The organism is Candidatus Neomarinimicrobiota bacterium, assembly GCA_036476315.1.
Lineage (GTDB): Bacteria > Fidelibacterota > Marinisomatia > Marinisomatales > S15-B10 > JAZGBI01.
Genome location: JAZGBI010000063.1, coordinates 1 through 57,671 on the forward strand (window position 1 = coordinate 1; position 57,671 = coordinate 57,671).

The following is a 57,671-nucleotide window of genomic DNA, read 5'->3' on the forward strand; positions in this document are numbered from 1 at the left end:
GAAACGTGCCTGAAAAACCTATTAAGATTCTAATGATTGAGGATAGCACCTTCTTTTCTCAATACATAAAGAAGATGCTGGCTGAAGAAAAGAGCGATGGATTCGATGTGGAATTAAAATATACTGACCAACTATCGGTAGGACTGGAGCTTATTGAAGAGGACGAAATCGACGTCATCCTATTGGATCTCACGTTACCAGATTCTGAAGGATTGGATACGTTCACAAGAACATCTGCTCAAGCATCCGAACTACCTATTATAGTAATCTCTGGTCTCGGAGATGAAAAGCTGGCTACCGAGATAGTCCAGAAGGGCGCACAGGATTATCTGATTAAGAGTCAGGTGAACAACATTGTGCTAAAACGTTCTATTCTCTACGCAATGCAGCGCAAGCAGGCAGAAATAGAAATAAATAACTATCGCGAACATCTTGAAGAACTAATTGAAAAACGCACTCAGGAATTGCAGATATCAAAAGCAAAAATACAGAACATTTTTGATTCTGCTAGCGATGGAATATATGCTTTAGACTTGAAAGGTAATTTCACAGAAGTCAATCAAAGAATGCTTGATATGTATGGATTCGGAACGTTTAATGAGATGTTGGGAACGAACGGGTTTGATTTGATTCCTCCCAGCGAAATCGAAAAAGCAAAGTCAGTAATGGGGGAAGTTCTGGAGAAGGGAGAGATTTCCTCCCTGGAATATTTTGCTCGAAAGATCGACGGTTCTGAATTCCCCGTTTCAGTAAGTAGTAGTATTCTGAAGGATGCTTCTGGAAATGCCGTGGGAACTATTGGAATTGCTAGAGACATCACAGACCGCAAGCTGGCGGAGGAGGAATTAAAAAAACACCGCGATCATTTAGAAGAGTTGGTTGAATCCCGCACCGGCGAATTGCGGAAAACGATCAACCTGATGGCTGGACGAGAAGTTCGCATGGCAGAGTTGAAAGACACGATCAAGGCATTACGCACTCAACTACAAGAAACAGGTATGACACCGGTGGCTGATGACCCTTTGAAGGAGGAAGGGATAATGAATAAGAAATGAATGTTAAGACAGGACCCAAATAGAATGAGGACTCAAGTTCAATGCGATTAAAACCGGACATATCCGATGATCTCTTGTCAAAGTGGCAGAAAATCGTTGACTTGATGGCCACAGTGGTTAGGGTCCCTGCTGGGCTCATCATGAAGGTTCATCCCACGGAGATTGAAGTATTTGTATCAAGCGATACTGAAGGCAACCCTTACGATAAGGGAGAAATGGCTCAGTTGAATACAGGGCTGTACTGCGAGACAGTTATGGCACGACGGGCCGAACTCCTGGTTCCTGATGCGCGTGAAGATCCGGAATGGGCACATAATCCTGACATTAAGTTGGGTATGTTTTCGTATTTCGGGTTGCCTCTGGAATGGCCTGATGGGGATGTGTTTGGAACCATATGTGTTTTGGACAAGAAAAAGAATAGGTATTCCGATACATATCGGGAGCTGATTTGTCAGTTCGGCGAGGCTTTGAAGATGGATCTCAAGAATCTTGTCACCATCTTTGAACTGGAGCGAACACAGAGAGAGCTGCAGAAGATGGTCAACCTGATGGCTAACCGTGAGGTGCGCATAGCGGGATTGAAAGAGATAATTCTGCAATTACGCGCACAGCCGGAACAGACAGGTCTGACGCTAGTGACAGATGATTCATTGAAGAACATAGGTAAGAGGAAGCGCTGATGCGGGCGAAAGGAGCTTGGCGTTTGGCTACGGTGTGGGCAGTGGTTGTCGCAGTATCTCTGGTGTGGAACGTGTTTCAGGAAAAACAACAGTTCTTGGAAGCTGCCCGTATTCAAGCTTGATGTGGAGACTACCTGATTAATAATTGAGATTCACCGATGAGTTATGATGTAGAAAGGCCACTGAAATTCTCTTCCTGGGAAGTGGTGAAACGATTCCTAGTTATTTCTGTCTTCTTAATAGCACTTATTGGAATTGTGACATCGACAATCTACTACAATGATCTGGCTCGAGAGAAAAAGCTTATTGAAAACGATCAAATGCTCGAGATATACAAGTTAAGTGAAATAATTACCATCCATATGGACGCCGTTTTCTCGGACCTGTTAATTGTAGCAGAACACAATCGTTTATTGGAATTGATTGACTCCTATAGTAAGACCAGACGCGATGCTTTAGCGGAAGTTTTTCTAACATATTCTACAAAGAAACGGGTTTTTGATCAGATACGTTTATTGGATACAACAGGTAAAGAAATTGTGCGAGTCAATTTCAATAATGGCGATCCTGCCATTGTCCCCGATGAAAAACTTCAAGTAAAGAAAAAACGGTATTATTTCCAGGATATTTCCCAATTGGATCGCGGGGAAATGTACATATCTCCGTTTGATCTGAATGTTGAATACGGACAGATTGAACAACCGTTGAAACCAACGATACGTCTTGCGACCCCGATTCTTGACAGTGAAGACCGAAAATCCGGGTTTTTAGTTCTCAACTATTTGGGTTCAGACTTACTCGAACATCTAGCTTGGATAGAGTCTGATGCTCATGTTGGACAAATCATGCTTCTTAATTCTGATGGGCATTGGTTGAAAAGTCCCAATAAGGAAGATGAGTGGGGATTTATGTATGAAACTAGGACTGACCTTACTTTTGGAAAAGCATTTCCCGATGCATGGCAACAGGTGAATAGCGAATCCTCAGGTCAATTAATTACAGAAGAGGGACTTTTCACTTTCAATACCATATATCCCTCCTCTGAAAGCATAAAAGCGAGTATAAGGTCAAGTAGGCCATTTGAGCCGGGTGAAACTAAGCAATGGGCTGAAGATTATTACTGGAAAATCCTAACCAGGGTTACACCTGGCGAATTGATTGCGCACTCAAGGAAATTGTTAAAGAGTATTCTCCTGGTGGATGGTGTATTACTTGTAACATCAATGGTCATTCTATGGATTCTCGTCTACACAAAATTATTACACAAACAAGCTGAAAAGGAATTGGAAAAACATCGCGGCTACCTTGAGCGATTGGTTGAGGAACGCACTTCCGAATTAAGAGTTGCTAACGAGCAACTGCGAAAAGAGATCACCGAACGGAAGCACGCAGAGGAAAAAATCCGCAAGTTGAATAGAGAACTTAAACGACGGGTCAAGAGCAGGACTACAGAACTGGAGAAGACGGTTAACCTGATGACCGGGCGTGAGGTTCGCATGGGGGAATTGAAGAGTGTCATAGGGGAACTTCAAACACAATTAGAATCGGCCGGAATGAGACCTGTGGTGAGTGATCCGTTGAAGGAAACAGGCAGAAAAGAAAGCTGATGGGACGGGAATGGAAGAGGAAACCTAATGAATTTCGTTAGTGGGAGTTTGAGGAATAAGTTGATTGTGGTCTTATTGACCACCTCGCTCAGTCCGATTATGATTGTAGGATGGTTGAGTTTTGTCAATGCCAGAAATTCTCTTCGAACTATTGCGATTGACGCGTTAGAATCGATTATCGATCAAAAAATTCAAACAGTAGAGTTATTCTTTCTGGAGCGCAGCCAAGATATCCAAGCAGCTCAAGAATTCTATAATATTAAGGCGAATCTTCCCATTGTGAGCCAGTTTGCTAATGATAGAACCCATCCCGAATATGTTGCAGCTAAGAAAATGCTCGATGGCCAGCTAAAGACATTCCAAAAAGCCTATGACTACGCAGATGTTATGCTGGTGAATTCTGAAGGGGTAATTGTGTATGCATCCGAAGAAACACATGAAGGGAGCGACCTGGGCGAACCTCTTCCTGACCCATCCGGCCAGGTGTTTGAAGAGGGGAAAAAGGGGATATACTTTTCTGATATTTTCCCATTCGGTGAGAAATCTGATATGAATGAGATGATGGTCTCAGCACCAATCTATGATTTTGACGGAATGTTTGCTGGTGTGGCTGTATTGGAGATTGATATGACGCCTATATATAGAATGATTCAAGATACAGCTGGATTGGGTGAAACGGAGGAAACTCTGATCGGTCAGAGAATAGATAATGAGGTGGTATTTCTTAGTCCGCTTCGTCATGATCCAGACGCTGCCCTTACCAGAAAAGTAGCTATGGGGAGTGATATTGCTGTTCCAATGCAGAAAGCTGTTCAAGGTTTACGGGGTGTTGACTTATCTGTTGATTACCGCGGTGAAGAGGTCATCGCTCACTGGCAGTACCTTCCTTCTTTGAATTGGGGGCTCGTTGGCAAAATAGACCAGAGGGAGGCCTTTGCTCCCGTAATGTCATTGAGACGCACTTTAATAGTATTTTCCATTTCCCTGACTTTCCTACTGATAGGACTCTCCTACTGGGCATCAAGAAGGCTTACAGATCCGATAAATTCTTTGAGAGAATTGGCCAATCGAATTTCCAGTGGTGATTTCTCTGTTTACCCCGAAGTTAAGTCTGACGATGAGGTCGGCCGACTTTCTGATACTTTCATTGAGATGGCCAGGGAGTTAGAGATATCAATCACAGAATTGCAGGGGGAGATTGCAGAGCGTAAGCGGGCGGAGGAAGAACTGAAGGAATACAAGGACCATTTGGAAGGGATAGTCCAGGAGCGTACAACCGAACTTGAAGAACGAGTTTCGGAAGTGGAAAGGCTCAATCAAGGAATGACGAATTTGGCAGAAGATATGCAGGTGATCAACGCAAATTTAGAGTCCACAACCCGACAATTATCCGAGGCCAATAAAGAGTTGGAGGCCTTTAGTTACTCCGTTTCACACGATCTGCGAGCACCGTTGAGAGCAATCGAGGGATTCTCAAGGATGCTCGCTGGGGATTATGCAAGTACTTTGGACAAGGAAGGCCAACGCTTGCTGAAGGTTATCACCGATAACACACAAACGATGGCAAATTTGATTGATGACCTACTCGACCTTTCCCGGCTGGGTCGTACAAAGATGAGATGCCAGATTACTGACGCAAACAAGCTAGTTAAAGCAGTCCAGAAGGAGCTTACTGCTGAAGTCCCTGATCGTTCAATCCGGTGGGATATCAAAGACCTCCCAAATATCCGGTGCGACCCATCTTTAATCCGGCAGGTTTTTGTTAATCTCCTATCGAATGCAGTCAAGTATACGAAAACGCGGAAGACGGCCAAGATCGAAATTGGCAGCATGACAGAAAATGACGAGATAATATTCTATAGTAAAGACAATGGTGTTGGTTTTGATATGAAATACGTTGAGAAGCTGTTTGAAGTTTTTCAGCGCTTGCATAGTAGCGAAGAGTTCAGCGGTACAGGTGTTGGACTCGCGATTGTGAAGCGTATAGTTCAACGCCATGGAGGTCGCGTTTGGGCGAAAGGACAGGTTGATAAAGGGGCAACCGTTTATTTCACGTTACAAAAACAAGGGGAAACAGATGAGCTATGAAGACGACATTCAGATTCTGATGGTGGAGGATAATCCTGCTGATGCTGAACTGGCCTTGAGGGCTCTGAAGAAGCACAATCTGGCCAACAATGTGTATTGGGTCAAGGATGGAGCCGAAGCATTGGACTTTGTTTTTGCCCGTGGAGAATATTCTGATCGCACTCAAAACCACCGTCCCAAGTTGATATTATTGGATTTGAAACTGCCCAAAGTGGACGGATTAGAAGTGTTACGCCAGGTCAAGTCTAATGAAGAAACAAAAGTAATCCCTGTTGTTGTACTTACATCATCCAAAGAAGAACAGGATATGATAGAAAGCTATGAGCTAGGAGTGAACAGTTATATCGTGAAGCCGGTGGGTTTTGACAATTTTGTTGAAGCTGTGGCTGAATTAGGCTTGTATTGGCTACTTCTTAATCAACCTCTGCGCTAGTAGCACATCTTTTGGACAAGCGATAATAAACAGGAAAGATTGATCTTTAGAGGAGTCATTAGATGAGTGATCTTATGCGCGTCCTGATGCTGGAAGATGTACCAACAGACGCAGAATTGATTGAACGTGAGCTTAAAAGTGGAAAATTCAATTTTGTTCTGAAACATGTTGACAACAAAGAAGCATATCAAAAAGGATTAAAGGAATTTCAACCGGATCTTATTCTATCTGATTACAGCCTGCCTCAATTTACCGGAATAGATGCTCTGAAGATCACACTGGAGCAAACAACTGACATCCCATTTATAATAGTCACTGGATCTATGAATGAAGATACCGCTGTCGATTGTATTAAGGCCGGAGCCTGGGATTATGTAATTAAGGAGCATCTACAGCGTCTAAACCCAGCAGTAAATGAAGCGATGGAATTGAAACGGGCCCGAGATGAACGTGGGCAGGCGGAGGAGGAATTGAGGAAGAGCGAGGAGAGATACCGGACCACCTTAGACAGTATGTTGGAGGGTTGCCAGATCATAAGCTATGATTGGCATTACTTGTATGTCAACGACATAGTGGCAAGGCAAGGCCGCCGGGAAAAGGAAGAACTTCTGGGCCACACTATGATGCAGGTGTATCCAGGTATTGAAGATACTGAGATGTTCGCATTTCTTCGTCGCTGTATGGAGAGGCGGATTCCACATCGGATGGAAAATGAATTTACATTTGCTGATGGAAGCACAGGTTGGTTTGATCTAAGCATTCAGCCTGTGCCCGACGGCATCTTTATACTCTCTTTAGACATTACCGAGCGAAAGCGTTCAGAGGAAGCGCTGAAGACATCTAAAGAATATACAGAGAATCTTGTTGGTAGTTCTCTAGACATGATCATCGCTGTTGATAACAACAGAAGAATTTCAGAGTTCAATAAGGCCGCTGAGGAGACTTTTGGATATAGCCGGGAGGAAATACTGGGTAAGCATGTAAACATACTCTACGCAGATAAGAAACAGGGTCTTGTTGTCCACAAAATGACGGTCAGGGAAGGACGGCATATCCAGGAAGTGCATAACCGGCGAAAAAATGGAGAGGTTTTCCCGAGTCTTCTTTCTTCCTCTGTCCTCGTTGATTCGAAAGGTAAAAGAGTGGGGGCGATGGGAGTCTCTCGTGACATCACGGGGAGGAAGCAAGCTGAGGAGGAAATCCGGAAACTCAACGAAGAGCTGGAGCAGCGTGTCAAAGAGCGCACTACTGAACTCGAAGCTGCCAATGAGGAACTCGAGTCATTTTCCTACTCAGTCTCGCACGATCTGCGGGCGCCCCTTCGCACCATAGACGGCTTCAGCCAGATCTTACTGGAAGATTACGGCGACAAGCTTGACTCACAGGGTAAAGATTACCTTCAAAGGGTGGATAAAGGTGCGAAGCACATGGCGCAACTCACTGATGATTTGCTGGAGTTATCACGCGTGACACGAAGAGAAATGAAACGGCAAGCAGTTGATTTGAGTGCGTTGGCAAAGGAGATTGCTGCAGAACTTGAGAAGACCCAACCGGAGCGTCAGGTGGAGTTCATAATTCCAAAGGGGTTGGTTGCCAACGGGGATTCGCGTCTTCTACGCGTGGTACTGGAAAACCTCATGGGGAATGCCTGGAAGTTTACCGGTACCAAGCCGCGCGCAAAGATAGAGTTCGGTGTCGAAAGTGTTAACGGCGAGTCGGCCTATTTCGTGAAGGACAACGGTGCGGGTTTCGATAGGGCCTACGCCGACAAACTATTTGCCCCTTTCCAGCGGCTGCATTCAGAGACTGAATTTGAAGGCACCGGAATTGGTTTGGCCTCCGTAAAGCGAATCATACGTCGTCATGGTGGCCAGGTCCGGGCCGAGAGTAGAGAGGGGAGTGGGGCAACATTCTACTTCACCCTTCAGCAACAAAAGGAAGAATAATATGAGCGAGAAAATCATACTTATGGTGGAAGACAGTCCAAATGATGGGATTTTGACCCTCCGTGCTCTTGAGAAAAACAAGGTGAAAAACCGGATCGTTGTGACCAGCGGTGGAGAACATGCACTGGATTATCTTTTTGCAAGAGGTGAGTACGAGGGCCGGGATACCAGTGCTATGCCGGACCTTATCCTGCTCGATCTCAATATGCCCAAAGTAGGTGGTTTGGAGGTGCTGCAGCAAGTGCGCGCAGATGACCGGACAAAACTCATACCTGTTGTTGTCTTCACCACTTCAAAAGCGGATAGAGACCTGATTGATGCTTACAACCTGGGCGTAAACAGCTACGTTCGCAAGCCGGTGGACTTTAAGGAGTTCAAAAGAACTGTGGAACAACTGGAGCAGTACTGGACAGTTCTCAACCTGCCACCGCCCAGGGGAGAAAGATACTAGATGAGAGCACCGCTCAACGTATTGCTCATAGAGGATTCAGAGGATGATGCTCTGTTACTGCTGCGTGAACTTCGGCGCGGGGGATATGATCCAACCTTTGAGCGCGTCGAAACCCCCAAGGACATGAAAGCTGCATTAGAAAACCAAACCTGGGATGTCATTATTTCCGATTACGTCATGCCCCGTTTCAGTGGACCAGCCGCCTTGGCACTGCTGAAGGAGTATGGGTTCGACGTACCATTTATTATCGTGTCCGGAAAGGTGGGTGAGGAAACAGCGGTTCAGGTCATGAAGGCCGGTGCCCATGACTACATTATGAAAGACAATCTGGCGAAACTGGTCCCTGCCATCAAGCGTGAATTACAAGATGCAGAAGTGCGGCGGGAACGCACGCAGGCCGAAGATGAATTAAGAAAATCGCGTGACAAACTGCGAAAACTTTCTTCCCATCTTCAGACAGTTAGAGAGGAAGAGAGGACCGCGATTGCACGTGAGGTCCACGATGAGTTGGGCCAGTTATTGACTGCCATCAAATTTGATGTCTCTTGGCTACGGAAAAGAATACCGAAGGAAGCAACAGACGGGATCGAAAAGACGGGATCGATTCTCAAGCTTATCGATTCCGCGATCCAATCAGTGAAGAGAATTTCATCGGATCTTAGACCGGTAGTTCTGGATGACCTTGGAATTGCAGCGGCCATGAAGTGGGAGGCGAATAAATTTGAAAACCGAACGAAAAAAATATGTAAGGTCAGACTTAGTCCAGAAGATATCGTTTTGGATCGTGATCGTTCCACAGCGGTTTTCCGAATTTTTCAAGAGGCCTTGACGAATGTGGCTCGTCACTCAGGCGCTACCGAAGTGACGGCAACATTAGGAATCGAGGATCATCTGGTAAAACTTAGTGTTGTGGACAATGGGAGGGGTATTACCGAGGAAATGACTTCCAGTTCTGACTCCTTAGGTCTTATCGGCATGCGAGAGCGAGTGATTGCATGGAACGGTGAAATTGAGATCAAAGGTCAAAAAGGGAAAGGGACATCCGTGGGAGTAAGCATTCCACTGGGCTCTTAAGAAAACTACAATGATAAGAGTACTCATTGCGGATGATCATCGGATTGTTCGCGAGGGGTTGAAGCAGATACTGGCTGAAACCTCTGACATTACTGCAGTCGGTGAAGCGAGTAACGCTGGGGAAGTATTAACGCAGGTATTGAAGAATGATTATGATGTCGTTCTATTGGATATCTCTATGCCAGGTAGAAGTGGTTTAGAAGTCTTAAGGGAATTGAAGAGTGCAAAAGCAGGTTTGAAGGTTCTAATGTTAAGTATGCATCCTGAAGAACACTATGCAGTCAGGGCGTTGAAGGCAGGTGCGTCGGGATATCTGACCAAGGATAGGGCACCGGAAGAATTGATAGAGGCGATACGAAGGGTATCATTGGGTGGGAAATATATCAGTGCTACCCTCGCTGAGAAATTAGCGTTTTACCTGGAAGAGGACTCAGAAAAACCACCACATGAGAGGTTATCTGATCGTGAATATGAGGTCATGCGCATGCTTGTTTCAGGAAAGACAGTAAAAGAAATAGCTCAAGAGTTATCATTGAGTGTTAAGACGGTCAGTACCCACCGGACGCGCCTTCTCCGAAAGATGAGTATGAAAACGAACGCTCAATTGACGTCCTACGCTATTCAGAATAAGCTTGTAGAGTAAAGCAAAAAGCCGAACTCACCCCCCCCCAAAAAAACATCTCCCTTCTCTCTTAATCTCCTAGCCTATAACAGGTTGTAGGACGGAGTCGTACAAGGCTTCGGGCCGAAGTCTGACAGATAAATCAGACTCCCTCCGATATTCTTTCCCCCTCAAGCCCTTTACCTTTCTTATACGATGATGATTCAAGACAAAGAAAGAGTTGAGAGAGGACGGGGAGAAGCAAGAATGAAGAAGATTCTCCCGTTGATATTATTTGTATTTGTTGCGATCAGCTCCGGAAAGGACATGAGCCCAGGTTGGATGACTTCGACTGATAATCTTGGTGGCAAAGTTATTCAGTGGGGATTTGTTCAGAATGAGCGGGCGCCCATTCATTTCTTAGGAGGAAGTTTGTTGGCCAAGGGACTGAACAATTCTTATACGAGATTGTCTCCCAAGGCAACACTATTGATTGTTACGGGTATTGGGATTGGCTGGGAAGTATATCAGACATCGCTCTTTGACGATTTCGGCAAAGTGAGTCAATCAGAGAGGTACTGGTTTGACGCAACGGGTGATGCGATTTCTATGGGGCTTGGAGCCCTGTTAGCATTAAGCGATTTTGGGAAGGTCAGTTTTTCGGTAGACCAGAGTCAGTTACAGATACATTGGCCATTATGATGGTGACTGGATACCGGTTGATTGGTTGATTGGTTAACTGGTGACTGGATGCTGGTTACTAGATACTGGTGACTGGATCCTTGATTCTCTTTTATCCTTTTACTTTTATCTTGAAACTTGGTTCTTGGCTCTTGGACCTTGACTGCTGACTGCCAACTGGTGACTGGATACTGGATGCTGGTGACTAGATGATGGATACTGGTTACTTGCTCCTTGATCCCTCCCGAGAGGCCATCGAATGGGAGATATCTAATATTTAAGATGTGCCCCCACGCCTATTTCCTCTTTCTGGCATAGTATCGCCGCACTTTGTTCCGGTTTCCGCAGTCCTTCATGTCGCACCACCGACGTGACCGGTTACGGCTCATATCAAAAAACAACCAGCCACACCCCCGGTCATCCGCACATTCACCAACCCTCTCAATCGCATCGGAAGTCAACAATGACGCTGCCGAACGGGCAATAGGCCACAATATTCGATCCAGCGCATTTTCGTCACCGGACCACCCCCAGTCAAAGCCCTTTTCGGATTGTAAGAGTCTCAAGTGAACCAGAGCTTCCGATAATGAGGCATTCAGGGCAGCCAGGTTAGATGACTCTGGTTGTCTGTCCTCTGCAACCGCAGAGAATATCTGGTAAATGGTCTCCCGAAGGGAAATAGCCTGCCTGTGGACTCTCTTTGTCCTTACAGGGCGCTGTCTTGATTCCTGCAGGATTTTTTCGGCTTCCTGATTTTCTAAGACTCCAACATCCCTGGCCCAGGAAACCAGTTTGCGGTAAGTGCCAATATGTTCATCTGGGTGATCACTGGCATGCCATTCCGCAGTGTTTGCAAAGTCCAGGCATATCCAGCCGGTTTCCAGTTTAAGAGGGAGGTTGTATGCGTTGGTTTCTGTCATTCCCCTTAGGTTCCTTTCACATTAGTTCCAGAATTTTACGATAACCATCAAAATATGCTTGACAGGTTACACTTCCCTTTCCTATATTAACACCAGTGTAAGTAATATAGATAGTTATGAGTTAATAATCAAGATCAAGGAAATGAAAAATTCTTGGTCCCCATTTGGTACGCTCCAGTTCCTGAAAACTGGATATCTATCGTGTTGCCTGCTACCGCTCAGAACTGTTGCTCCGTACCAACGCTCGCGGGATCTGCGGGGATCGGGAAGATTGAATGCGATATTCGCTGGTACCGGTAGGCAACCTTTCGTGAAGGTCTCCTATGCGTTCAAAAAGGCAGCAACAAACATTTCGAGCAGTGCTGGCACAAGGAGCGAAGATCAGAGTGGCTTGAAGACGTTTAGAAAAAGGTTAAGAGACACTTTCCAAAACTTAAATCCATGAAGAAAGGAACAAAGATGACTCCACCTGTGATAACTGGATCCATCGTCAAATGGATCAGGCGAATTACGCGAAATGGACATGATTCAGAAGAAGAAAGCTGGATCGTTCTGGATGCATTGCCAGGAGAGGACACCATAGCTGGGCTGTATTCAAGGGAGCCTTACAAACCAAGTGTCTATTATCCTTTGAGTACGAACTCCCTCGAAGTGGGTAAAAAGGTCCATGAGCAAGAGTAGATCCAAGAGCCAAGTAACAAGGGTCAAGTAACAAGGGTCAAGTATCAAGTAACCAGTGAACCAGTTACCAGATGGCAGTGGGCAGTAGCAGACAAGATCCAAGAGCCAAGTAACAAGGGTCAAGTATCAAGGATCAAGTATCAAGTAACCAGTGAACCAGTTACCAGATGGCAGCGGCAGTAGGCTGTAGCAGAGCCAAGATTCGACGCTAAGGGATGATCATATCCCCCATCTTGACCTAATCCAGGAGATGGTATAACTATTTTTGGATTGCAACTCCTGGGTGGGTCACAATATATTTCGATCAGGCAAGTCGGAATAGTCTTCTGCAAAGGGTGGAACGGGTTTTCACTTTACAAACGCCATTCTAATGGCAAGGATTCCTTTCAGAATGCCCATGTTCGCGAATGCAGGAACAAATATGATTCCATAAGCCTCTTGTTCCGAGCCCACGATAGAGAGGGAAAAAGAAATGCACTGCTGTCAATGTGAGGGCATTGAAACCTTTTTTGATAAAAAGGTGGCGAAGAGAGATCTCAAAAGGTATCGCAAGAAAGGACCCGTCAGGACGACAAGAATTCTCATCGAAGCCCTTACGTCCAATGGCATCCCAGGACAGACTTTGCTCGACATTGGCGGCGGAGTAGGGGCGATTCAACATGAATTTCTGAAGGCCGGCTTGGAAAACGCGACCAATGTGGATGCATCAAAGGCCTATATAGCGTCAGCCCAGGAAGAGGCTGGCCGCCAAGGCTTTGCCGACCGTGTTAGTTACCACCACGGGGATTTTGTCGATCTTGCACCTGAGATTGAGGAAGCCGACATTGTTACCCTGGATCGCGTCATCTGTTGTTATGATGATATGGAGAGGTTGGTCGGATTGTCGGCAGAGCGGGCAGGGAAACTATACGGAGTGGTTTATCCTCGGGATAACTGGCTCATGAAAGTGGCGCGCCCTGTCATCAATTTCGTTTTCTGGCTCAAGGGAAACCCCTTTCGTATGTTCGTGCACCCGACACAAGCGGTTGACACCAGGATTCAAGAGAGCGGCCTTAAACCGTACTTCCACCGAAAAACAGCCATATGGCAGGTAGTGGTCTACGCGCGTTGAAGTGGGGGGCCTGTTCCCCGAAAAGCGGTCCAGGGAACTCGACGGTCTGATATATCTACACCGGTCACCACGCGAGCGGCTAGCTATCAGACCGCTATTATTGCATTCCCAGCTTCTTATTCCGGGCCAAGAATTTTATGGCTTCCTTAACCCTTCTTTTTCTCGTCTCTTCCCTTTTTGCGCTTACAATCCACCCTATATACTGTTTCTTATAGGAGGGCGCAAGGCTCTGGTAATATTCAGATGCCTTTTTATTAGATGACAGGGCTGATTTGAAATCTGCCGGAGCTCTTTGAATGTCTATGACTGGTGATAATCGGTCCCAGTAACCGTTTCTTCTGGCCTCCCGTATCTTTGTAGATCCTGCCTCAGTCATAAGTCCTTGCTTGATCATTTTTTGAACCCTTTTCTTATTGAGCTCGGACCAGATGCTCCGATCTTTCCTGGGTGTGAATTTCCGCATATACTTCTCATCGTCAACCCTCCGGATAATACTATCAATCCACCCAAAACATAACGCTTCCTCCACAGCGTCATCATACGGTATGGTTGGTTTTTCTGTGTGTTTCTTATAGTACACTAGCCAAATCTCATTCTCTTTCCCTTGGTTTTTTCCCAGCCAGGCTCTCCAGTCCTTTCTGTTTGTGACATATAAAGTTCTGGGAGCTTTCGAACGATTTTTCATGTATTGGTTTTGCGACAAAACAACTGAGCGGTCCCACCACTCCAGGAGGCATTATGTCTTATACAGCCCGCCGCCTGCGCCACCAACCGGCCAGGGCCGCGTCAAGACTATACTTACCTGGACCAACCATGAATACGCCGGTTAACACAAAGAGATTCTTCAGGGCATGGCCAGCGCTCCCCCTACCGCTGGCGAGGTGTGACCACGAGGCCATCAGCATCGTGAATCCCAACAGCGCGCACATGGGTCGGAAGAAAAGACCAAGCGCGATGAGAATGCCGCCGATCGATTCCGAAAACGCTGCGAGAAACCCGAAGACAGTGTGACCGAAGTCGATTCCAATGTGCCGCATGACGCCGCCACTGCCTGTCCAGTTCTCAGGCCCGGCAACCAGCTTCCTCCAGCCGTGAAAATATGTGAAGCCCAATCCAAACCCGATTCGAAGCACCAGGAGACCCAGATCCTGCCATTTTGTCCACGCTCTCTCCAAGGTTTCGTTCATCCTCTCCCCTACTCTGTTCACCCGGCTTGCCAGCGCCCAAGCTCAGTCGTGCCCGCTCGCGGTGAGAATCCGTGGTCCGACTCCATTTTCAACCCGTCTTCACCAAACATGATGAATTTCTGATTACAACCATCCATTAATCTTGTAGAAGAAAATTGCAGTGTACTCGTAAATGGCCCGGCTGGAAACTGACAGATTCTCAACATTGGGAACCAACTGGAAGGGATCAATGTGTATTATTTTTCTTCTCTTTCTATAGAATCTCGCCTTTACCGGATGAACCACAATCCCTGTCTTTCGGAAAACACCCTCAGCGCGAGGCATGTGCAAAGATGAAGTCACTAAAGCAATTGTTTTCACTTCCAGGCTATCCAGTATTTGCTTTGTATAAAGAGCGTTTTCTCGGGTATTTCTTGACCTTGCCTCGACAATTATCTTCTGCTTGAGCACGCCAAATTCTACAAGAAGATCTTCCATCATGTGAGATTCTTTTTCAGGCTCATTGAAAAATTCTCCACTTCCGCCCGACACTATTATCACCGGTGAAACCTTCTCGTTGATAAGTCTTATCCCGGTAATCAATCTCTCTGGGTTTCCTCCCAAGACCACGATGGCGCCCACTCTAAGATTATCGAGGTTGGGCGCTGGAGATCCTGTCAAGGGAGTTACTAACCACTTACGAGTAGGCGTAATGCTGAAAAAATATAGCACCACGACACCAGTCAGGAAAAGCACATTGAACAATCTTCTGTTTCGCTTCCTTCTGAACCAAAAAGCGAGCACGAGCATTATCAGCCCAAAGCTCAGAGGGTAAATAAGCCAGACAAGTATCTTAGATATATAGAAAGACATTATTCGCTCAGTTATATATCAAGGACGAAAATCCTATCTGATAACATGTCCCTCGATCCTTTTATCGCCAGAGCAGAATGGGAGAGTGGGCTGTGTCCATAACGTGTCATAATCTTAAGTTCATTTGATTTCAAATCATACACCCTTAGACGAAGACTATCAAGTTGAATTAAGATACATTCTCTGTGAGAAACCCGTCGTGAAAGACGAGTTTTTGACGATGTTATGCGTCGTCTTCTCAGTAGTCGCAGCGGAGTCCCGATTCTATCGGCAAAACCAGTGACATTTGCTTTGCCAGCCCGCCTGCGCTCCCTTTAGTCGGGAGTGGGCAGGCCTGCCCACTCTCCCGCTCTGGCGGGATTTGGAGGACGGATCATTCTCGTCCGAAGAAGTAAGATTGGTTGCTTTCATGTTGCTATTCTCTCGTCGGACTATCTTATAAGTGATTGGTTTATTAGGTCCTGCACCACCATTCAATGAGATGAAGGCCGGTGAGGCTAGAATACGCGCGGGGGACGTCCGCTGCAGCGAGTTGTTATGGAGCGTCTTTCCTTGTTGTCTTTTTCCTTAATCGTTCTTCCATATTGATCATGCGCAATTGAGAGACCCCTGCTTGTGGAGTTCACTATTGAAACCCCGTTCTTAATTGCTCTGAATCTGGTGATGTAGGAATGATATGGTGAAATTGATTTCAAATCCCCTGTCGGGATTAGGAGGAGTTCAGTTTTAGTCTTTCCAGTTTGTGCTCAATGTAAAACTGTTCTCTGTCATGAGCGATCACAGGCGCCTCGTGGGGAAGTTACATGAGAAGAGAGGCCAGGTCCCATTTCGGGCCTTCATCGCGGCCCAAGAGTCTGATCTTACTTGGAACCCGGTAGATCTCAAGGACTAATATGCCAACAGAAAAAGCGGAGAGACTGCAATGGCGACCAGGATGAGTGGAAACCACCAATCGGTCTCACCAACTCGGGCTCTTCCTCTTAGTGTTTTCATTTTCTTCACTTCTTCACTCCTTTCTAATTGATTGGACAGGGGTGGGAGAAAAAGGTTGCCATAAGTTTTTCGAGAAAGTGACATTAAATCCGGGGGTCGGACCAAGCTATGTTATTGATATTCAAAGAGAATCGTTCCAATTTACTCACAAAATGGCTAATCTCCACAGGATCCTGCGGATAAGCATCAATATGGGACCTTATTCACATGATTATTCAACAAGATCAATTAGTTACCCCGGTCCGATCCTCTCTGACAACGGTGGTAACAAGAAATTGTCAACACTTAATATTTAGGTTGTGACCCCTTTCCACAAAGGTCCCCTTCATTTCTTCTTGATATGAACTACCTTGTGATACCATTTTAAGTCATCTTTGTCAAATTCCATGTCCTCATATTCCGGATTGTAACTGACAAGTCTGATTTTGTCTCCTTTGAAGTGTATTTCCTTCAGCATTATAGCCTCATCCTTAAACCTAACAACAACCATATCTCGATTCCTTACTGTAGCGGCAGGTGAACATATCACGATGTCGTCCGGCCTAAGAAGTGGCTCCATACTGTCTCCCTGTATTGCAGTCACTTTTAGACCATAGGCAGTAATATCTTTAAGGTCGTAGGGTCTATTCATCTCGTCATCACCGTGTCCAACCGGATATCCGTCTTCTGAAAAGAAATCCTTGGCACTATCGGCTACCCATCCAACAATCGGAATCTTGGCGGCTTGTAGATCCGGAGGCTCCCATGTTGCCCCTGGCGGCCGATCCACGGCTGGGGGGAGTTCCTCACCAGGTTTCAATTCGCGTTCAACAAATTCAATTTCAGTATGCTGGTCGTTCCAAATTATGTCTTTCTTGAAAACCTCTGCGAGGCTGATCAAATTACCCTCATGAGGTTTTCCCTTTCCGAGCCTCCACCGCCACAACGTATTTCTTCTAATGCCAATTTTCTTCGCTAGGAGATCTTGATTCCATGACCTGGCTTCAGGGGTGCTCAGCAGTTCCTTAACTGTTTCAGTTATTCTCTTCATATTCAAAATATAGCGGGAACCACGTTCAATAATGTGTATCATATGTCAAGAATCTATTGACAAGTATTACATTGCCTGTTATATTTGTAACCCATAATGGAACGTGGAAAAACGAAACCTCGACATTTTAGTAAAAAAGCTGGGCTTGGCTTTGTGGAAAATTGGAGTATCACCGAGTCTGTGAGTCGCTCGTGAAATGGCGAGCGAAGAGTCACTGAGGTATACCAATTAAAGATTGTGGAAGTTTTCGGTGTACCCGTCGATTTTCTTTATCTTGATTGTGAGGGTATGCCAGAACCCAGCTGTCTGGAGTCGGTGATATTCATATCCCGCAAATGGCCACTCAAGGCATCAAAATAGGGCTTTCTTCACACAATTATCCGATGAAATCAGTCAGTTGCATTGCTCCAACCGTATGTCCCACAATAAGAAGGACTAACCAGAATGCGACCCAAAGATCGACAGTGATAAACTATTGGGTTGAAATTAGAAACGGAACAGTTATTGAAAAGAATACAGTCGTAGACTAAATTGCATCAGCGCGAACGAGTACTCCGGATGATGAGAAAACCAGCACTTTCAGGCATCCAATCAAGGACCAACTTGGGTGGGAAGAAATTCCCCCCTGAAGCGTCCGTTTGGATGCCTTTGGAGTGCTTGTTCGCGCAATCACCCAAGAACTTCGGGGGGGATTTGTTTCATACGTTTCCGCCCCCTTCATTTCACCAATTTCCTGCTCTATTGATACGATACATCCAATATTTTGAACCTCTTGTTTCGGAATCTGAGGTCGGACCACGCTAAGTTATTGGTATTTAAGGGAAATCGTTCCAAGAACAGGTGTTTTCAGGCCTTCACAGTACCATTCAGAAGAGTTCTTGCTAATCAATTATGGCAAGAGCTCTGCAAGGACAAGTTCTTATTGGGGCGTCATCAACCGGCTTGATAGGTGAGAAAAAGGATCACCAAATGAGCGGCCCATCCGGAGAACATTGGCTCACCGATGAGGAAAGGCGCGAGATGAGGGAACGGTATGAGCGCCGTAAAAAAGACAATTCAAAGAAAAACCAATCGGGACGAAAGAGGCGCAAGGAATCGGATCGAAGTTGACCGAAGCAAAGAGAATCGCTGCTAAATTCGTGATGAGGCTCGCGCCTTATCATGACCGACATTTAGGTGGTTATTTGGGGTGGTAATTTGGGTGTGGTAATTTAGCGTCGGACCACGCTATCTTATTGATCTTCAAAGGGTAACCTTCCAAAAACAACTGTTCTCAAGTCTTAGAACGTCGTTTTTCATGCCAACACGACCCTTGTAAGAAGCACCAGTTCGAAAAGCCAGTCCATCCAGCGCTGTCGATCCCTGACAAATCTTAAGAGAAACTCCTTCCTGCCAGCTCCTCCTCCTGACCCGACGGGATCTAATCAAGTCAAAAGTACAATTCTACTCCCAAAATGGCCACTCTCCCCGGGATCCTTTGGATAAGCATCAAAACACCACGTTTTCGACATAGTTATCAAATAGAATCAAGGAATCATGCTGGTCCGACCCAAACTTCACCCCGTGTTGCTGATGCAATCAAGTGGGACTACGAGATTACCTAAAATATTGCTTTAGCTTCTTGTAGAAGCTTTCATGGGAACCTATGGAATACAAGAAAAGGGTATCTCTCTTTATCTCATAGGAGAGCAGAAGTAATTGGGGCCCGTGTTTGAATTTATGAACTCGAATCCCTCTTAGATCTCCCTTTTTCAGTTCCCCGATCTCTGGACTCTCCAAGATTAATCTAACCTGATCGTCAATCGCCAACTGGAGTTTCTTGAAAGACTTTTTCTTGAACTTTAGAAAATGATTTGAGGCGATGACCTTCAATCGATCACGCCAAACTGATATTCCTCGCCAAGTCCCGCTTCAATTTCCTTTTTTGCCTCAAGAGTTTCCTTGACGAATGACAGCGGTAAATCAGGATATTCTTCAGAAAGCATCCCGTCAGTAATATATTTCTTTATCTGTTCTGAAAGTGTTCTATGTTCCATTTCAGCTTTCACTCTCAATTTCATTTCTATGACTTCTGGAACTCTTAAAGTGACAACTTTCATCGTGTTCTCCTGTATTTCATTCGAATACAAGTTAACTATTCTGATAATTCCTTCAAACACTTTAATGTTCTTCACGACGCAAGATGATAGGGTAATAGACTGCGGAATATTCTACCTGTCCCGCTCGGGCGGGGTGCGTAAGGGTCTCGCCATGTCGGCTGCATCTTGATTGCGATCAACGATAATAGCTCAGCAGAAAAGAATAAACAAATAGCGGGCGGCTATGCAGAAAACATCAAGACAAGGGGGTCAAGTCTGCCGTTGCCCCCTCTTTTCAATGAACTTGCTAAGACTATTTTATCCCGTTCCTCTGTAAATCACTCGCCAAATCTTTCCCTCGACAGAGTCAGAGATATACAGTGACCCATCAGGCCCCTGCGCAAGGCCCATTGGACGAGACCGTACCTGGTCGGGCCACGTGATCCTTTCCATACCGGCGAATCCATCCGCGAAAATCTCCCATTCACCTGAAGGTAACTGCCCGTCGAATGGCACAAAAACGACTTTGTACCCCTGTTGAGGTAGTGGTGCCCGGTTCCATGAACCATGGAAAGCGATGAAAGCACCACCATGGTACTGTTGGGGGAAATGATCCCCGGTATAAAACAAAACGTCATTGGGTGCCCAGTGGCCAGGGAAAGCCATGATTGGTTTGTCGAACTCATCGCAACGGCCGGTCATGTTCCCGTCACCACCATATTCCGGTGCGAGCACCTTCTTCTCCTGGATTTGATCATAGTAACAGTAAGGCCAGCCAAAATTCGATCCCTCTTTCACCAGCAAAAACTCTTCAGCAGGCAATTCCGCGTTTTGTTCTGCAGTATAGATGTTTGGCCAGAGCGCGTTTAGCTGGTCACGTCCATGCTGGACAACGTATAAATAATGACTGAGAGGATTCCAGGCGATGGCGACGGCGTTGCGAATACCGCTTGCGAAAATGTGTCCATGGGATACCTGAGTCTGGCCTAACCGTTCCACCTCGAAACGCCAGATCCCACCATGACGTTCCAACTGAGGGCATGGATCAAGCCCTGGCGATTCGGGTATACGTGTTTCTTCCTGGCAGGCGTTTGAGGGAGCTCCCACGTTTACGTACATCCAGCCGTCCCCATCGAATGCGAACGGTTTAACTGCGTGCTGATCCTGGACCGGGAAGCCAGTGACAACAGTCTCGGGCGGAGTCACAGGAAGCAGCTCCCCTTCAACTAATCGATAGCGGACCACGGCCGTGTCCGAGCCGAAGTAGAGATATCCGTTATGGATGTCAATGCCCGTACCGCCAGCTTCTCCAAATCCGTCGATAATATCCGCTCTGCCGTTGCCCGTAGTGTCGCGAAGAGCGATGATCCCGCCCTCTTGTGTCGGTCGTCGGAGAGCCACGTAAATGTCTCCATTCTCGTTCACTGTCAGGTGCCGGGTTCGACCCAGGCTGTCGGCTATAACAAAGGCGCAGAACCCATCAGGCAACTGAATTCCCCCATTGTCATTATCGCACTCTAACCGCCCAGTTTCATGTGGTGGGGAATCACTCTGAACTTGCTTTACATAGCAACCATCAACAGATAGAAGAAGTGAGGTCCAGATAAGAAGATGAATCACACTATTCAGCGTTCCTGTTACAGCAGTCTCGAAAGACTTAGTCACTAGTAGCCTCCTTGCTTCGTTGAGGACATCAGTTTTCGGCGACGGGGGCAGATTCAAAAAACTGATGCTTCAATGCACTAGGTATTTTCGAACTGATCTAGCCATTATCAAAAGAATATTTAACTACAGATATTTCCATCGACTAGCGATAGGGAGTAGCAGGTGAAGATCTGGGGAGATGTTCTGGTGGGATATCAGACATTGCAGTCACCCTGAGATATACGGAACTCAGCAAGAGATCAGCCAGGGATAGGGTGTTTGTTGGGGTCGGACAAAGCTAAGTTATTGAAAGTGTTTGTTGGGGTCGGACCAAGCTAAGTTATTGATATTTAAGGGGATTTGTTCCAAAAGCAGGTGTTTTCGGGCCTTAAAACGCTCTTTTTGGTGTCAAAATGACCCCTCTAAGAACCATACTTAACCGGGTATGTGGTGTCTGTTAGCTCGGGGCATTCCCTTAAACGTACGATCTTACCCCTCAAAAGGCCACTCTCCACAGGATCCTGCGGATAAGGACTAAAATAGCCCCTTTTTGACACAATTATCCAATAAGATCAATCTCTACTGGTGTCGGACTCCATCATAATACAGAAAAGTTAATAATCAAGATGTGACCCCATTCGCGGGATCAGAGCCGCTCAGAATCTAGTTGATGAGTCTAAATCTTGTGCAAATACAATGAGCAGACAATGTTTGCAACTCTATTATTATATCTACCGAACTAGGTTGGAGAAGTTGCAACGACGGTTTATCTGACTCATAACACGTAGGCTAGTCCAGTGGTGAGTTCAACATCGTATTTTTTCAAGCTCTTTTCCACGCCATTTTCCACCACGGTAGGAGGGTCATTATCGTAGCGTGCGTTCATTTTGATCGCCACCGATAGTTTTCCCGTCAGAGCGAAGGTAAGACCTCCATCAAGAAGTACCCGGAAGTCAAACAAACGCGTTATGTCCGGTTGAAAATACGTTGAAACCTGAAGCAAAAGCCTCTCATCTGGCTCCCAACCAAGGACCAAGTAATTAGTTGAGCGGAGAAGGTTCTTCAAAGTGTCTTCAGGGGCCTTGGCGTTCCTAATAAGTTCTTGTTCCCACATGAAGCCCAAGCCGGTCAGGAGCCTGATGAGTGGTTTACCTTTTTCATCAGCTGCTCCTCCCAGCCATCGAATCCGCAGGCCGCCTCCAGCCAGGTTTCTATCCTTAAGTCGTAAGAATTGGTTGAATTCTTTCTGCATAAACCCTTCGACAAGAATCCCTCCGTGAAGAGATTGAGTTCGACGCAGGTGGACGAATCCTTTATTCATAAACAGTGAATCGGTCTCTCCCAATTGGCGACCGATCACAAGGAACGTATGGTCTGCCCCTTTCAGATAGTCGAATCGAAGGGTGCCGTTCATACGTAAGAGCCTGGAATTGCCCGCCACAACGCCAACGTCTATGTCCAAGGCCGGATGCAGGCCTGGAGTAAGTTCCCCTTTCCGCATGGCTTCAGTGTTTATCTGGGCCGAGAGGACAGGTCCTATGGCAAGCATTGCCACGCACCATAAACTAGTAGCGATAGATTTACCTAAAAACACGTCTAGGCTTGATAGCTTCCGCGAAGCTGTCCTCTATTCAATCGAGTTTAGCACCCGTCGTGAATCGTTTCGTGGGCATGGGGTCATGGTCATGGGGCCACATCTTAATTATTAACTATTTTCCTTTCCCTACGCCTCAGGTTGTAACCTGTTATCCCTTGTTGGAGAAATGGAGTATTGGGACATGGACACTAGTTAGCAGCGGCAGTTGGCAATAAGCAGTCACCATCCAAGATAAAAGGAAAAGGTTCAAGGAACAAGTAGCAAGGGTCAAGGATCAAGTAAGCAGTATCCAGGAACCAGCGGCAGTTGGCAGCACGCAGAAGACGACACAAAGGACTAAAGATAAAAGGAGCAGTTGACAGTGGGCAGGAGGTAGCAGTTTTCTCAGAGCTTTCTTATAAAAAGGGGTCAAGTCTGCTGTTGACCCTTGCGTAAATCGGGTGACATCTTTGGGCGTTGGGGTCACATCTTAAATGTTCAGCGTCGAGGAATTGATTGCTAAATTACCAAGAGTCAAAGGCAGACTTGTTTACTTCTCTCACAGGACAAATTAAAAGAAATGAATAAGGCAAGACGAGAACAGGCAAGCCCGTCCCCAGTTGGAACGTTCCCTGAAAGTTGGGGGCGTTGGTGAGTTCGAGTCTTGATCACTCTGCTATTGCGGGCAGGAACTGGAAGCTGGAAAAAAGAGACCACGCCACATTTGATTTAACGTCCATAACCTATTACACCCCCATTGGTTTAACATTTCTTGCGGGTCTGTTGACCAGGAAGATGCGTCTATCCAGCACAGGGGAAGTATCGGTAAATGATCAGGTTATAAACTACCTGGAACGAATCGACTTCCTGAAGTTCGCGGATGAGAGTTTTCACGGCAATGTTTCTATTATCCCGGAAAGACCCTCTATTCAAAGGCGTTCTCTCCCGGAAAGTCTCGTGGAGTTCTGCCTCATCAACATCAGAGACGTGGACGAATTGGAGACGGTCATCGATAGACTGTCCACTTTATGCTCTGAAAGAGCTGCAGACATAATTCCCTATCCTTACGTAAATGATGTTTTTGCGAAGTTACTTGACAACATCTTCCGGCATTCCCACACTACCGAGGCGTTCGTCGTTGCTCAAACGGCATCGGGATGTGTGCGTATATCCATTAGTGATGTAGGTGTCGGGATTCCCCAAAACATTAGATCCCAATATGGATCTGTTTCTACAGATAGTGAGGCAATCAGGAAAGCGACAGAACTCGGTATTACAACTAGCGAAGGAGGGACAGAATTGACGCTTCTTAGAGACTACATAGTTGACCCTGAAGATTATCTATTCATTGCTTCGAATCAAGGATGCGTTACTTTTCGTAGAAACAGGTCATTCACACACAGAAAATACGACAGCAATTTTTCAGGTACCTTTGTTGAGATCTGCTTTAAGATTGAGTCTAAATATAGAAGGCAGCTTGAGGATAGCGATCTGCTTTTTTGAATATCTGAGGATCGACCTTCGTGATTCTAATAAGAGAGGCAATTTTGAACCGCACAGCGTCACCAATATTAATCAGTTCTACATGATACCCATCCTCATATAGTTTCAATATTGTGGCCTGAATGAAGGAAACTGAGACATCTCTTATCCCGTCGAAACCGAAGACTATGCGACCTGGTTTCCAATTTTGTCGCCCAAGAGAATTTGTTATAAGCGAGCACAGGGAATTTCCCGAATGCCTCGTCAATGTATGCTGGGTGTGAGATGATATTTTGACCACTGCGTCCATCTTGTAGACCTCTTCTTTTCACCAATTTACAACAATATAAGGTTTAAGACAGTTCCCAGTTTTGGAGAGATGGGGAGCTGCAGCAATGGGAAAAGGGGTCAAGACTGCTACGAATGTTTATGGCAAGATAAAACTGTACCAGTTGTGGCAAAATTAGGATGTACAGTTTTTCGCTTGAGAGCGGAGTTAGAAAAAGTGAAGAAATAATTAGCTGGACTTTTGAAAGTAAGAACCAAGAGAAAGAACAGTAGCAGTCCCGAGGCGTCGGGATCTCCGCTCCGCTCCGATTGGCAGTGGCAGTGGGCTCCGCCGTTGGTGGGATTTCCGCCCCGAGAAACCGTCGGGATTTCGCTCTGCTCAACTACGCTCCGACGTAATGAGGGGCATGCCGCAAACGCTTACTTATACACCCACTAACTCTAGCTTCTTTACTTCCTTGAGGTCTGTTGTCCGTTTGGCGTGCCAGAGTGAATAGTGGTCCTGCATGGCCATCCAGCTTTCCGGACTCCGACCCAATACCCGGGAAAGACGTAGCGCCATTTCTGGCGTAACATTACTTTCACCATTCAATAGTCGGATAAAGGTAGAAGGCGCTACATTAAGATTCTTTGCCACTTTTCTGGCACTCAAACCAAACGGTTCCAGGTAGACCTCTCTGATGAATTCACCAGGATGGGGAGGGTTGTGCATGCTCATGAGTGATAATCCTCGTAATTGACAATATGGGCGTTTCCATTTTCAAATTTGAAGGTGACGCGCCAATTGCCGCTGACCGATATTGACCAGATGCCTTTTCGGCCCCCTTTCAATTGATGTAAGTTAAATCCAGGGATATTCATATCATCAATATTGGCGGCGGTATCCAAGGCGGCCAACATGAGGCGCAGTCGCTTCGCGTGTGCCGCTTGAATGTCGGCCATAGATCCTGTCTCAAAGAATTTTCGTAGCCCTTTGTGCTTAAACGACAGAATCACCATCTAATATAGCACGTTGCGCGCCACGCAACAACAAGTTTTCTCTCACGTTCATGAGAATAACAAGTTGCTAGCTGCTGATGTTGAGGATTTTGTGAAGGACCTGAATGGCGTACTGGTTCTTTTCAGGACTATGAAGGATAAAAAGATTACGGAGAGCGATCTGGGAAAACTGGTGGAATAGGTAGGAGAGCACTACGGGGAACACATTGAAGAACCCCTGTACGCTTACGCTACAGGGCAGGCCCCGATACAGTCGCTTCGCTCCCTACAGGGCAGGCAAGCTCCAAGATCCAAAAACCAGAAGTCAAAGTTGGCAGTCCCGAGGGATCGGGATCTCCGCTACGCTTCGATTGGCAGGAGGCAGGGTCAAGATAAAGGATAAAAGAGAAAAGATAAAAGGACCAGTTGGCAGTTGGCAGCGCTAGACGTTATGAGTTATGTGTTAAGAGTTAATGGAAAGAGGTTCGATGTTCGATAGCAACCAGGGACCAGTTACCGACAGTGGGCAGGGAGAACTAGGGGAGGCACTGGAATCCTTGCTCTTTGAAATGCTTATCGAATACAAACGCTATCTTGATCCCTAATCGCCGCATCATATCGAAACTGACACAATCTACAAGGCTGAGTTCACGCCTGTTTGCGGCAAGCATGCTCGTTACGCCTGCCTCGTGGACCGATTCATGAACCCATTTGACAGTCAAGATTGGAACAACGTCTTCTTGAAAGCTCCTAACTGCCTTCATTCCAAGACGATGTTGAATTAATGCGAATGTCTCAATTAGAATATAACTGCTACACACCAGAGTATCGCTCTTGTCAATAAGCTCTTCCCATTTTTTCCCGGCTTTTGAATGATTTTCATCGTCAGCGTCCAGGATAGCCAAGAATGCCGATGTATCAATAAAACTGGTCATTTCCCGTACGCCTCAGCCAGATGCCTATCATGTTGAGTGGATAGATCTGTGCGACCAGACCGAAAACGACCAGCCACTGCGATTGCCCGCCGCCGCCGCTCATCAGGACCTACGGATGAGATGGAACGAAGCAATATTTCTACTCCCCGACGAATTAGTTCCGCCACGGACTCATGCCTCTCGGCTGCTAACCTCTTCAATGTGGTGGCTTGTTCATCAGTCAGCTGGATTTGAGTGCGAATCATGACTGTTCCCCTTTCTTCATGATTACATTTTTGATGTAATGATAACACACTTGGTTAAGAAACGCAAGGAAAAGTAGTTGGCAGTAAGCAGGGGCAAGATAAAGGATAAAAGAGAAAAGATAAAGAGAGACAAGTATCAAGGATTCAGGATCAAGTAACAAGGATCCAGCGACCAGTTGGGAGCTCGCAGGAAAGGGGTCCTATTTTTTGTTGATATATACGCCCTTTGTATGCTATACTTGGGAAAGGGCCACTTGGGAGTGACGGAGCGGGAGCCAAGAACCAAGAGCCCCCGTACGGTGCCGCTACCTGCCCGCCACCCACAGGGTGAGGCAGGCGGGCGGGGCAGGCAATCCGCAGGATCCTGTGGAGAGCCAAGTAACAAGGATCCCCGTACGCTGACGCTACGGGACAGGCAAGTAGCAAGGATCAAGTAACAAGGATCAAGTAACCAGTGAACCAGTCACCAGTTGGCAGTCAGCAGTGCCACGAATTACGTCGGAGCGAAGTTGAGAAAAGAATTAAGAGCAATATAATACTTTAATAGAATTTAATTGGATTTTACCTGAAAGTATGAATATATTTCAGACACAAGGGGTCAAGATAAAAGGAAAAAGATTAAAGATAAAAGTGGGCAGGGGCCAAAGATCAAGAACCAAGAACCAGAAGTGGTAGTTGGCAGTTGGCAGCAGCAGTAGGCAGGAGACATAGATCACATGAGCTTCAAAAAACTAAAGGTTTATGAGAACGCTTATCAGTTGGCGATGGATGTGTTTAAGGTCTCTAAGTCTTTCCCGAAGGAAGAAACATATTCATTGACGGACCAGATGCGAAGAGCCTCTCGATCTATCTGCGCGAATATTGTTGAAGCTTATCGTGAACGAACATATCCCAGATTTTTTTCATCAAAGATCAGAGGAGCAGATGCAGAAACCAGCGAGATGCTGGTCTGGATCGACTTTGCCAAAGACTGTGGATATATTTCGAGTGAGGTTCACCAATCACTCGGTGAAAGATACAAAGAGATTGGCAGAATGCTGGGAAGCATGGCCACCCATCCTGAGCGGTTTATCCCGAGGGAAGTGGTTGGCAGTAACCAGTAGAAGCAGGAACCAGTTGGCAGTGGGCAGGAGGCAATCGACAGAAGGGAGCAGTCAGAAAAAATCGTAAGCAAGGGACGGTGAAAAGAAAACAGATTAATATGAATGTAGTTGCTGCCAACTGCAAACTGCAGACTGCCAACTGACATGATTGTTCATGTCGACATGGATTCGTTTTTTGTGGCCATTGAACGGCTGAAAGACCCGTCCCTCACGGGGAAACCGGTGGTGGTGGGAGGAGATCCTTCATTGGGCCGGACCGTGGTGGCATCAGCTTCCTATGAAGCAAGAACGTATGGAATCCATTCCGCTACCCCCATGGCCGTCGCCGTTCGACTGTGCCCTGCCCTCGTTGTGGTACCGGGCGATTTTCACACCTATGACCGGTACTACCGGCAGGTCAAAGAGGTTTTGAAATCGTTCTCCCCCACGGTGGAAATGACCTCCATTGATGAAGGGTACGTGGATCTCACCGGGACACAACGGCTGTGGGGTTCCTCCATGGAAGCGGGAGAGCGGATCCGGTGGAGGATCAAACAGGCGACAGGACTGAACTGTACCGTGGGAATCGCGAAAAATAAAGTGATGGCAAAAATCGCATCCAATTGGGCCAAGCCTAACGGACTTTTTTACATTTCCCCGGGAAAAGAACGAGAGTTTCTCGCCTCTTTGCCTGTGGATGCTATTCCAGGAGTGGGGAATAAAACAGGATCCACGCTGCGGGCATTTGGCCTCGAAACGGTGGGGCAGATCACGACAGTGGATGAATCGCTCATGGAGACTGCCTTCGGAGCTTATGGCCGGAGTCTCTGGCGCACTGCCAGAGGAGAGGATGACAGGGGCCTGGTTCCTGAGTGGAGACGAAAATCCATCAGCAAAGAAACCACCTTCCGGGTAGATACCGCGGATCGCCAGTACATTGTAGCGGTCCTTCACTATCTGATAGAAAAAGTGTGCCGGCGGTTGCGACAGGAAAAAAAGCGTGCCCGGACGGTGAGTGTGAAATTACGGTACGAAGATTTTGAAACCGAACTCAGATCCATGACGCTCTCCCAACCGGAGAATGTCGATGAGGTTATCTTTTCAGTGGCTAGGGATCTCACCCTCAACGCCATTACCCGGCGGGTGAGGATTCGTCTCATAGGTGTTGGGTTATCCAACTTAACAGACGATTATCATCAAATAGATTTGTTTGAGGAACATACATGGTTAAGGATGCGGCAACGGCTGCTGGCAATGGATCAGACACGGGAACGATTCGGTTTTGACGCCCTGCTCGCAGGAGAAGCTATCCCGCTTATCAACTACAGTGGCCGCGTCACGGGAGCACAAATCTCTTGACTTGAGATAAGCCATTGATCATATTTCTCAAACATGGGAGAGATGAAACGACCATAGCATCGAAAGAGAGGGGGCATTATGCAAAAAGGCAGCGTCAATCGTGTCATCCTGGTGGGCCACCTCGGCTCGGATCCGGAGAGCCGCTACACACCTTCCGGGACAGCCACCACTAATTTCTCCATAGCCACCAATGAGACGTGGCGGGATGAGAATGGAGAACTGCAGGAACACACGGAATGGCACCGGTGTGTGCTGTTTGGAAAATCGGCGGAGATGGCCAAAGAGTATCTGAAGAAGGGCCGGATGGTCTATGTGGAAGGTCGCCTGAGAACCCGGACCTGGGAAGATAAGGAAGGTATCCAGCGGTCCACGACGGAAGTCCGGGGAGATATGTTTACCATGCTCGGCCCGCGAGGAGAGGTCAGTGAGGAGGCGCCGGAAGAGACGGCCAAATCGACAGACGATGACGATCTCCCGTTTTAATCAGGTGGCATAACTTATACCGGTTTGCTCCGTCTGTCGCTCCCTCGATTGGGGAAGCGACAGGCGGAGCATAGGTTCGCCTCTTTTTTTGACGTGAATATACGCCTTTTATATGCAATCTCCCCTCATTATAGAAGCATGTAAAAACCTTTTAGCGGTTGTCCAATCTGAATACTGCCCTAGGAACTTCCGTTCCCTACACTTCCCGCACATTCTCGTCGTGGGATTATCTAGAGCGTGATTTTTATTGTACTTTTCTTGCGTAAGAAAGGACAGGAAAAAAGCACCGGGTATTCAGTGAATAAATCGAAACCGATCAACAAACCGGTTATAATAAGACAACAAATTTCTAGATGCTGCCACTGATTATCTGTAAAAGTCATTATACCTTTCTGAAAGGGATTCATTCGCCTTCAGAACTTGTGGATTTTGCCAGAAAAAAAGGGGTAAAAACGCTCTGCCTGGCCGATAAGAACGGTCTCTATGGAGCCGTGGAATTCTATATTCGGTGCCGGGAGGCAAACATTCAACCACTCATCGCCACGGAACTGGTTCAGGACAAACGGCACGTGACCATCGTGGCACGGAATGGGAAGGGATATGAGGAATTATGCCGCCTGGTTACCCAGCATCATCTGGAAAATCTTAAGATCGACGCATTCCCCGATTCCCTGAATCTTCTTACCCTCTGCCGTGATCCTTTCCTCCTGCAGCGATGGCTCCTGCGGCGAAAGGGAGTGGAGCGAAACAACCTCTTTCTGGCCCTCAGCCTGTGGGACCGGGAATCTTTACGTTCCCTCTTGAATCTCTTATCCCGCCGCTCCGATCTTACCCGCGTTCCTGCCGTCCCGGTCATCGAGTGGAATCTTCTTGATCCTTCCGATGAACCGCTGCGTAACGTGCTGAGAGCCATCGACCTTAACTGTACGGTGGAGACGCTGCCGGAAAAAGAACGATTTGTGGGAGTGAAGATAAACCCGGAAGAGATTTCGTACGAACCCATGATCCCAGGTGACCACATTGCGAGACTGTGCCGCCTCGAGTTGGATCTTGAACGGTATCACCTCCCCAGGTTCATACCCGAATCCTGACTTAACTTATTAAATAAGAACACCAGAGATTCCTGAAAATATATTGTAATAGTTACTCACACCTCATATACTAGCGGTAACCATGTTGGACAAAAAAGACAAAATTATTCTTGATCTCCTTCAGGATACGGGACGGATGACGGCAAAGGAAGTGGCTCAGCATGTGGGACTCTCCGTGCCGGCGGTGACGGAGCGGATGAAGAAATTGATGGATGAAGGAATTATTCGCGATTTCCGGGCAGTGGTGAATCCCAAGAAACTCGGCTATGACGTGACGGCATTTATCTTTGTGGTGATGGCCTCATCGGACCATTATGAAGAACTCATAAGCCGCGCGGGCGATCTGGATGAAGTCCTGGAATGCCATTCCATCACAGGGGAAGGATCCCATATGTTGAAAGTGCGGACGCATGACACCTCATCCCTGGAGGCTCTCTTGAGAGAACTCCAGTCGTGGCCAGGAGTGATCCGGACTCACACCATGGTGGTCATGTCCACATTCAAGGAAGAGACCCACCTTCCGCTCCGGTAAACACCATTCTCATGGGTGTCGACTACGAGGTTGTTGTCATTGGCGCCGGAGTGGTTGGACTTGCGGTGGCTCGAGGCCTGGCAGAACAGAACGTATCATCCGTATTAGTGGTTGAGAAGGAAGACGATTTTGGCCTGGGTGTCTCGAGCCGGAACAGTGAGGTCATCCATTCGGGTATCTACTACCCGGAAGACTCTTTGAAGCTTCACTATTGTCGTTTGGGCCGGGAGAAGCTCTATCGCTTCTGCCGGGCCAACGATGTATGGCACAGTCAATGCGGGAAGTTGGTGGTGGCACAGAAGGGTCAAGAAAAGAAGCTGGAGGCGCTGTACGCGCAGGCAAGAGCCAACGGGGTTCCCGAGATTTACATGATGAGGCAAAAGGAGATCCGGGCCCTTGAACCCGATGTGTCGGCTGCATCCGCCCTGTTTGTAGGATGTACAGGAATTGTATCGGCTCATGAATTGATGTCCGCTTTTTCTCGCCATTCCACTGAAGCAGGCCACGACCTTCTGCTGAAAGCATCTGTGGTAGGGGCGGAACCCAAAGGGGAGGGCTATTCCGTGGCTGTAGAGGGTCCCGGGGAAGCCTCCTATGAGGTGACCACAAATTGGGTGGTGAATGCAGCGGGACTATCCAGTGATCGCGTGGCGGAATTCCTCTGGGGATCCGAAAGAAAAGACGGGCCCACGCTCCACTATTCCAGAGGCTCCTACTTCAAACTGTCATCCAGGTGGCGCCACAGGATACAGCATCTCGTCTACCCTATCCCTGATGAAGAGCACGATTCTCTTGGGATCCACCTCAGTTTTGACCAGGGAGGGAATATGAGGTTGGGGCCCAGCGCCGACTGGCTCCCTGAACCAGAAGAAGATTATACGGTTCGTGAAGACGACCTGGACATGTTCTACACCGCGGGCAGGCGGTATCTGCCTGCTCTGAAGCGTGAAGATTTGAGTGCGGACTTTGCGGGGATCCGACCCAAGCTGGCGGAAGCGGAAGGCAAACCTTCCGATTTCTACATCCGGCAGGAGAAAGACGAGGGGTATCCCGGTTGGATCAACCTGATAGGGATCGACTCTCCGGGACTGACAGCAGCCATCGCTATCGGTGAAGATGTGGTGGCGTGGATTGTGGAAGCCTAGCAAAAAAGGCTCTCCGTGAGACTTTAATAAGTCACGATATATCAATCCAAAACAATAATATTTAAAGATTCATCACGTGTCGACTTAATAAACTTGCAAAATAAGTCGGTAATGCATAATATTGGCTCTTGTTTTGAAGATCACGGGGTGGTTAAGGGGAACATACGAGTTAGGAAAGGAGAATAGCAGTGACACCGAAGGAGTTTTTCGAGTTCTGTAAAGCAAACAATTCCGAGATGATCGACCTGAAATTTGTCGATCTTTTTGGCAGCTGGCAGCATTGTTCATTCCCGATTGATACATTGGATGAGAGTACGTTTGAAGACGGCCTCGGATTTGACGGTTCTTCCATTCGGGGATGGCAGGGAATTCACATATCTGATATGCTGGCGGTACCGGATCCAACCACCACATGCCTGGATCCCTTTTTCGCGAGGCCCACGGTCAGCGTCATTGCCAACATCGTGGATCCTGTGACGAAGAAGGACTACACACGCGATCCACGTCACGTTGCCCGGAAAGGGGAAGAATACCTTCGATCAATAGGTATTGCGGACATCTGTTGCATTGGACCTGAACCCGAGTTTTTCATCTTTGACGAAGTGAGGTTTGAGCAGAACCAGCATACGGGGATGTATCGAATCGATTCCATTGAAGGTGCCTGGAATACGGCGCGCTTCGAAGAACCGAATCTGGGGTACAAACCCAGTTTCAAGGGAGGATATTTCCCGGTGAGTCCCACCGATACTTACCACGATCTTCGCGGAGAGATGGTCTATGAGATGCGCAAGGTGGGGATCATAGTCGAAGCTCACCATCATGAAGTGGCGACAGCGGGCCAGGGCGAGATTGACATGCGATTTGAGCCCCTCTTAAAAATGGCTGACCAGTTCATGTGGTACAAATACATCATCAAGAACGTGGCAAAGCAGAACGGGAAAACGGTAACCTTCATGCCGAAACCCATTTTCGAGGACAATGGAAGCGGGATGCACTCCCATTTTTCATTATGGAAGGATGGTGAACCCCTGTTTGCAGGTGACGGTTATGCCGGATTGAGCCAACTTGCCTTGTATGCCGCGGGTGGCATCCTGAAACATGCGCCGGCGATTCTGGCATTTGCGGCGCCTACCACCAATTCTTACCGCCGATTGGTCCCGGGGTTTGAGGCACCTGTCAATCTGTGTATGTCTGCCAGGAATCGGTCTGCGGCGGTCCGTATCCCCATGTATTCCGCAAATCCAAAAACCAAACGGCTTGAGTTCCGCTGTCCAGATCCCAGTTGCAACGGGTATTTAGCCTGGACGGCCATGCTAATGGCTGCGATCGACGGTATTCAGAATGAAATTGATCCTGGTGAACCTCTGGACCGGGATATCTACGGGATGAAACCCGAAGAATTGGCAGGATACCGTCATACGCCGGCTTCACTGGAGGATGCCCTAAAGACATTGGAAGGTGATCATGAATTCCTCACAGCCGGGGAGGTTTTTACGGACGACCTAATTGACACCTGGATCAGTTGGAAGCACGATGAGGAGCTGGCCCCATTGGCCCACAGACCCCATCCGTTCGAGTTCCATCTGTACTACGACGTGTAGCCTTCAACGAGCGAATTTGAGGTAAGCAGAGGGTGATGCCAGGGGTGTCAATCGATGCATGGCTCTCAGAACTTCCTTCTCCAGCATTCCCTGTCCCCCCGATGTTCTCCTCGTGTGATTGTATCGACGGTCGCTTTGTCTCACGCTTTTCTTAGTGTTAGACCTGCCCACCACAAACGAAGTGCGATAGGCGAGAAAAGACATTAAAATCAGCATTCTGGTAGTTTCTGAAGGTGGGTTTTAGATATTGGAAGTTATCTTTTTCGTACCTTTCTTTCGTAAGAAAGGTACCCAAAGAACCTTGGCTGAAAATAATCTGGCTTGTGTTGACTGTCGCCGCGGGGATGCATGAAACTCGTCTCCCGAAGTTGCGGGCTCCTCAGACAGTCATGCATCCTAATCCACGGCTCCGCCAACCCTTTTTCACCAGATTATTTTAGGCCGTTTTTTCTACCTTGTTTGTGAGGGAAAGTCTGACTATCTGAGTCTCTTGTTCGGCACTATTCCCTCGGGCGAAATAGAACCAGAGGAGGTTTCCGTTAAGACGGAATCCTTAGTTTGAAATCCCGCCGCGGGATCAGTTTGGTTTCTTTCCAGAAAATCAACGACGGTTCCGCTCGGAGGAATCCAGCTTGTCCGTTCGTAACGAAGTGTAGACGGGCCGTGATCGTGTTCATTCTTTTTGTATCAAGTCGAAGATCCCGCCCGCCCCGCAAAGAGCGGGGACCCTTCGGGGACAAAAAGAACAGCAAACCTACAGTGATAGACTCTCCCTTCATTTTCCAGTTGTCTCCTTTTTCCCGATTTCACTTCGCGGCCGCCGGTAGTGTTCCCTGTCCCGATGGTTTACAGTTTTCCCTTGCCTGTTTGGGAATCTCCGCGCAATATCCTGAGTCGTTTAGGAGGGAAGAGTCTTATCCATACAAGGTTACCCATCGTTGTTCTTTCGATTCATCTTTTGAGTTGGGCAGCGGGTGCTGGATGGCAGCCTGCTGAAGGGGGATCTCCCCTGTTGACCGCCTATGAAGATGCTGCCAATCAGTTAATATCCGCCGCCTTAGCTGACAGTTCCGCCTACCATCGTCTTGCCTATCTGACGGACACCTTTGGTCCGCGCTTCAGCGGCACGGAAAACCTGGAAGATGCCATCGACTGGATTCTGGAGGAAATGGAGCGGGATGGCCTGGAGAATGTTCACGGGGAGGAGGTGATGGTTCCCCGGTGGGTGCGTGGCAATGAGTGGGTGGAACTTATAGAGCCGCGGCAGAAGAAGCTGGATATGCTGGGACTGGGTGGAAGCGTGGGGACGCCGCCTGAGGGAATTACGGCGGAGGTAGTGGTCGTAAAGAGCTTTGATGAGTTGACAGCCAGAGCGGATGAGGCCAAGGGTAAGATCATTCTTTTTAACGTCCCCTTTATCACGTACGGTGAAACGGTGCGATACCGCTATGGAGGAGCCAGTGCGGCAGCGAAGGCGGGTGCCGTGGCCAGCCTGATCCGGTCCGTAGGACCTTTTTCCATGAAAACGCCCCACACGGGAGGGATGGGTTACCAGGAGGGTGTGCCGAAGATCCCTCATGCCGCCATCACGGTGGAGGATGCCATGATGCTCCAGCGCATGGCGGACAGGGGTCAGCGAGTGGTGGTGCGCCTCACCATAGAAGCCCACTTTGATGAGGATGTTCCTTCCCGAAATGTGGTGGGGGAGATTGTAGGTCGTGAACATCCGGAAGAGGTTGTGGTTTTGGGAGGTCACATCGATTCGTGGGATGTGGGCACCGGGGCCATGGATGACGCGGGGGGTTGCGTGGCTGCCTGGGAGGCGGTGCGCCTCATGCACGAGTTAAACTTACGTCCCCGGCGGACGGTGCGGGTGGTACTGTGGACCAATGAGGAGAACGGCCTGCGGGGAGGCAGGGCCTACCGGGATACCCATGAGAGTGAACTGGACAATCACATCCTGGCTATGGAATCGGACAATGGAGTCTTCAAGCCCCTGGGCTTCGGTTTTACCGGTTCAGACGGTGCGAGAGCTACCGTTAAGGAGATCGCGAAATTTCTTGAGTCTATCAAGGCTGATTCCATAAAGGAGGGAGGGGCCGCCGCCGATATCGGGCCCCTCGAAAAAGAGGGTGTTCCTGTCATGTCGCTGAAAGTGGAGGGATCCCGTTATTTCTGGTATCATCACACGTGGGCCGATACCATCGACAAACTTGATCCTCACGAGCTCAACCTTTGTGTGGCGGCCATGCTGGTGATGGCCTACGTGGTGGCGGACATGGAGGAGCCTTTGCCCAGATGACCCAGGGGAATTCCGCATGATTAATCGCCGGGAGTTTCTCAAATCGCTGGGAGGTCTCACTGCAGGGATTGTGTTACCCCGTGGTATCTGGCAGGGGAATTCGAAAGATCGCCTGGGAGACCTACTGCCCATGCGCAAGTTGGGACGCACAGGTGAGGCGGTGACCATGCTGGGCGTGGGAGGCTGGCACATTGGGAGGATGGGGGAGCGTGAGGCTCAAGCCACGATTGAAGCGGCCCTGGAAGGAGGAGTGCGCTTCTTCGATACGGCGGAAAGCTACCAGGGAGGCGGGAGTGAAAGCCGGTTAGGCCGGCTCCTCATCCCAAAGTACCGTGACGACGTTTTTATCATGACCAAAACCACCGCCGGGGATGCGCACGGAGTCCGTCGCCACCTGGAAAGTTCGTTGCGTCGATTGGGAACGGACCATTTAGACTTGTGGCAAGTGCATTCGGTGAGGAGTCCTCGGGATGTGGATGGCCGGATCGACAGGGGTGTGTTTGACGTGGTCATGGAGGCGAAGGAATCGGGCAAAACCCGCTATGTGGGCTTTACTGGCCATACCCGCCCTTCTGCCCATCTGCGTGTGTTGGAAGAATTGGATATCTTTGACGCCTGCCAGATGCCCGTGAATCTGGCCGATCCGGGTTACGAAAGTTTTATTGAGCATGTGATGCCCGAGCTGGTGGAACGCAAAATTGGGATACTGGCCATGAAGACCCTGGCCAACGGGGGCTTTTTTGGTGGATCCCGCCATGGGGAGCACGGTGATAATCCCAAGCTTGTACCCGACCGGGTAAGCATTCGTGAGGCGATCCATTTTGTCTGGTCTCTTCCGGTGACCGTCTTGATCACGGGTCCCGACAACGCCGCTCAGCTCAAGGAGAAAATCGCCCTAGCCCGCTCTTTCAGCCGGATGGATGAGGAGGAACGGGAAAGGTTAATCGAGAAAGTTTCAGATTTGGCGGGACCCCGTGTGGAATTTTACAAAGCGTGAACGGGGCGCTGCCGCTTACGATATCGGGATATAAGCAGCCTCATACGCAGTCTTACCCTGGCGCCGTTGCCGCTGGACGTTAAGAGCTGGCGTGCCTTCGAGAAAACCATTTTCGGCAGGATGGGCGTTGGGTCCCAGTTTTCCTCCATGTAATCTTTCATTTCGTCGATGGTATCCCAGTACCATAAATAATCGAACGACTCTTCCCGCTCCCGGTGAAACCATTCTTGTTCAGTCACTTTTTCGAGAGACTCACTGCAGGCGATATCCGTGGGGATTTCCGCGGTATCATCCACGAATCCGGCCGGCTTCACCTGGTCATGGGAAACAACTTCCAGCGGGAACTTCCCGGCGAGCGGGCGTAAATCCACGAAACTCCCATTGGGAACCAGAACCCGCCAGGTTTCTTTCAGGGCATGAACCATGCCCTCCCGGGGTATTCATCAGAGGGACCAGGCCAGGATCGCCAGGTCAAACGTCCGCTGTGGGAAGGGCAGTGCTTCGGCATCGACCTGAGCGAAAGAAACAGGTGTGGTCACTCCTGGTGGGCGGTCAGAATGAACTTCGGTCAGATCCTCATCATCTGAATCGATGGCTACCACCCTTTTTGCGGAGTTGGCGTAGCCCCATGTGAGCCGCCCACTGCCGCATCCGATCTCCAGGACGCGTGCATGGTTGAAGTCCGCAAGCTCATACAGATATTTGGCTTCTGTTCCTTCTGGATCCCGTTCGGAGGACATAGCTGGGAATTACCTGGAGATATTCGAAATGGGGACGACCTTGTTCCTAAGCCGCTGCTTCCGGTTGCGGCTCCTCTGGCGTTTCCGCTGCCGCCTCCCCGGGTTTCCCGTAGACAAACCCTATGAGCAGGCCAGCTGTTGCTACCTCCAGTGTGTAGACGAATATGAATACCACAGTAGGACCAAAGCCTATGGGAAACATCAGGTCAAAGAAAATCCCGAACGGTATCCCCGCAAAGAGGCCCAGGAGAATACCGAAGCGGAGTCCCTCACCTGCAGGTGGACCACCTTCATATCCTTTCGGATACAGATAGGCCATGATAAGGACCATTGCCAGGACGGCGATCAGGGGCAAGTAGAATGCTCCTCCTATGGCTGCTCCCGTTGGTTCTATGATGTTTTTTTCCATGTAGCCCTTGAAGATGAATTGCTCCAGGACGTAATAGGCGACAACGTTACCGACGAAGCCGGCGACTACGGCGAGAAAAAATTTCTTCGTGTTCATACTTCACCCTCCTTTGGTTTGGTAATGATCAATGCTCGAGCGAGCATTAACCTGGAAGTGAACTTGCCGTGAGAATCCCCCGCACGTAATAGGTGTGTAGGGAATCGTAAAATAATTTATCTTCAATTTGGTCCAGCCGCAAGCTAAACAGTCGGCAGTAGCAGGCAAGAGACAAGAACCCCCGTACGGTCATTCTTCCCTACGGGGCAGGCAAGAGCCCCCGAACAGAAGCTCCGAAGGAGTGTCTACGACACAAGCTTCTTACCTGCCCACCACCCACAGTGTGAGGCAGGCGGGTGGGGCAGGCAATCCGCAGGATCCTGTGGAGAACCAAGATCAAAGTCTAAGTAACAAGCGTCAAGTATCAAGGATCAAGTAACCAGTGAACCAGTAACCAGATGGCAGTCACGAATTACGCATCACTTTCTCCATCTCTCCATTCCTCCACTTCTCCATTTCTCCATTATCAATAATCAATTGTCAATAGTCCATAGTCAATAGTTAATGTTCTCCAAGTCTCCCGTCTCCGTGTCTGCGGCTCTCAAATGGTCAATTATCAATATTCAATAATCAATTGTCGATAGTCCATAGTCAATAGTCAATGTTCTCCATCTCTCCATTTCTTGAATGTTCAACATGGTTAATGAAATATCTTTACATCCAATGTGAACGCTTTTAGCTTACATGATCCATGCGGATGTAAAGATTGATGCTCACCCGACTTTGCGTTAAGAACTACGCTCTTATTGAAAATCTGGACGTTACTTTTGGGACTGCTTTCAGCGTTCTCACCGGTGCCACTGGAGCAGGGAAGTCCATCCTCATCGGTTCCATGAACCTGATTCTCGGAGAGAAGGCATCCCTGGAAATGATCCGCAGCGGGACCAAAGAAGCGTTTGTGGAGGCGACCTTTGAATTCGAATCACCCCCGCCCGAACCGGTTCGGCGGTTTCTTTCTCAAGGATCCAATGTCTTGCTACTGAAACGTCAGGTGGTGGAAAAAGGGCGGAGCTTTGCCTTTGCCAATGATCAGAAAATAACTCTCGCTACTCTGAAAGACGTTGGCATAGTGTTGGCGGACCTTCTGGGACAGCACCATCATCAGTCTCTCTTGAATCCCAATATCCATCGAGAACTCCTGGACCGGTTCAGTCTTGATACCACGGTATTAAGGGACTATGGTGAAACTTTTTTCCGCCTGAAAAAATGTGAACAGGAGTTGAAAGAGACTCTGGAACAGGAGCAGCTCTCAAAGGAGCGCCAGGAGCTTTATCGCTTCCAGATGGATGAGGTTGACAAAGCTGAACTCCAGCCGGGGGAACGGGCATCCCTCCGGGAAGAGCGAAAGGTGTTGCAGAACGCCCGGAAAATCATCTCCACGGCTCAACGGATCAGCCACGGCCTCTCGGGAGAGGACGAATCTGCCCTGAATCGATTGAAGATTCTGTTGAGGGAATTCGAGTCGTTAGCGGAACTGGACACCAGCCTGGAAGACAAAGTGTCCCAGTGGAAGGATGCGGTGTTTTCTCTGGAGGACCTGGCTTTCGATCTGGCCCGGTACAGTGATTCTGTTCAGGCAGATCCCGTCCGATTGGAGTGGGTGGAAGATCGCCTCAGGCTTTATTCGGATTTTGCGAAAAAGTATGGAGTTTCCGGTTCTGAAAGTTCAAGTGACGTGGACTCATATGACGCCATCATGAACTATCGTGACAGGATTGAAAAGGAGTTGAAGAACCTTGAGAACCGTGAGGATCGAATCGAAAAACTCAAGGGGAAAGTTGAATCCCTGAAGGCCGAAGTCTTCACGCAGGGGCAGGCTATTTCCAAAGAGCGGGCCGGGGGTGCAAAGATCCTAAAACAAAAGATCGAAGAGGAATTAAGAGAACTTGGAATGAAGGGAACCAAGTTCGACGTTCAGTTCACACCTTTGTCCCAGGGAGGTTCTACTGCGGAGGTTGTTTCGGGCAAAAAGGCTTGTTATGCCGGCGAAACCGGTCTGGAAGACGTGGAATTCTCGATTTCTCCCAATCCAGGGGAACCGCTCAAGCCCCTTGCACGGATCGCCTCCGGGGGTGAAATCTCGCGCATTATGCTGGCCCTCAAAACCGTTCTGGCAAAGGTAGACAATATTCCCCTTTTAGTCTTTGACGAAATCGACGTTGGGATTGGTGGAGAAATTGCATCCCTGGTGGGGAAAAAGCTCAGGAAACTGTCCCGGAGTCACCAGATTATTTGTATCACTCATCTTCAGCAGATCGCTTCCCAGGGTGACCATCATTTTCGTGTTTTTAAAACTCAGAAGGGTGACCGGACGATCACCAAGGTGAAGGTATTATCTCAAGAAGAGCGGGTGGAGGAGATTGCCCGCATGATTGCCGGTGAGCAGATCACCGATCTGTCTCTTGAACACGCCCGGGAATTCCTTGACGAAGCGGCGCGTGCCCAAGGTTGAAATAGCTGAGATTTATTTTCAAGCTCGAATATCCGCTCTATCTGTTTCAGGGTTTGCTTTTCCGTCAGCTCCGTGAGAAGCCCCTCTTGTGGCTAGCTCTGCTTCTCCATAAATGGTTTGTACGGCTGATGCTCAGGAACGCACTCCGTTCGTAGTATTATCTGGAAAGGCTCGGGAATCTTGTTGCTCCCTCTGAAACTAACAAGCAAAGGAATATAGCCAACTCTTTTCCACACTAAGGCGGTTGACTTTGAACCGTTAAACAAAAGCGTAGACGCAAAGGGACATATAAAACCTGTGTTGTTGGATGATTTCATGCCTGTGTTTGACTTTAATGAAGTTCACGCGAGTGAGAAAAGGTGAAACAGTGGTTTGAAAAAGCTTGGGATGGCGTTCTCGAAACGCTAGGAAGACAAGTCAAAGGGTCATAAGTAGTTAATCCTGCGGTTACAGGAGGAAACCATTATCTATTATGTCATTGCTCCCAGAGGAGTCCTGAGACCTCGGGGAAAAGCGGTTTGCCGAATATTTACACACAATCGCATTAAATGGAGATAACCAGATGAAAGTGATAGACCTAACCGCTGATCACAAGCCTCTGTATTTTGCTTGTCTCGAAGATTGGTCTGAAGAAATGAAAGAGGCAGGGGATCATAAAGAGAGATGGTATAATAAGATGAAGGATAAAGGACTCAGTGTGAAACTTGCGGTAGATGACCGAGGGGAAGTTGGAGGCATGATACAATACGTACCTATAGAACACTCCTCCGTTGAAGGTAGTGAATTATATTTCATAAAATGCATCTGGGTCCACGGTCATAAGAAAGGGAGAGGGAACTTTCAGAAGAAAGGGATGGGGAAGGCTCTGCTTCAGGCTGCAGAAACTGATGTGAAAGTAAAAGGAGCAAAAGGGCTGGTCGCATGGGGCATTTCCTTGCCTTTTTGGATGAAGGCATCATGGTTCAAAAGGAATGGATACACCAAAGTGGATAAACAGAAGGGCATGGTTCTCTTATGGAAGCCTTTCACCAAAGACGCAATCCCCCCCAAATGGATCAAGCAAAAAAGAAAACCTGAAGCAACACCAGGCAGAGTAACGGTAACGGCATTCCTGAATGGGTGGTGTCCGGCTCAGAATATAGTATTTGAAAGAGCCAGGAGAGCCGCATCAGAATTTGGGGAGAAGGCAGTGTTCAAGGAGATCAACACATTTGTCAGAGAAGCTTTCCTGGAATGGGGTATTGCAGATGCCTTGTTTATTGATGATAAACAGGTGCGAACCGGTCCACCACCTTCGTATAAAAAAATAAAAAAACTGATAGCCAAAAGAGTCAAGAAAATATGACGACTAAATGGCAGGAAAGAACTTAACGAGGTACTTAATATTTCCGTTTCAAAGATTGAGGAATAATGGGCTTCGTGCGACTTTGTGAGGAGGATACCACAATTCAATGGCTGTTGGAAGGTGATCCTTCCATCCGGTGGCAGACTCTGCGTGATTTGGAGGGTGCAGACGATCAAGTCGTGAAGCGGGAGCGTCACTTGGTTTCCGAAACAGGGTGGGGAGCCAGGTTGCTTTGCAATCAGGAACCGTCAGGGCAGTGGGGTGGGGGATTGTATTCTCCAAAGTGGATATCTACAACGTATACGATGCTTTTATTACGTCGCTTGGGTCTACCTCCGGAGCATCCTCAAGCGTCCAGGGCTTGTGCATTGCTGCTGGATCGAGGAGTTTACCCGGATGGCGGGATCAACTATTTCACTACGCTGAAACATAGCGAGACATGTGTGACTGGAATGATTCTGGCTATACTTGCTTACTTCCATTTCCCCGATGATCGGGTCGATGTCTTGGCAAGCTATCTCCTGGAACAGCAGATGAAAGATGGTGGCTGGAATTGCCAAACATACAAAGGTGCAACCCACGGTTCATTTCATACGACGATTTCTGTCTTGGAGGGTTTGTACGAGTACGAGAAATTCCATCCACAGCGTATTCAGGAGATTCGCGAAACGCAGTCACGGGGATGTGAGTTTCTTCTTGCTCATCGGCTTTTTCGGTCTCATCGAACCGGAGAAATTGTAAATCCAGCGATGACCCGCTTTTCCTTCCCGCCCAGGTGGCGGTACGACATCCTTCGGGCCCTTGACTATTTTCAGGATTGCGGTGCCGAACGCAATGAAAGGCTCGAGGATGCCATCAAGGTGGTAAGAAAGAGACAGAAGAAAGGCGGACGGTGGCTCCTCCAGAACAGGCACCCTGGACGGACATTCTTTGAGATGGAGAAGGCAGGTGAGGCCAGCCGGTGGAATACGCTAAGGGCCCTGCGCATCCTCAGATGGTGGGGGGATTCATAATGGAATCTTTCTTCCTACAGTGATGTTTCATTTTAGATCGACAAGGAGTGAAGACCATGCCCGTGAGTGAAAGTTACCTAGAATACGTACTGGAACAACTTGAATGCGTGGGGCAAGTTTCTGCCAAGAAGATGTTTGGCGGAGTTGGACTCTACCTTGACAGGCTGTTCTTTGGACTGATTGCCAACGACACGTTGTATCTTAAGGTTGATGATTCCAATCGGTCTGATTACGAAGCGGCGGGTATGGGACCTTTCAGGCCCTATGGCGACAAGTCCCATTCAATGAAGTACTACGAAGTCCCGATAGATGTATTGGAAGACAGCAATACACTTCGAGTGTGGGCAAATAAGGCATTAGACATAGCAAAACGAAAGTTGCCAGTTAGCAAGAGAAAGCCAAATTAGGTCAATTACGAAAGGTTCTACCATCCCTGGAATGGGTGTAAAAAGCACGGGGAACTCCAAATGAACATTAACAGAAATTGAGACACGTTCAACAGCTTCTCACCAAAGACATTGGACTTCCTGAAAAACTTGGGAGCAAATAACAACAAAGCTTGGTTTGAAGCACACAGGGAGGATTACCGAAAGCACTTGCTGGAACCGTTACAGAATCTGGTTGTGGATGCGGGCAATTTTATGCTGACAATTGACCCGTATTTTGAGACAAGACCTGCAATAGATAAGACGATTTCCAGGATTTATCGAGACATAAGGTTCTCTAAAGACAAATCTCCCTATAGAAACACAATGTGGATAACCTTTAAAAGACCAGGCAAAGACTGGAAGAGTTCCCCAACCTATTTCTTTGAAATTTCTCCAGATTCATATCGTTATGGGATGGGATTTTACAGTGTCTCGAAAGATACGATGGACATGTTTCGTGAGATGGTTGACAAAAAGCCAGAGGAGTTTCAAAAAGCAATTTCATTTTATTCGCAACAAAAAGCTTTTGTGGTAGAGGGTGAGAAATACAAAAGGATAATCGATAAGACCAAGTCTGAAGAGATCCGGAATTGGTATCAAAGAAGAAACCTATATTTGGTTTGTAATAGAGAGATCAACAGCCGCCTTTTCACGAGAGACTTGATTGACGACTTAGTTTCTGGTTTTGGTCTCCTTGCCCCGTTCTATCATTACCTTTGGAAGATAAGACGTGAAGCGGAAAAGGGGAGGACCGGATATGGAAACATCAGATAAAATCCACTAGGGGGAATAACCACGATGAATAACCCCCTATCAAAACTATTTTGTTGGCACCTGTCACAGGAAACTCTTATTCCCACAATAGCAGGGATTATTGTTCTTGCCCTATCGGCAGCCATGATACCGTTTCGTGAAATACCATTAGTAACTATGATGCTCTGGGATATAGGAATGGTCTTTTTGGCCGGGATACTTTTTCCCCTCTATTACATCCAACGGTATGGCAGCAGCTACACAACTGGGAGAAGTCAGGCATCCCTGCTTGATTGCTCCATCTTCCGAATCCTTTCTATCTGCTTCAGATTCCATTCATCATCGCTGTACGGTGTATCGAACCAGGCATCGAGAATTTCCTTCACCACGGCTTCCGGTGTGGCCCGGAGGCTTAAGGCCAGGACATTGGCGTGGTTCCATATACGGGCTCCCTTGGCCGTTTCGGCATCGCCGCAGAGGGCCGCCCGGATACCGGGGATCTTATTCGCGGCAATGGTGCAACCGGTACCTGTCCAGCACATGACGATGGCTTCGTCTGCCTTTTCGTTCACCACCTGCTCCGCTGCCTGACGGGTCACCTCCGGCCAGTCTTCCGATTCGAAATAGACCACCTTGTGGCCCCGTTTTTTCAGCTCATCTAACACCGCATCCACCAGATGGGTCCGTTCATCGGTGCTCACCGCGAGTTTCATGATTTGAATTTAAACCACAGATTACACAGATTGCACTAATCATCAAGATAAAAGTAAAAAGTCGGATTCCGACGATCAAGTGTCAAGGATCAAGTAACAAGGATCAAGTGTCAAGTAACCAGTGAACCGGTCACCAGATGGCAGTCAGCAGCTACCGGGTTGGAGAAGTGGAGAATTGTTCCGTAGGAACTCCTTTGACCCGTAGGGTCTCCTGTGGAGGAGGAAGAATGTCCAAAGGAGCCTGTGGCGAGTATTGCGGCACGGAGGCCAGTGAGCATTCAGCACTCATTGTCCAGAAGCATCGAGCATCCAGTATCTAGCATCAAGATTCACGGATTACGCATCGAGTATCAAGAAACCAGCATCCGGGAACCAGAGGGAAAGACGTGTTCAAGTGTTTCCCGAGGGGACTCCTTCGGAGCAGGTGTTAACGTGAAAGACTCGAAAACGAAAAGTTCTACTGATCTTCTGGTCAAAGTCTGTCACGAGGCCTTGCCGGAGAAGTACGATCCCATCACCACGGAGGTCTTGAAGCGCCTCACTTATGAGCTCGATATCATTATCGAGATGGGGTATGCCGATTATTTCCTGATTGTTTGGGATATTGTTCGATGGGCGAAAAGGCGCGGCATTCCCGTGGTGGGCCGCGGTTCAGCGGCGGGGAGCTTGGTGTCCTATTTGTTGGAGATCACCCCGGTCGATCCTATCAAACATAACCTGGTGTTCGAACGGTTTTTGAATCCCGATCGCCAGGAACCACCGGACATTGACATCGATCTCTGCTGGAAGCAGCGGGACGACGTCATCGAGTACGTCTACAAGCGGTATGGTCGGGATCGGGTCGCCATGATCTGCACCTACAATACCTACAAATTCCGGGGAGCCGTCAGGGACGTTGCGAGGGCCATGGGACTTTCCGAACGGGAAATCAATACTATCTCGCACAACTTGCCGTTATCCCATGAACCGACATTGGGTAACGGGGATGGGAGGAACGATCCGCGTTATGAAGAAATCTTTGAGACGGCCCGAAGTTTGATCCACCGGCCGCGACACATGGGGATTCACGCGGGAGGAATTGTCATCACTCCAGACAAAATCACCGAATACGTTCCCCTTCAACGATCCACCAAAGGTCCCGTGGTGACCCAGTTCGATATGCACGGAGTGGAAAAGATAGGGCTTGTGAAGATCGATCTATTGGGTCAGCGGTCTTTAACCGTGGTGGCGGAGATGGCGGAGACGCTAAAGAAAAAATATGGAGTCCGGTTCGACCTTCAGACGATGCCATCATTGGATGAAAAGGTAAAACGTCTCATCCGAACGGGCCGGACCATGGGAGTATTTCAGATCGAATCGCCGGGGATGAGAGGATTATTGAAGAAATTGAAGGTTGACTCCTTCGAGATGATCACGGCGGCCAGTTCCGTTATCCGGCCGGGACCTGCAGACTCGGGGATGTTGCGCCATTTCATCAAGCGGCACCATGGAAAAGAAGAGGTTAAAACGGTTCTTCCGGCCATAGGGGAGATACTGAAAGAAACATACGGTGTGATGCTCTACCAGGAGGATGTCATCAAGATTGCTGAGGCCGTTGCTGGATGGAGCTTGGCAGAATCGGATAAACTTCGCCGGTCCATGAGTGGGAAAAGGGTAGAGGAACCGTTTATGGAGCACCGGGATCGGTTCATTAAGGATGCCGTGAAGAGGGGTGTGAATGTGGACGCCGCTATCGAGACCTGGCGGCAGATGGTGGCTTTCTCCGGATATGCTTTCTGCAAGGCCCACTCCGCTGCCTATTCGGTGGTTTCCGTTCAGTGTGCCTGGCTGAAGGCCCACTTCCCGGCGGAGTTTCTGGCTACTGTCATGTCCAATTATGGTGGATTCTACCATACGTCGTGCTATCTGGAAGAAGCCCGGCGTATGGGGATCAATATTCTGCCGCCGGACGTGAACCTTTCGGAACCCCACTTCATAGGTCACGATGACGACGGCGAAGAGGAGTGGATTCGGATCGGTCTTCTTCAGGTGAAGGGGTTAACCCAGGCCACACTCAAAAAAATATTGGACAAACGTAAGGAAAGACCGTTTGAGTCGCTGGAGGACTTCTGTGTCCGGGTGAGGCCGTCTTGCCGGGAAGTAGAGGCACTCATTCGCTGTGGCGGATTTGATTCATTTCCTTACACCCGTCCTCAGCATTTGTGGCGCCTCAAACTTATCTATGATAAACTCAAGGGTTCGGAGGAAGTCATTTTCTCCAGGGTGGTCACGAAAGTATCCACGCCTGTTCCCTGGGTCGATTATCCTTTGGAGAAAAAATTACGGGATGAGCTGGAACTCATGGAACTCACGGTGGAAAAACATCCCCTGTGGATCTATAAAAAGGCACTGAAGGCTCATGCAGAAAAAGTGGGAAAGTTTGTTCATGCCCGGGATCTTGAGAGGTACAAAGGAAAACAGGTCACCATGGTGGGCTGGATGGTTACCACCCGACGGTTGAAGACCAAGCGGAAAAAGATAATGCAATTTCTTTCCTGCGAGGATCTTACAGGGACATTTGAGTGTGTCCTTTTCCCCCACGCGTATCAGCAATATGGCCATCTGATCCGGAGCCGGGGGCCTTACATGATCACTGGCAAGGTGGAAGATGATTTTGGACACACCCCCGTTACCGTGAAAAAATTGGAGCTCTGACAAAAGGGGGATCTTCATCAATAAAGACTTGACCATTTTGTCTTGCTTTTTGAAGCTTTGCAAAAGTAGAATGTATATATTTTCACCTTGAGGTACGGGAGGCTTACCGAGGCGGAAAAGATGGGGAGTGAATCATGAAAACGTTGACCAGAGTGGGTGCAGCACTCTTCCTATTGGGTTTTCTCCTTTTCCTGTTTGTCCGGCTTTATCTTCATTATCCCCTTCCGGTGTACGAGGGCGAACTAACCAATGACGATCTCCTCGAGCCGGTGGAGGTGTACTTTGATGACTATGCCGTGCCTCACATTTATGCCGGGAATGAACACGACCTATTTTACGTGGCGGGTTACATCGCTGCCCGGGAGCGGTTGTTCCAGATGACCGTCACGGCAGCGGCTGTGGAAGGGAGGCTGGCGGAACTCTTCGGTGAAAAGGCGGTTCCCGACGACATATATCTCAGGACCTGGGGCATTCCCAAGATGGCACGGATTCTTGCAGAAAACATGCATCCCGATGCACTCACCATATCAACCGACTTCTGTGATGGCATTAATGCATACATCGATAATGTCGGACAAGACCTCCCCTTTGAGTTCAAGCTGCTTCGAATTAAGCCCTTGCACTGGAAACCCGCTCATGTGGCCGGTTTCGTTCGATTGATGGGCCACAATCTCACATCTTCCTGGCAGCCGGAAATCATTCTCGGTCAGGCAGCCTACATGTTCGGGGAAGAGAGGGTACGTCAACTTCTGCCAGTCCAGCCGGAAGACCACTCCCTGGCATTTGGTGAGTACGGGGAATTGTGGAGGACACTGGTTGTGAGGGAACAGAGCTTGAGAAAGCGCCTTCAGATGGAGGGAAGCCATCTCGGGTCAAATAATTGGGTGATTTCCGGCAGTCGTACTGCCTCCGGAAGGCCCATTCTGGCCAACGATCCTCACCTCCCTTTCTCACAGCCAGCCCGGTGGTTCGAGATGCATCTCGTGGGAGGTCGGTTCAACGTGAGCGGGGCCTGCCTGGCGGGCGTGCCCGTCCCGGTGCTGGGGCAGAATGAGGCTTGCACGTGGGGCTTTACCAATCTCATGATGGATGACATCGATTTCTTTGTGGAAACGACGAATCCGGACAGCGGAAATGAGTATTTGCACGATGGAGAATGGTTGTCCATGGACCTTCGGGAAGAAACCATTGCCGTAAAGAGCGGAGGAGAGAGGACCTTCGTTGTACGGGAGACTATTCACGGGCCTGTGATCTCAGATATCCATCCTCTCCTTTCGGGTGAGAAACCGGCCACAGGGAAAAATCAAGTTGTGGCCATGCAGTGGACGGGACACGATACCAGTGATGAGGTATACAGCATCCTGCGCCTGAATCTCATGGGGAACTGGGAAGATTTTACGGAGGCGGCAAAAACCTTTGGCACGCCGGGCCAGAATGTTGTCTATGCAGATACGGCGGGCAACATAGGGTGGCGGCCTTTTCTGAGAATACCAGTGCGTAAAGGGGGACGAAATCTGGTTCCTATGCCGGGAGAGTCCTCGGAATGGGACTGGCAAGGATATGTTCCATTCGAGGAGATTCCTTTTCAGTTCAACCCGAAAAAGGGCATAATCGTCACGGCGAATAATCAGGTGATCGATGATTCATATCCTTATTACGTGTCCGCCTTTTGGGAATACCCATCGAGGGCGAATCGAATCTGGGAAATGCTTGGGGAGAGAGAGGAGATTACGGTAGAGGATGTGAAGAGGGTACAGAATGATGTGGTTTCCCCCTTTGCCCGGGAAGTTTCCCCGTATTTTGTTTCGGTCTTCGAAGGGTACGATTTTGAAAATGATTCGAATCTACGGACTGCCGTGAATCTCTTGCGCGGATGGAATGGTGAGCACTCTGTTGAGTCAGCAGCAGCAGCAGTTTTCAATACTGCATTCCTGAGGCTTCTCTGGAATGTTTATGGGGACGAAATGGAGCTCATGGGAGATGGGTTTTATGATGGGTGGTTGGCCCTCCCCAGCATGTCCCAGAAGAATCTCGTGTACCTGCTGAGGAATGAGAGGATATCCTGGTTCGATAATGTAACCACCGGGAATGTGGAACTCAGGGGCGATATCCTGACCCGGTCCCTTGTGGAAGGCGTGAGGGAACTTGAAGGCCGTCTCGGTCCAGATCCCACCAACTGGCATTGGGGAAATCTGCACAGGATCGCTCATCTCCACGCCATTGGCAAGGATTGGCCTCTTCTGGGGAAAGTGTTTGGCCTTGATGTGGGACCTTTTGAATTCGGAGGGGCCAATTCAACGGTTAGCAACGGCGAATATTTGCTGGGTGACCCATTCCATGTGGTCAACGGACCCTCGTTTCGCCGCATCGTCGATTTCGCTCAGCTCGATAAGACGCAATTCATCATACCCACGGGGCAATCCGGCCTGCCCAGAAGCCCTCATTACGCAGATCAGGCCCCTCTATATCATTCGGGCCGGTACCGAACGACCTACTTCCTGGAAGAGACGATCAAGAATTCCGGATTCCGCCGCTTGCTCCTTTCCCCATCCCGTTGACTCATGGAATTGACCGCGCTCTATCTACTTCTGGTGTTCATGGGAATTCTGGTGGTAAAACATTTCGCATTCTGGCAGCCAATGGATGTGACTTATCTGTACCGAAACGGGTATGACAAGCTGGGGCATCGTGGATCTCCAAAAGAGGCACCGGAGAATACTCTTCCTTCCTACAGGAAGGCTCTGGAACAGGGGTTGAAGGCCATCGAAATGGATGTTCTGACCACCCGGGATGGGAAGGTTGTCTGCTCCCACAATCACGATCTGGAGCATGAGACGGACGGTACGGGATACATTGACGATATGACGTATGCCGAACTGGCAAGTGTAGATGCTGCCGCCAAGTTCCCCGACTATTCTCCGTGTAGACTGCCCCTTCTTGAGGAAACTCTTGATGCGATTCCCGAGAATGTCATTCTCGATATTGAGATCAAGGCCAGAGGGGCGCTGGATTTGACAACGGCGAAACACGTCGTGGCACTCATCAGGAAACGGAACATCTACCATCGAGTCGTGGTATCCAGTTTTCACCCTCTAGTCATCGGAAGAGTCAAGTGGTTGGACAGACGAATTCCCACAGGGTACATCTGGACAGATCATTCGGTGCCCGTCATTCTGAGAAAACCGAGGTTCATCAATCTCGTGCATCCCGATGTTTTCAAACCTGAGATCCATCTCGTCAACGAACATTTGGTGAGATATGCTCGGGGGAAGAAATTATCCATAAGCCCGTGGACCGTTAATAACCAGCCTGCCATGGAGTGGTCATTAAACCTTGGAGTTCAGGGGATTATTTCAGATTTTCCCGGATTGATGCACAGGGCAGTCGAGAATGTGAAGGAGTTCCATGAGGACCGATAAGAGAAGATTTTTTCTGTTTGTGTTCATCATCGGCGTCATTGCCGCCAGTGAAAAGGATACACATGAGATATCCTCTGAGGAGATCCTGGATCACATAAAGTATCTGGCGTCGGATGATCTCGAAGGCCGGCGGGCGGGGACGAGGGGAGCCAGAAAAGCCGCTCGATACATTACAAGGCAGTTTCGCTCTTACGGATTGACACCCATGGGGAGGTCTCGATACACATTCATGGAGCCGTTCGACTTCATTTCCGGTGTTAGACTGGGGAGAAAGAATCGTCTCTTGTTCCAGAGCGGTGATGAGACAATGAATCTCAACGTGGCAAACGATTTTCGTCCCCTGGGATTTTCAGGAAAGGGACATACTGCAGGCCAGTTGGCATTCGTAGGTTACGGGATCGATTCCGAGGAACTGGATTATCACGACTACGCGAGTGTGGATGTAAAGGGAAAGATTGTGCTGATCCTCCGGTACAGCCCTGACGGCACCAATCCCCATGGTGAATTCGGGAAGTATTCTCCTCTTCGTTACAAGGCGATGACGGCAAGAGAGCAGGGTGCTGTGGCGGTCATATTCGCGATTGGGCCCGAGGACGACGACGAAGAGAATTACTTGATGGGCCTGAAATACGACCGGAGTTCCGGCGATTCAGGCATTCCTATTGTCGCCATAACGCAGCGGTTGGCGAAGCATATTTTCACTCTATCCGGTAGAAATCTGGGGGAGATCCAGAAGCGGATTAATGATGACCGATCGCCCGATTCATTCGATCTGTCTTTCTCTGTTGAAGTGGAAACGTGGGTGGAGAAAGTTCATAACGAGACGGTCAACATCGTGGGGCTTGTTGAGGGGACCGACACGGATTTCTCCGACGAGTTTCTTGTGGTGGGTGCTCACTACGATCATTTGGGGATGGGAGGTGACGGCTCCATGGTGCCGGATACGGTGGCGGTGCATAATGGAGCTGACGATAATGCTTCAGGTACAGCCGGTCTGCTGGAACTGGCAGAATGGTTCAGCGTTCATCCCCAGAAAAGGAGCATCATATTTGTTGCCTTCGGCGGGGAAGAGCTGGGATTATTGGGCTCCGCCTTTTTTGTATCTGATCCTCCCGTGCTTCTCCAGAGGATTGGCGCCATGATAAACATGGACATGATCGGCAGAATGGATGACTCGACGGTTGTGGTTGGAGGCGCGGGGACTTCGACCGTCTGGAAGGAATTGGCGGGAGAAAAGATTGGAGACTTAGGACTTTCACCGGCGTTTGATGAGCCGGGGTACGGCTCTTCAGACCATCAATCATTCTACCTCAAGGATATCCCTGTTCTGTTTTTCTTCTCGGGCACTCACGATGATTACCATCGTCCTTCGGATGATTGGGACAAGATCAATGCGGAGGAAGAAGAGAAAATAGTGAGAGCGATTCGGGAGATAATTATCGATCTTGCAACGCGAAAGTTACGGCCCGACTTTGTAAAGGTGGAGCAGGGTCAACCCACTCGTGGCGGGTTCCCCGTCTATATTGGAACCATACCGGACTACACCGCCACGGATGTGAAAGGGATGAAACTTTCCGGTGTGAGAAAGGGTGGTCCCGCAGATCAAGGGGGCTTGAAAGCGGGTGACATTATCGTCCGGTTTGGCGAAAAGAATGTAAGGAATATCTACGATTTCATGTATGCTCTCCAGGAAGCCATAGCGGGCGATTCTGTCACCATTGTCGTCAGCAGAGAGGGCAACGAGATTAACCTGCAGGTGGTTCCTGCCCGAAGGAGAGATTGATAGTCACGCAATCCCCGCTCATACTTCGGTAGAGCGGTAACTCCAGAACAATAATTCCAAATTCTTTTTTGAAACATAACGGGCCGACAATAACTTTGGAAATGGCCGAAAAGTGGTAGTTTTGGAAGAATATATTACTGTACACGGCGCCCGGGAACACAACCTGAAAAACATTCAGGTGAAGATACCGAGAAATCAATTTGTGGTCATTACGGGTTTGTCGGGTTCCGGAAAATCTTCCCTTGCTTTTGACACGATTTATGCAGAGGGACAGAGGCGGTATGTGGAGTCCCTTTCCGCTTATGCTAGGCAGTTTCTGAGTCTGATGCAGAAGCCGGACGTGGACTACATTGACGGCCTTTCGCCTGCCATTTCAATCGAGCAAAAAGCGGGGTCTCGAAATCCACGTTCCACCGTTGGTACTGTTACAGAGATTCATGATTATCTCAGGCTTCTTTATGCCCGGACGGGCATCCCATACTGCTGGAGCTGCGGGGACCCCATTCAGAGGCAGACAGTACAGCAGATTGTCGATGCCGTGTTGAGGCTCCCCGAAGGATCGAAACTTCAGGTTCTCGCGCCCGTGATCAGGGGGCGAAAGGGACAGTTCAAGGATGTATTCAAAGAAATTGCGAGGGAAGGATTTGTGCGTGTGCGCGTTGACGGAAGAATCCGGGATGTATCGGGAAAAATCATTCTGCACAAGGACAAGAAACATAACGTTGAAGTGGTAGTGGACAGGATTGTGCTGGAGGCCGACGTATCCGAAGGATCGTTTGGAAAAGAGCGATTGACGGAGTCAGTGGAATTGGCTCTGAGAATCGGCTCCGGACTCGTGGTCATTCATCGTCACCCAAAGGAGGAGCACATCTTCAGCGAAAAGTTTTCCTGTCCCAAATGCGAGGTGAGCATGGAGGAGCTCTCCCCGCGCATGTTTTCCTTCAACTCCCCGTACGGTGCTTGCCGGACATGTGACGGACTGGGTTCCCGGATGGAAATCGATCCGGATCTGGTCGTTCCGGACAAGCGGAGGTCTCTGATTCAGGGGGCCATTGCACCTCTGGGAGAACAACCCAGGGGAAGTTGGTATAGTGCCATCCTGAAGAGCCTGGCAAGGCACTACGGATTTAACTTCACGATGCCCTGGTACAAGTTGACCGCTACTGCCCGGGAAGCTTTGCTCTGGGGCACCGGAAGTGAACGAATAAAGATGGAGTATAAATCTGACCGATTTACAGGAGAGTATTCAGGCGGATTCGAGGGTGTAATTCGTAACCTGGAACGTCGTTATCATCAGACCCGGTCCGCCGGCATACGTGAGTGGATTGAGAAATACATGAGCATGCGGCCGTGCCCCAAGTGTGGGGGTGCCCGACTCCGCAAAGAGAGCCTGGCAGTGAGACTGGGGGACATGAATATTGGCAATTTGTCGAGACTTTCAATTAAGGATGTCGCCGACTTCTTCCGCACATTCAAATTCACTACCACCCAGAAAAAGGTTGCCAAACAGATTTTGAAAGAACTGCGGGAACGTCTGCAGTTCCTGATGAATGTGGGGCTTGACTATCTGACATTGGACAGGAATGCTTCGAGTCTCTCGGGCGGAGAGGGTCAACGAATTCGACTTGCGACCCAGATCGGTTCTCAACTTGTAGGTGTGTTGTACATTCTCGATGAACCCTCGGTTGGACTCCACCAGCGGGACAACAAACGTCTCATATCCACGCTGAAAAAGTTGAGAGAGCTGGGGAACACGGTCCTCGTCGTGGAGCATGACAGGGAGGCCATTGAGTCGGCAGACCATGTAGTGGATCTGGGGCCAGGGGCCGGAGAAGCGGGAGGAGAGGTGGTGTTCCAGGGCGCCGCCAGGGACCTCGCAAAGTACGATCGGTCTATTACGGGGCTGTATCTTTCGGGAAAACGGCAGATTGAGATCCCCTCCGGAAGACGAAGCGGGTCAGGCAAGGTACTGAAACTCTACGGAGCAAAGGGAAACAATCTTTCCGCCATCGATATTGAGTTTCCACTGGGAAAATTCATTTGTGTCACGGGCGTCTCAGGTTCGGGCAAGAGCACGCTGGTCAATGAAACCCTATATCCAATTCTGGCGAGAGAACTTCACGGTGCCAGAGCTTACCCGCTGCCCCACGATTCCGTTGACGGGATGGCGTATTTGGACAAGGTCATCGACATTGACCAGTCACCCATTGGCCGGACGCCCAGGTCGAATCCGGCCACCTATACGGGTCTATTCACACATATCCGGGACCTCTTCGCGAAGCTGCCGGAGTCAAGAATCCGGGGCTATAAGCCAGGGAGATTCTCCTTTAATGTCAAAGGAGGCCGGTGCGAAGCATGCCGGGGGGACGGCGTCATAAAAATTGAAATGCATTTTCTTCCTGACGTCTATATTCGCTGCGAAGAATGCAAAGGATCCCGCTATAACCGGGAAACGCTCGAGATAGCCTTTAAAGGGAAGACCATTTCGGGTGTGTTGAACATGAGTGTCGAGGAAGCGCTGGTCTTTTTCAAGAACTTTTCCCAGATTAGGCGGCGACTCCAGACACTTCGCGACGTGGGGCTGGGTTACATTCAACTGGGCCAGCAGGCGACCACCCTTTCAGGCGGAGAGGCCCAGCGGGTCAAACTTTCCTCAGAGCTATCGCGGATCGGTACGGGGCGAACCATTTATATTCTCGATGAACCAACCACGGGGCTTCACTTTGAAGACGTGAGAATGTTGTTGGATGTATTGAACAGCCTTGTCGATAAAGGGAACACCGTCATCGTTATCGAGCACAACCTCGATGTGATCAAAACAGCTGACTGGATCATAGATCTGGGACCTGAAGGGGGTGACGAGGGAGGTAGAATCGTGGCTCAGGGGACGCCTGAACAGTTGACCCAGGCTGGGCAATCCTACACGGGTCAATTCCTCCGGTCTATTCTGAATACCGGCCAATGAAGTGACATGATGAATCAGCTCGAACGGTTGTGTATCAATACGCTGCGATTTCTGGCAGTGGACGCGGTGGAAGCTGCTAAATCCGGTCACCCGGGTATGCCCCTGGGGGTTGCTCCCGCCGCTTACATTCTGTGGGATCGATTCCGGCGCCATAGTCCCTCCAATCCCCAATGGTTCAATCGTGATCGCTTCGTTCTTTCGGCGGGACACGGATGTGCCCTGCTGTATGCTCTTCTCCATCTCACAGGATATGATCTGTCCCTGGAGGATATCAAACGCTTCCGTCAGTGGGGAAGCAAGACCCCGGGTCACCCGGAATACGGGTCGGCCCCCGGGGTGGAAAGCACCACGGGTCCATTGGGACAGGGCTTTGCCAACGGTGTGGGAATGGCCATGGCAGAGCGCTTTCTGGCAAATCGGTATAATCGTAAAGGATACCCGGTGGTGGATCATTACACCTATGCCATCGTGTCTGATGGTGATCTCATGGAAGGGGTGTCTTCGGAAGCAGCATCTCTGGCAGGTCTGTGGGGGCTGGGGAAAATCATCTATCTCCACGACGATAACCATGTTACCATAGAAGGAAGTACGGATCTCGCTTTCACGGAAGATGTCCATCAGCGGTTTGAGTCCTATGGCTGGCACGTGCAAAAAGTTGCCGACGGGAACGATCTGCAATCTATCGCCGGGGCTATCGAGAATGCCCAGGAAGAGGTGAATCGCCCCTCACTCGTCATGATTCGGACTCACATCGGGTTCGGAAGTCCCAAACAGGATTCCGCTTCCGCTCACGGGGAACCTCTCGGACCGGAGTCATCGGTGAAAACAAAAGAGACTCTTGGCTGGCCTCTGGAGCCCACATTCTACATACCTGAAGAGGCAGAGAAGCATTTTCGGGAGGCTCTGGCGCGGGGCACCCGGCAGGAATCCGAATGGGAAAGACTGGTGGAGGAGTATTCCGGGACTTATCCTGACCTGGCGGTGAATTTCAGGAGGATCAGGAGAGGCGAACTTCCACCTGGATGGGGTGACGAAGTGCCCGAATTTCGACCTGAGGACGGACCCATTGCCACGCGGACCGCATCGGGGAAGGTACTGAATGTGCTTGCGAAGCATCTTGATAATCTACTGGGTGGTTCCGCGGATCTGGCGCCGTCAAATAAGACATTACTTGCTGCTCAAGATGACTTTGGTTTGAACGGGAGATGGGGGCCAAATGTCCACTTTGGTGTGCGTGAACATGCCATGGGTGCCATTCTCAACGGCGTCGCATTGCACGGTGGAGTCCTTCCTTACGGCGGGACATTTCTGGTATTCTCCGATTACATGCGTCCGGCGCTGCGTCTGGGGGCCTTGAGTCGGTACAAAGTCATTTTTATTTTTACCCATGATAGTATCGGCTTAGGTGAAGACGGTCCCACTCACCAGCCTGTGGAGCATCTCATGTCTCTCCGGGCCATCCCGAATTTCACTGTGATAAGACCCGCGGATGCCAACGAAACAGCCTCAGCCTGGAAACTTGCAGTCGAGCAAGACGGCCCCGTGGCCCTGATTCTCACGAGACAGAAGATCCCGGTCCTCGATTCCACAAGTCATGCAGTGGCGGATGGCGTACGCCGGGGAGCGTATGTTCTATCGGAGGCAAAAAGAGCA

The 57,671-nt window shown here is 48.9% G+C and carries 51 protein-coding genes and 1 pseudogene (1 of these 52 running past the window's edge); 33 read left to right on the plus strand and 19 right to left on the minus strand.

Annotated elements, in window-relative coordinates; all coding sequences use genetic code 11:
- The 10 genes from V3U24_05910 to V3U24_05955 form a co-directional block, all read left to right on the plus strand.
- The coding region (locus V3U24_05910) for a PAS domain S-box protein (protein ID MEE9166977.1) at positions 1-1,055 on the plus strand (1,055 nt) is incomplete at its 5' end.
- A gap of 41 nt (positions 1,056-1,096) precedes the next feature.
- Positions 1,097-1,735, plus strand: coding sequence for a GAF domain-containing protein (locus V3U24_05915; GenBank protein ID MEE9166978.1), 639 nt, complete (start codon positions 1,097-1,099; stop codon positions 1,733-1,735).
- A 158-nt stretch (positions 1,736-1,893) separates the two neighbouring features.
- On the plus strand, positions 1,894-3,342 hold the full coding sequence (locus tag V3U24_05920) for a hypothetical protein (GenBank protein ID MEE9166979.1): 1,449 nt from the start codon (positions 1,894-1,896) through the stop codon (positions 3,340-3,342).
- 27 nt (positions 3,343-3,369) lie between these two features.
- The gene (locus tag V3U24_05925) at positions 3,370-5,430 is read left to right on the plus strand and encodes an ATP-binding protein (GenBank protein ID MEE9166980.1); all 2,061 of its coding nucleotides are present in this window, start codon (positions 3,370-3,372) and stop codon (positions 5,428-5,430) included.
- Positions 5,420-5,863, plus strand: coding sequence for a response regulator (locus V3U24_05930; GenBank protein ID MEE9166981.1), 444 nt, complete (start codon positions 5,420-5,422; stop codon positions 5,861-5,863). Before V3U24_05925 ends, V3U24_05930 begins: the two co-directional genes overlap by 11 nt.
- Before the next feature lie 62 nt (positions 5,864-5,925).
- Positions 5,926-7,809: a PAS domain S-box protein gene (locus V3U24_05935; protein ID MEE9166982.1), complete on the plus strand. Its 1,884-nt coding sequence runs from the start codon at positions 5,926-5,928 to the stop codon at positions 7,807-7,809.
- Position 7,810: 1 nt separating this feature from the next.
- Complete coding sequence (locus V3U24_05940) at positions 7,811-8,260, plus strand: response regulator (GenBank protein ID MEE9166983.1); 450 nt, start codon at positions 7,811-7,813, stop codon at positions 8,258-8,260.
- On the plus strand, positions 8,261-9,334 hold the full coding sequence (locus tag V3U24_05945) for a histidine kinase (protein ID MEE9166984.1): 1,074 nt from the start codon (positions 8,261-8,263) through the stop codon (positions 9,332-9,334).
- Positions 9,335-9,344: 10 nt separating this feature from the next.
- On the plus strand, positions 9,345-9,977 hold the full coding sequence (locus V3U24_05950) for a response regulator transcription factor (GenBank protein ID MEE9166985.1): 633 nt from the start codon (positions 9,345-9,347) through the stop codon (positions 9,975-9,977).
- Between the two features lie 225 nt (positions 9,978-10,202).
- Positions 10,203-10,637, plus strand: a complete 435-nt coding sequence (locus tag V3U24_05955; GenBank protein MEE9166986.1) for a hypothetical protein — start codon at positions 10,203-10,205, stop codon at positions 10,635-10,637.
- A 275-nt stretch (positions 10,638-10,912) separates the two neighbouring features.
- Here V3U24_05955 and V3U24_05960 read toward each other — a convergent pair whose 3' ends face one another.
- Positions 10,913-11,536 carry an ABATE domain-containing protein gene (locus tag V3U24_05960; protein ID MEE9166987.1) on the minus strand — a complete coding sequence of 208 codons (624 nt, stop codon included), beginning with the start codon at positions 11,534-11,536 and terminating at the stop codon, positions 10,913-10,915.
- A 459-nt stretch (positions 11,537-11,995) separates the two neighbouring features.
- Between V3U24_05960 and V3U24_05965 the strand changes: the two genes are divergently transcribed.
- Positions 11,996-12,217 (plus strand): hypothetical protein, encoded by a 222-nt coding sequence (locus V3U24_05965; GenBank protein ID MEE9166988.1) that lies wholly within the window; start codon positions 11,996-11,998, stop codon positions 12,215-12,217.
- A 520-nt stretch (positions 12,218-12,737) separates the two neighbouring features.
- Positions 12,738-13,328, plus strand: a complete 591-nt coding sequence (locus V3U24_05970) for a class I SAM-dependent methyltransferase (protein ID MEE9166989.1) — start codon at positions 12,738-12,740, stop codon at positions 13,326-13,328.
- A 97-nt stretch (positions 13,329-13,425) separates the two neighbouring features.
- Here the strand turns inward: V3U24_05970 and V3U24_05975 are convergent, their stop codons facing one another.
- The 8 genes from V3U24_05975 to V3U24_06010 form a co-directional block, all read right to left on the minus strand.
- A complete protein-coding gene (locus V3U24_05975; GenBank protein ID MEE9166990.1) occupies positions 13,426-14,013 on the minus strand; it encodes a YdeI/OmpD-associated family protein in 588 nt (195 codons plus the stop codon).
- Positions 14,014-14,071: 58 nt separating this feature from the next.
- Complete coding sequence (locus tag V3U24_05980) at positions 14,072-14,536, minus strand: DoxX family protein (GenBank protein ID MEE9166991.1); 465 nt, start codon at positions 14,534-14,536, stop codon at positions 14,072-14,074.
- Between the two features lie 102 nt (positions 14,537-14,638).
- Entirely contained in the window at positions 14,639-15,250 is a 612-nt protein-coding gene (locus tag V3U24_05985) for a YdcF family protein (protein ID MEE9166992.1), read from the minus strand.
- Positions 15,251-16,685: 1,435 nt separating this feature from the next.
- Positions 16,686-17,432 (minus strand): XRE family transcriptional regulator, encoded by a 747-nt coding sequence (locus V3U24_05990; GenBank protein ID MEE9166993.1) that lies wholly within the window; start codon positions 17,430-17,432, stop codon positions 16,686-16,688.
- Between the two features lie 1,554 nt (positions 17,433-18,986).
- Positions 18,987-19,262: a type II toxin-antitoxin system RelE/ParE family toxin gene (locus tag V3U24_05995; GenBank protein MEE9166994.1), complete on the minus strand. Its 276-nt coding sequence runs from the start codon at positions 19,260-19,262 to the stop codon at positions 18,987-18,989.
- Positions 19,259-19,489 (minus strand): hypothetical protein, encoded by a 231-nt coding sequence (locus V3U24_06000; GenBank protein MEE9166995.1) that lies wholly within the window; start codon positions 19,487-19,489, stop codon positions 19,259-19,261. The genes V3U24_05995 and V3U24_06000 overlap by 4 nt, the downstream gene beginning before the upstream one ends.
- Before the next feature lie 297 nt (positions 19,490-19,786).
- The gene (locus tag V3U24_06005) at positions 19,787-21,133 is read right to left on the minus strand and encodes a PQQ-dependent sugar dehydrogenase (protein MEE9166996.1); all 1,347 of its coding nucleotides are present in this window, start codon (positions 21,131-21,133) and stop codon (positions 19,787-19,789) included.
- A gap of 754 nt (positions 21,134-21,887) precedes the next feature.
- Positions 21,888-22,661: a DUF481 domain-containing protein gene (locus V3U24_06010; GenBank protein MEE9166997.1), complete on the minus strand. Its 774-nt coding sequence runs from the start codon at positions 22,659-22,661 to the stop codon at positions 21,888-21,890.
- A gap of 678 nt (positions 22,662-23,339) precedes the next feature.
- Between V3U24_06010 and V3U24_06015 the strand changes: the two genes are divergently transcribed.
- The gene (locus tag V3U24_06015; GenBank protein ID MEE9166998.1) at positions 23,340-24,191 is read left to right on the plus strand and encodes a hypothetical protein; all 852 of its coding nucleotides are present in this window, start codon (positions 23,340-23,342) and stop codon (positions 24,189-24,191) included.
- A gap of 691 nt (positions 24,192-24,882) precedes the next feature.
- Here V3U24_06015 and V3U24_06020 read toward each other — a convergent pair.
- The 4 genes from V3U24_06020 to V3U24_06035 all read right to left on the minus strand — a co-directional run bounded on the left by V3U24_06020 (position 24,883) and on the right by V3U24_06035 (position 26,616).
- Positions 24,883-25,176 (minus strand): HigA family addiction module antitoxin, encoded by a 294-nt coding sequence (locus tag V3U24_06020; GenBank protein MEE9166999.1) that lies wholly within the window; start codon positions 25,174-25,176, stop codon positions 24,883-24,885.
- Positions 25,173-25,454, minus strand: coding sequence for a type II toxin-antitoxin system RelE/ParE family toxin (locus tag V3U24_06025; protein ID MEE9167000.1), 282 nt, complete (start codon positions 25,452-25,454; stop codon positions 25,173-25,175). The genes V3U24_06020 and V3U24_06025 overlap by 4 nt, the downstream gene beginning before the upstream one ends.
- A 518-nt stretch (positions 25,455-25,972) precedes the next feature.
- Positions 25,973-26,371, minus strand: coding sequence for a PIN domain-containing protein (locus tag V3U24_06030; GenBank protein MEE9167001.1), 399 nt, complete (start codon positions 26,369-26,371; stop codon positions 25,973-25,975).
- The gene (locus tag V3U24_06035) at positions 26,368-26,616 is read right to left on the minus strand and encodes a ribbon-helix-helix protein, CopG family (GenBank protein MEE9167002.1); all 249 of its coding nucleotides are present in this window, start codon (positions 26,614-26,616) and stop codon (positions 26,368-26,370) included. Before V3U24_06035 ends, V3U24_06030 begins: the two co-directional genes overlap by 4 nt.
- A gap of 716 nt (positions 26,617-27,332) precedes the next feature.
- Here V3U24_06035 and V3U24_06040 point away from each other — a divergent pair.
- The 7 genes from V3U24_06040 (at position 27,333) to glnA (ending at position 33,909) form a co-directional block, all read left to right on the plus strand.
- Positions 27,333-27,719, plus strand: coding sequence for a four helix bundle protein (locus V3U24_06040; GenBank protein MEE9167003.1), 387 nt, complete (start codon positions 27,333-27,335; stop codon positions 27,717-27,719).
- A gap of 144 nt (positions 27,720-27,863) precedes the next feature.
- Positions 27,864-29,057 carry a DNA polymerase IV gene (dinB, locus tag V3U24_06045; protein ID MEE9167004.1) on the plus strand — a complete coding sequence of 398 codons (1,194 nt, stop codon included), beginning with the start codon at positions 27,864-27,866 and terminating at the stop codon, positions 29,055-29,057.
- 78 nt (positions 29,058-29,135) lie between these two features.
- Complete coding sequence (locus V3U24_06050) at positions 29,136-29,540, plus strand: single-stranded DNA-binding protein (protein ID MEE9167005.1); 405 nt, start codon at positions 29,136-29,138, stop codon at positions 29,538-29,540.
- 353 nt (positions 29,541-29,893) lie between these two features.
- Positions 29,894-30,631 (plus strand): PHP domain-containing protein, encoded by a 738-nt coding sequence (locus V3U24_06055; protein MEE9167006.1) that lies wholly within the window; start codon positions 29,894-29,896, stop codon positions 30,629-30,631.
- An 82-nt stretch (positions 30,632-30,713) separates the two neighbouring features.
- Positions 30,714-31,163: an Lrp/AsnC family transcriptional regulator gene (locus tag V3U24_06060; GenBank protein MEE9167007.1), complete on the plus strand. Its 450-nt coding sequence runs from the start codon at positions 30,714-30,716 to the stop codon at positions 31,161-31,163.
- 11 nt (positions 31,164-31,174) lie between these two features.
- The gene (locus V3U24_06065) at positions 31,175-32,308 is read left to right on the plus strand and encodes an NAD(P)/FAD-dependent oxidoreductase (GenBank protein MEE9167008.1); all 1,134 of its coding nucleotides are present in this window, start codon (positions 31,175-31,177) and stop codon (positions 32,306-32,308) included.
- Between the two features lie 188 nt (positions 32,309-32,496).
- The gene (glnA, locus tag V3U24_06070) at positions 32,497-33,909 is read left to right on the plus strand and encodes a type I glutamate--ammonia ligase (protein MEE9167009.1); all 1,413 of its coding nucleotides are present in this window, start codon (positions 32,497-32,499) and stop codon (positions 33,907-33,909) included.
- Positions 33,910-33,912: 3 nt separating this feature from the next.
- Here glnA and V3U24_06075 read toward each other — a convergent pair whose 3' ends face one another.
- A complete protein-coding gene (locus V3U24_06075; GenBank protein ID MEE9167010.1) occupies positions 33,913-34,125 on the minus strand; it encodes a hypothetical protein in 213 nt (70 codons plus the stop codon).
- 625 nt (positions 34,126-34,750) lie between these two features.
- On the opposite strand from V3U24_06075, the gene V3U24_06080 reads away from it, so the two are divergent.
- Both V3U24_06080 and V3U24_06085 read left to right on the plus strand, forming a co-directional pair.
- Positions 34,751-36,211 (plus strand): M28 family metallopeptidase, encoded by a 1,461-nt coding sequence (locus V3U24_06080; GenBank protein MEE9167011.1) that lies wholly within the window; start codon positions 34,751-34,753, stop codon positions 36,209-36,211.
- Positions 36,212-36,227: 16 nt separating this feature from the next.
- On the plus strand, positions 36,228-37,208 hold the full coding sequence (locus V3U24_06085) for an aldo/keto reductase (GenBank protein MEE9167012.1): 981 nt from the start codon (positions 36,228-36,230) through the stop codon (positions 37,206-37,208).
- Here V3U24_06085 and V3U24_06090 read toward each other — a convergent pair.
- From V3U24_06090 to V3U24_06100, 3 genes are read right to left on the minus strand one after another with little or no spacing between them, the layout of a single operon-like run.
- The gene (locus tag V3U24_06090; protein MEE9167013.1) at positions 37,196-37,633 is read right to left on the minus strand and encodes a hypothetical protein; all 438 of its coding nucleotides are present in this window, start codon (positions 37,631-37,633) and stop codon (positions 37,196-37,198) included. The two genes, V3U24_06085 and V3U24_06090, sit on opposite strands and share 13 nt — an antisense overlap.
- An 18-nt stretch (positions 37,634-37,651) precedes the next feature.
- Positions 37,652-37,948 carry a class I SAM-dependent methyltransferase gene (locus tag V3U24_06095; protein ID MEE9167014.1) on the minus strand — a complete coding sequence of 99 codons (297 nt, stop codon included), beginning with the start codon at positions 37,946-37,948 and terminating at the stop codon, positions 37,652-37,654.
- 46 nt (positions 37,949-37,994) lie between these two features.
- Positions 37,995-38,453 (minus strand): hypothetical protein, encoded by a 459-nt coding sequence (locus V3U24_06100; protein ID MEE9167015.1) that lies wholly within the window; start codon positions 38,451-38,453, stop codon positions 37,995-37,997.
- Positions 38,454-39,162: 709 nt separating this feature from the next.
- On the opposite strand from V3U24_06100, the gene recN reads away from it, so the two are divergent.
- The 5 genes and pseudogenes from recN to V3U24_06125 all read left to right on the plus strand — a co-directional run bounded on the left by recN (position 39,163) and on the right by V3U24_06125 (position 44,465).
- Entirely contained in the window at positions 39,163-40,905 is a 1,743-nt protein-coding gene (gene recN, locus V3U24_06105) for a DNA repair protein RecN (protein ID MEE9167016.1), read from the plus strand.
- Between the two features lie 562 nt (positions 40,906-41,467).
- Entirely contained in the window at positions 41,468-42,250 is a 783-nt protein-coding gene (locus V3U24_06110) for a GNAT family N-acetyltransferase (protein MEE9167017.1), read from the plus strand.
- Positions 42,251-42,315: 65 nt separating this feature from the next.
- Positions 42,316-43,263, plus strand: a complete 948-nt coding sequence (locus V3U24_06115; GenBank protein MEE9167018.1) for a hypothetical protein — start codon at positions 42,316-42,318, stop codon at positions 43,261-43,263.
- 56 nt (positions 43,264-43,319) lie between these two features.
- The gene (locus V3U24_06120) at positions 43,320-43,670 is read left to right on the plus strand and encodes a TfoX/Sxy family protein (protein ID MEE9167019.1); all 351 of its coding nucleotides are present in this window, start codon (positions 43,320-43,322) and stop codon (positions 43,668-43,670) included.
- A gap of 108 nt (positions 43,671-43,778) precedes the next feature.
- Positions 43,779-44,465 (plus strand): annotated as a pseudogene (locus V3U24_06125) (DUF2461 domain-containing protein).
- Positions 44,466-44,719: 254 nt separating this feature from the next.
- On the opposite strand, the gene V3U24_06130 reads toward V3U24_06125, so the two are convergent.
- Both V3U24_06130 and V3U24_06135 read right to left on the minus strand, forming a co-directional pair.
- On the minus strand, positions 44,720-45,157 hold the full coding sequence (locus V3U24_06130; GenBank protein MEE9167020.1) for an RpiB/LacA/LacB family sugar-phosphate isomerase: 438 nt from the start codon (positions 45,155-45,157) through the stop codon (positions 44,720-44,722).
- Between the two features lie 110 nt (positions 45,158-45,267).
- Complete coding sequence (locus tag V3U24_06135; protein MEE9167021.1) at positions 45,268-45,435, minus strand: hypothetical protein; 168 nt, start codon at positions 45,433-45,435, stop codon at positions 45,268-45,270.
- A gap of 154 nt (positions 45,436-45,589) precedes the next feature.
- Here V3U24_06135 and V3U24_06140 point away from each other — a divergent pair, with 154 nt between their 5' ends.
- From V3U24_06140 to tkt, 6 genes are all read left to right on the plus strand, one after another.
- The gene (locus V3U24_06140) at positions 45,590-47,851 is read left to right on the plus strand and encodes a DNA polymerase III subunit alpha (GenBank protein MEE9167022.1); all 2,262 of its coding nucleotides are present in this window, start codon (positions 45,590-45,592) and stop codon (positions 47,849-47,851) included.
- A 134-nt stretch (positions 47,852-47,985) separates the two neighbouring features.
- Complete coding sequence (locus V3U24_06145; protein ID MEE9167023.1) at positions 47,986-50,409, plus strand: penicillin acylase family protein; 2,424 nt, start codon at positions 47,986-47,988, stop codon at positions 50,407-50,409.
- A gap of 3 nt (positions 50,410-50,412) precedes the next feature.
- Complete coding sequence (locus tag V3U24_06150; GenBank protein MEE9167024.1) at positions 50,413-51,270, plus strand: glycerophosphodiester phosphodiesterase family protein; 858 nt, start codon at positions 50,413-50,415, stop codon at positions 51,268-51,270.
- On the plus strand, positions 51,257-53,053 hold the full coding sequence (locus tag V3U24_06155; GenBank protein MEE9167025.1) for a M28 family peptidase: 1,797 nt from the start codon (positions 51,257-51,259) through the stop codon (positions 53,051-53,053). Before V3U24_06150 ends, V3U24_06155 begins: the two co-directional genes overlap by 14 nt.
- Positions 53,054-53,174: 121 nt before the next feature.
- Entirely contained in the window at positions 53,175-56,018 is a 2,844-nt protein-coding gene (uvrA, locus tag V3U24_06160) for an excinuclease ABC subunit UvrA (GenBank protein ID MEE9167026.1), read from the plus strand.
- A 6-nt stretch (positions 56,019-56,024) separates the two neighbouring features.
- Positions 56,025-57,671: the 5' portion of a transketolase gene (gene tkt / locus V3U24_06165; protein MEE9167027.1), read on the plus strand. 372 nt of this gene lie beyond the right edge of the window; 1,647 of the gene's 2,019 nt are visible here — the first part of the coding sequence; its start codon is at positions 56,025-56,027; its stop codon lies beyond the right edge, outside the window.

Coding starts and splice junctions, on each gene's coding strand:
- V3U24_05915 (MEE9166978.1), top strand. CDS start 1,097: ATGCGATTAAAACCGGACATATCCGATGATCTCTTGTCAAAGTGGCAG.
- V3U24_05920 (MEE9166979.1), top strand. CDS start 1,894: ATGAGTTATGATGTAGAAAGGCCACTGAAATTCTCTTCCTGGGAAGTG.
- V3U24_05925 (MEE9166980.1), top strand. CDS start 3,370: ATGAATTTCGTTAGTGGGAGTTTGAGGAATAAGTTGATTGTGGTCTTA.
- V3U24_05930 (MEE9166981.1), top strand. CDS start 5,420: ATGAGCTATGAAGACGACATTCAGATTCTGATGGTGGAGGATAATCCT.
- V3U24_05935 (MEE9166982.1), top strand. CDS start 5,926: ATGAGTGATCTTATGCGCGTCCTGATGCTGGAAGATGTACCAACAGAC.
- V3U24_05940 (MEE9166983.1), top strand. CDS start 7,811: ATGAGCGAGAAAATCATACTTATGGTGGAAGACAGTCCAAATGATGGG.
- V3U24_05945 (MEE9166984.1), top strand. CDS start 8,261: ATGAGAGCACCGCTCAACGTATTGCTCATAGAGGATTCAGAGGATGAT.
- V3U24_05950 (MEE9166985.1), top strand. CDS start 9,345: ATGATAAGAGTACTCATTGCGGATGATCATCGGATTGTTCGCGAGGGG.
- V3U24_05955 (MEE9166986.1), top strand. CDS start 10,203: ATGAAGAAGATTCTCCCGTTGATATTATTTGTATTTGTTGCGATCAGC.
- V3U24_05960 (MEE9166987.1), bottom strand. CDS start 11,536: ATGACAGAAACCAACGCATACAACCTCCCTCTTAAACTGGAAACCGGC.
- V3U24_05965 (MEE9166988.1), top strand. CDS start 11,996: ATGACTCCACCTGTGATAACTGGATCCATCGTCAAATGGATCAGGCGA.
- V3U24_05975 (MEE9166990.1), bottom strand. CDS start 14,013: ATGAAAAATCGTTCGAAAGCTCCCAGAACTTTATATGTCACAAACAGA.
- V3U24_05990 (MEE9166993.1), bottom strand. CDS start 17,432: ATGATACACATTATTGAACGTGGTTCCCGCTATATTTTGAATATGAAG.
- V3U24_06000 (MEE9166995.1), bottom strand. CDS start 19,489: ATGAAAGTTGTCACTTTAAGAGTTCCAGAAGTCATAGAAATGAAATTG.
- V3U24_06010 (MEE9166997.1), bottom strand. CDS start 22,661: ATGCTTGCCATAGGACCTGTCCTCTCGGCCCAGATAAACACTGAAGCC.
- V3U24_06020 (MEE9166999.1), bottom strand. CDS start 25,176: ATGAGCATGCACAACCCTCCCCATCCTGGTGAATTCATCAGAGAGGTC.
- V3U24_06030 (MEE9167001.1), bottom strand. CDS start 26,371: ATGACCAGTTTTATTGATACATCGGCATTCTTGGCTATCCTGGACGCT.
- V3U24_06035 (MEE9167002.1), bottom strand. CDS start 26,616: ATGATTCGCACTCAAATCCAGCTGACTGATGAACAAGCCACCACATTG.
- V3U24_06040 (MEE9167003.1), top strand. CDS start 27,333: ATGAGCTTCAAAAAACTAAAGGTTTATGAGAACGCTTATCAGTTGGCG.
- dinB (MEE9167004.1), top strand. CDS start 27,864: ATGATTGTTCATGTCGACATGGATTCGTTTTTTGTGGCCATTGAACGG.
- V3U24_06050 (MEE9167005.1), top strand. CDS start 29,136: ATGCAAAAAGGCAGCGTCAATCGTGTCATCCTGGTGGGCCACCTCGGC.
- V3U24_06055 (MEE9167006.1), top strand. CDS start 29,894: ATGCTGCCACTGATTATCTGTAAAAGTCATTATACCTTTCTGAAAGGG.
- V3U24_06060 (MEE9167007.1), top strand. CDS start 30,714: ATGTTGGACAAAAAAGACAAAATTATTCTTGATCTCCTTCAGGATACG.
- V3U24_06065 (MEE9167008.1), top strand. CDS start 31,175: ATGGGTGTCGACTACGAGGTTGTTGTCATTGGCGCCGGAGTGGTTGGA.
- V3U24_06075 (MEE9167010.1), bottom strand. CDS start 34,125: ATGCTGATTTTAATGTCTTTTCTCGCCTATCGCACTTCGTTTGTGGTG.
- V3U24_06080 (MEE9167011.1), top strand. CDS start 34,751: ATGGTTTACAGTTTTCCCTTGCCTGTTTGGGAATCTCCGCGCAATATC.
- V3U24_06085 (MEE9167012.1), top strand. CDS start 36,228: ATGATTAATCGCCGGGAGTTTCTCAAATCGCTGGGAGGTCTCACTGCA.
- V3U24_06090 (MEE9167013.1), bottom strand. CDS start 37,633: ATGGTTCATGCCCTGAAAGAAACCTGGCGGGTTCTGGTTCCCAATGGG.
- V3U24_06095 (MEE9167014.1), bottom strand. CDS start 37,948: ATGTCCTCCGAACGGGATCCAGAAGGAACAGAAGCCAAATATCTGTAT.
- V3U24_06100 (MEE9167015.1), bottom strand. CDS start 38,453: ATGAACACGAAGAAATTTTTTCTCGCCGTAGTCGCCGGCTTCGTCGGT.
- recN (MEE9167016.1), top strand. CDS start 39,163: ATGCTCACCCGACTTTGCGTTAAGAACTACGCTCTTATTGAAAATCTG.
- V3U24_06110 (MEE9167017.1), top strand. CDS start 41,468: ATGAAAGTGATAGACCTAACCGCTGATCACAAGCCTCTGTATTTTGCT.
- V3U24_06115 (MEE9167018.1), top strand. CDS start 42,316: ATGGGCTTCGTGCGACTTTGTGAGGAGGATACCACAATTCAATGGCTG.
- V3U24_06120 (MEE9167019.1), top strand. CDS start 43,320: ATGCCCGTGAGTGAAAGTTACCTAGAATACGTACTGGAACAACTTGAA.
- V3U24_06130 (MEE9167020.1), bottom strand. CDS start 45,157: ATGAAACTCGCGGTGAGCACCGATGAACGGACCCATCTGGTGGATGCG.
- V3U24_06135 (MEE9167021.1), bottom strand. CDS start 45,435: ATGCTCACTGGCCTCCGTGCCGCAATACTCGCCACAGGCTCCTTTGGA.
- V3U24_06145 (MEE9167023.1), top strand. CDS start 47,986: ATGAAAACGTTGACCAGAGTGGGTGCAGCACTCTTCCTATTGGGTTTT.
- V3U24_06150 (MEE9167024.1), top strand. CDS start 50,413: ATGGAATTGACCGCGCTCTATCTACTTCTGGTGTTCATGGGAATTCTG.
- V3U24_06155 (MEE9167025.1), top strand. CDS start 51,257: ATGAGGACCGATAAGAGAAGATTTTTTCTGTTTGTGTTCATCATCGGC.